Source organism: Maribacter luteocoastalis (genome assembly GCF_048890225.1).
Classification (GTDB): Bacteria; Bacteroidota; Bacteroidia; order Flavobacteriales; family Flavobacteriaceae; genus Maribacter; species Maribacter luteocoastalis.
Genome location: NZ_JBMFZG010000001.1, coordinates 576,713 through 634,383, shown reverse-complemented (window position 1 = coordinate 634,383; position 57,671 = coordinate 576,713). Strand labels below are relative to the sequence as shown.

Sequence of the window (57,671 nt, the reverse complement as noted above, 5' to 3'; positions counted from 1 at the left end):
ATTATCTTTACTTGGTAAGAAAATAATAGAATTTTATAAAAGTAAAAAAGGGGAGCTTTAGCTCCCCTTTTTTAATGGTACTTATCTAAAAACTCTTCAAGTTTTTCTACCATTTTTCTGCTACCACAGAAAAAGGGCACCCTTTGGTGAAGTTCTGTAGGTTTAATATCTAAAATTCTTGATTTACCCCCGATTGCCAATCCATTGGCTTGTTCGGCAATAAAGGCCATAGGGTTACACTCGTATAACAATCTCAATTTCCCACTAGCGGTCACACTGCTTTTAGGGTACATGTAAATACCCCCTTTGATCATATTTCTATGAAAATCTGACACTAGAGAACCAATATATCTAGAGGTGTAGGGTCTGTCCCCTTCTTCCATTTGACAATATTTAATGTAGTCCTTGACCCCTTGGTGAAAGTGCACGTAGTTTCCTTCATTTACCGAATAAATTTTTCCCTCTTCCGGGAATTGCATATTGGGATGTGAAAGATAAAATGTCCCCAACGCAGGATTTAAAGTAAAGCCATTTACACCATCACCTGTAGTATAGACTATCATAGTTGATGTGCCATAAACTACATACCCAGCGGCTACTTGTTCGTTTCCTGGTTGTAAAAAATCATCTATGGTTACAGGAGTTCCTACAGGGGTAACTCTTCTGTAAATAGAAAATATGGTTCCTACAGAAACATTTACATCAATATTGGACGACCCATCCAAAGGGTCAATAAGTACAATATATTTGTTTTGATGATTTTCGTCGTTACTATTTATGCTGATAAAACTATCCTCTTCCTCGGACGCTATCCCACAAACAATCTCACGATTGGTAAGGGCCTGTATAAATTTTTCATTCGCAAAGACATCTAGCTTTTGCTGATTTTCACCTTGTATATTTGTTTCCCCCGCCTTACCTAAAATATCTACTAAACCGGCTTTATTAACTTCATGGTTAACTACTTTTGCCGCTAGTCGTATGGCATTTATAAGTTTGGACAATTCTCCGGAGGAATATTGGAAAGAATTCTGATTTTCAATGATAAATTCCCCTAGAGTCTGATTTTGTTTAGGCGCCATTGTTAAGTTTGGTTACTTAGACTACAAATATCGAGTATTTTGTGATACTTCAACGTTTTCGTTATTAATTGATTTTTTAAATTTATAACTTTGTGTTTTATTTGTAACAATTATGGAGTACACCATCAGAGAAGCCAGAAAAGAGGATATGGGTCAAGTTTTTCATTTAATTGATGAACTTGCCAAATTCGAAAAAGAAGCCCATGCGGTGGAACTTAGTGTGGCTGACTTGGAAGAACATGGTTTTGGTCAAGAAAAATTATTTCATTGTTTTGTTGCCGAAAGCGGCGAAGAGATCGTTGGTATTGCATTAGTATATCCAAGATATTCTACATGGAAGGGCCCCATAATTCATTTGGAGGATTTGATCGTAACTGAGAAAATGCGTGGTAGTGGTTTAGGCACGGCCTTATTGGATGAAGTTGTTAAGTATGGTCATAAACTGGGGGTAAAACGAGTTAGTTGGGAAGTTTTGGATTGGAATGAGCCTGCCATTGGGTTTTATGAAAGTAAAGGTGCCAATGTTATGCGTGATTGGGATGTAGTGCATTTAGATGAAAAAGGAATTGAAAAATATTTGAGCAATATAAATTTATGAGAGTATTTAAATTTGGTGGCGCTTCTGTAAAGGATGCCGCTGCTGTTAAAAATCTGGTTAAGGTTTTAAAAGAGGTAGGATATGAGAACACCTTATTGGTAATATCTGCCATGGGCAAGACTACCAATGCCATGGAGGAAGTTGTTAACGCTTATTTTAAAAACAAGCAGGAAATCCCTTCTAAGATTGATGAAATTGTTAGCTATCATACTGGAATTTTATCTGAGCTTTTTGAGAATAAGCAACATAAAATTTATAAGGATTTTAAGGTGCTTATTGATGAAATAAACGGTTTTTTAGTTTGGAACAAATCACCAAACTACAATTTTGTTTACGATCAAATAGTTGGTTATGGAGAGCTTATTTCAACCACAATAATCAGTGCATTTCTAAAGGAAATTGGCATTACTAATAATTGGTTGGATGTAAGACATTTTATCAAAACTGATAGTACCTATAGAGATACCACAGTTAATTGGGAAAAAACGCAATCTAATGTTGCTACCATAAATAAAAAAGTGTTGAACATTACGCAAGGTTTTTTGGGTAGTGATGACAATAATTTTACCACAACCTTAGGTAGGGAGGGTTCAGATTATACGGCAGCTATACTTGCTTATTGTTTAAATGCGGATTCAGTAACTATATGGAAAGATGTACCTGGTGTTTTAAATGCAGACCCAAGGTATTTTAAGGAAACCCAATTATTGAACAGTATTTCCTATCGAGAGGCTATTGAGTTGGCATTTTATGGAGCATCTGTCATTCATCCAAAAACACTACAGCCATTACAGCGCAAAGAAATACCGCTACATGTAAAATCCTTTATTAATCCTTTGGATAGTGGTACAACCGTAGGTAAAGGGGTTAAAATAGAACCTGAGGTTCCATGTTTTATAGTGAAAAAGAATCAGGTTTTAATGAAACTATCCTCCTTGGACTTTTCTTTTATGGTGGAAAACAACATTAGCGAGATTTTTAAACTTTTTCATGAATATCAAATAAAAGTTGACCTTATTCAAAATTCTGCCATTAGTTTTTCGGTTTGTATAGATAATAAGTTTGGTGGTTTAGAAGAACTTTTAACACAACTTAAAGGCAAATTTAAGGTTGTTCACCATACAGATGTATCACTCTATACAATACGGCATTTTGATTCTAAGGCATTGGAATCACTTCAAAATGGACATGAGATATTATTGGAACAACGTGGTAAAGAAACGGTTCAGTTGGTCGTAAAATAATAGGGACAATTAGTCTTATATATGTTAAAAAAATCGCCTCCATAGGCGATTTTGCTATATTTACCGTTCTGTAAATTTTTGTTTTATATGGGTTTAGTGACCGCAAAGGAAGTGGCAAAAGCTATTAAATTATCCAAATATGGCTTTTTAGGAACTTTTATTGGTTGGGTTTTGATGAAGGTCACCAGAATCTCCGGTATTAATTCATATTATGATACTATTGCCCATTTAAAGGGTAGGGAATATTCTAAAAGTATCTTGGAACATTTTAAAATAGATTTTCAAATTCCTGAAGATGATTTTAAAAGATTGCCAAAAGACGGTCCTTTCATAACAATCAGTAATCATCCTCTAGGAGCGATTGATGGTATATTATTAGTGGATCTTATGTTGCAAAAACGTGAGGATTACAAGATAATGGCTAATTTTCTTTTGCAACGAATGGCTCCTTTATCACCCTATATATTGCCTGTAAATCCGTTTGAAGAACACAAAGATGCCAAAAGTAGTATACTTGGGTTTAAAAATGCCTTGAAACATGTTAGGGAAGGTCACCCGTTGGGTATATTTCCTGCTGGAGAGGTGTCTACCCATAAGGATGGTAAATTAATTGTGGATAAACCTTGGGAAGAGGCAGTTTTGAAATTGATCAGCAAGGCTGAGGTTCCTGTGGTCCCCATTTATTTTCATGCAAAGAATAGCACGTTGTTCTATAGGCTATCTAAATGGAAATCTGTTTTTAGAACAGCAATGATACCATCACAAGTATATTCTCAACGTAATAGACCCATTAAAGTTAGGATTGGGCAGCCTATTTCGGTGCAAACCCAAAAGGAACAAGGCAGTTTGGGGGAGTTTGGGGAGTTGTTACGAAGAAAAACCTATATTCTTTCGAACGCTTATGAGAAAGAACGGCTAATAGATCAAATACCAACAAGCCTTAAAATTCCAAAAGCGCCCAAAAAAATTGCCTCTGCAATGCGAAAAGAGGTAATGCAAGGGGAAATAGAAAAACTTAGGGAAAAGGATTGTAGATTATTGCAAAGTAAAAATTATGAGGTTTTCCTTGCAAAGGAAAAAGACATACCCTTTATTTTAAAGGAAATTGGAAGACAGCGGGAGGTTACCTTTAGGGCTATTGGCGAAGGTACCAATAACGCTATTGACCTTGATAAGTTTGATTCTTATTATTATCACCTTTTCTTATGGGATGATTCGGAAAAATGTATTGTTGGTGCCTATCGTATGGGTATGGGTTCGGAGATTTTTCCTGAGTATGGTATCGATGGGTTTTACCTTCAAGATCTTTTCAGGGTAGAACCTGAGTTGTACGGAATGATGGAAAATTCCATTGAAATGGGCCGTGCCTACATCACTAAGGAGTACCAGCAAAAACCAATGCCCCTTTTTTTACTTTGGAAAGGAATTGTACACACTACATTAAGGCACCCAGAACATAAATATTTGATAGGGGGTGTTAGTATTAGCAACCAGTTTTCAAATTTCTCTAAATCATTGATGATAGAATTCATGAAGTCTAATTACTGGGATCCTTATGTTGCCCAATATATTAGACCAAAGAAAGAATTTAAGGTAAAATTAAAGGATGCAGATAAAGAATTTGTGTTTGACGAGACCCAAGCGGACTTAAATAAATTTGATCGTTTGATCGATGAAGTAGAACCAGGAAGTCTGCGCCTTCCCGTGCTTATAAAAAAATACATCAAGCAGAATGCAAAAGTGGTTGCCTTTAATGTTGATCCTTTGTTCAATAATTCCGTAGATGGACTAATGTATATTAAAATTGCAGATCTTCCAGAAAGCACCGTGAAACCGGTTATGGAAGAATTTCAAGCAGAGTTGGAACGAAAATTGACAGAGGCTAACAATAACGAAAAAGAGTAGTACTTGTTCTAATCTATACCAATAGACTTACTTCTTCTTTCATACAATACATTATCTATCCATTTGCCATTAAGCTTGCCTACGCGCTCACGTGTGCCAATATAGCGAAAGCCAACGGCTTCATGAAGTTTAATGCTTCCTGTATTTGTTGGAAATATTCCTGATTGTAATGTCCAAAGGCCTTCTTTTTCACTTGTAAATATAAGATGTAGCAGAAGTGATTTTCCAATGCCTATACCTCTATGTTTTTTAGATATGTAAATACTTACTTCTGCTACACCACCGTAAACACATCTGCTGGAAACTGGAGAAAGTGCTGCCCACCCAACAACTTGCCCATTTTTTGTTGCAACCATTCTACAAGTGGCTAAATGAGCCATGTCCCATGCTTCATAGGATGGGATGTTCGTCTCAAAAGTGGCAAATCCGGTGGCGATACCATCTTCATAGATTTTAGCTACCGCCTCCCAATCGCTCGGTAACATTGGCCTAATCCTAATCATCTATACCTTGGTAATTAACAACAACCGCTGCCAGGAGCACATGCTTCTGCAGTTGCTTTAGCGGGCTCTTCCACACCACAAGTATCTTTTGCCTTGCAATCCGTTTGTTCTACACCTAAATGAAAAACAAGATTCTCACCTGTAATTTGGTGGGCGTGTACGTATAGTTGTGCTGTATGAAAATGGGCATTACTATATTCAAATTTCACTTCTACATCTTTATCCATAGGTTTGATCTTATCCACTTTGTTTAAAATGGACAAAGCTTTGTAGGCAGACATATACGTTCTTTTGTCCTTTTCAGTAGGACTTTCCCATAGCTGAATAATCGTTTCTTTCCAGAAATCTGTACCAGCACCGCAATCAACTGCGTCTATGGTTATATTTTTAACCTCTGTTATGTGGTAATTGGCACCGACCAATGCACCTGGCTTGTATTCAAATAACAGATTTTTATTTGGGTTTTCTTTTAAAATCGATAAAAATTCATTTGTCTTCATACTTGATTTTTTAGTTAACAACAATTAGTTTTTGTAGTGTTAAAAAACGAATTTAGAAGGTCTTGAATGGAAGACCACTTTTTAAGATTGATGCAATAGCACACTTTTTTTCCTTCAATTTCACCAGAAATTAAATCAATACTTTTTAATTCCTTTAAATGTTGTGAAATAGTAGGTTGGGCAAGGCCAATTTCGTCAACAATATCATTGCATATGCAAGCTTCTTGCTTACTAATATATTCTAATATCGCAATACGGGCAGGGTTTGACAAAACCTTAAAAATCACTGCCAGCTCATTTTGCTTTTTATTGAATATCTGCGTTTTGGTTATCCCCATTATTAATATTTATATATTGCAATATTACGATAATAAAACCAATAAAAAAAGTCAGTACTATAAAAACTGACTTTTTAGCTTGTTAAAGGCTTTTAAACCAATCTTGGAAAAGTTGGCCAATACCTACTGTAGGAACCATTTTGTCATTGGCTGCGTTTACCAAACTTATAATAATTAGGACAATGCCAATTATTCCAGCAAAACACCCTACAACAGGTACAAATCCTAGAACCAACATTAATATCCAAATACCTAGAGTTTGGCGAATATAATAACTTCCAAACTCCGTTTTGTTTTGGTTGTTCATAATTAAAGCCACAATCCAACCAATCCAAGTAATGTGGGCAATTATAGCAACGGTTTTTCCACTATTAGGATTGTTAGGGTCAAATGTTTTTTTTACATCTTCTTTAAATTCCTTGGCAGCTTCCTCTGCCTTATCGGCAAAATCACTAGCTTTTTCTTTTGCCTCTTCAGCAAAACCCTCTGCTTTATCCTTTGCTTTTTCAAAAGCATCTTCTGCCTTGTCTCCTAAATCTTTATTGTTTTCAGACATTGTGTTATACTTTTAGGGAGTTAATATAATATTAAATGTAGTGATTAAATGAATGCTACAAAAATCCTTTATTCGCTGGTTCCCAAAGTTCTAGCTTATTCTTTTTAGGGCCCTATGTGAAACCAAATTTTTCATGTTCAAATTTAGTAAGGTCACCAAAAAACACTAAAATCAACGGCCTCATAATTTTTTTGGAAGCATTGATGTGCTTGAAAATAAACTAACAGAGAATTACCCTAAATGTATTTTATTGGCTTTTTGGATTAATCACTTCTTAAACCACGAAATTTTTTATGATTTTGTCAACAACGGTTTGTGCCAGTTTAATCTTGCTCTCCACTGTCCAACCTGCCACATGAGGGGAAAGAATCACGTTTTCTGCCTGTATTAGATATTGAAAGGCTTCAGGCAGATTATTGTCTGTGAACATATTTTCAAATGAGGATTTTTCATATTCCAAGACATCTAGTCCAGCACCCAATACTTTGCCAGATTGCAATGCATCAACCAAATCTTTTGTTTTTATGCATTTGCCTCGTGCGGTATTTATAATCCATATGGGCTTGTGGAATTTTTCAATAAATTCTGTATTTACCATACCAATGGTCAATTCGGTTTGTGGCACATGAAGGCTAATTACATCGGCACGTTGTCGTAACTCCATAATTCCTACTTGGCGGGCATTTTCATCTTCTACACCACCTTTTATGTCGTAACAAATAACCTCATCAACATCAAAGCCTTTTAACTTTTTGGCGAAGGCCTTGCCCATATTACCATAGCCAATAACGCCAATTGTTTTCCCTTCTAGCTCAATTCCCCTATTACCTTCACGGTCCCATTTACCATTCCTAACCTCCCTATCGGCCGTATGTAACTTATTGAATAGTGCCAGGAGCATTCCCAGTGCATGTTCGCCTACGGCATTTCTATTGCCCTCTGGGGCCGCGGCCAAAAATATACCCAATGATTTTGCATATTGCGTATCAATATTTTCTAGACCAGCACCTAATCTACCAATGAATTTTAAGTTTTTTGCCTTGTCCAAAAATTGTGCATCAATGGTAAACCTACTTCGGATGATAAGTCCATCATATGCTTCTATTTTATCTTCAATGATTTCTTTTGAGGATGTATAATCTTCATCGTTTTGAAACCCAAGCGCGTTGAACTGCTCTATTATTAATGGATGATTTATATCTACGTGGAGTACCTTCATTTTGTGTTTTTGAGTTGTTTAGCGTGTATTTATCTTCTGTATTGACCAATCTTCCCAGTGATATAAACACAAGGTGTGGATATTTAAATTATTAGATTCCCAAGATTATTTTGGCAATCATAAAGTAAATAAGAATTCCGAAAATATCATTACTGGTGGTGATAAAAGGTCCCGTTGCTATGGCAGGGTCAATTCCGCGTTTGTCTAAAAATAAGGGGATAAAAGTGCCAATGAAACCGGCTACCACAATTACGGCTATCAAAGATATTGAGATGGCTAAAGCGGTTAGAAAATCACCTTTCCAAATCCATGTAAAAAGCAACAAAAGGGCGGCCAGAATAACTCCGTTTAATAATGCTAATAGCATTTCTTTTATCAACCGATCACCAATACTTCCTTTTATATCATCATTTGCCAATCCTTGTACGATAATTGCGCTGGATTGCACACCTACATTACCTGCCATTGCAGCTATAAGTGGGGTGAAAAGAAATAAAATAGTATACTTTTTAAACATCTCTTCAAAACCACCCATGATTACCGCTGCAGCTGCTCCACCAAAAAGTCCTAATATTAACCATGGTAAACGCGCACGTGTCAATTGCCAAATACTATCGTCTGCTTCTACATCTTGGGATATACCTGCTGCCATTTGGTAATCCTTGTCTGCTTCCTCCCGGATAACATCTACAATATCATCAATGGTAATACGTCCTACCAATCTGCCAATCTCATCCACTACGGGAATAGCCTCTAAATCATATTTGGACATGATCTTGGCCACTTCCTCAGGTTTTTCATTGACATTTACTGCATCTACTTTAGGAATGTAAATGTCCTTTATGTGGGTTTTTGTAGAAGTCGTCAATAGATCCTTAAGTGATAGCCTGCCAATTAATTTATCTTCCTGATCTACCACGTAAATAGAATGGACCCTAGTTACATTTTCTGCCTGTAAACGCATTTCCTTTACGCAGGTAAGTACATTCCAATTCTCCCTTACTTTTACCAATTCCTTCGCCATAAGACCACCGGCAGAATTCTCATCATATCGTAAAAGATCTACAATGTCCTTGGCGTGTTCCCTATCCTCTATTTCTGAAATAACTTCTTGAACAATCTCTTGTGGAAGTTCACCTATTATGTCAGCTGCATCATCCGTATCTAGCTCTCCAAGTTCCTCTGCAATTTCTTTTGAAGAAAGATTGCCTAGAATTGCTTCCCTTACATCTTCATCTAGCTCTGTAAGAACATCCGATGTTTTATCACTATCGAGTAACTTAATAAGATATGTTGCATCATCCTTGTTTAACTCATTGATAATTTCTGCAACATCAGCATAATGCACATCCTCTAAAAGGGTGTTTAGTTGTGCATCCCCTTGTATTTCTATAAGCTCTTCTATCTGGCTTACAAGCTCTTCTGTAAGTTTAAACGGTGTCATCTGCTATCTTCTTCGTCAACGTAATAAAATCGGCAACAGAAAGTTGCTCTGGGCGTTGGTCAAATATAGCATCTTCTTTGAGAATATCTGAAATGGCAAAGGATTTTAAACTATTTCTAAGTGTCTTTCTCCGCTGGTTAAAGGCCGTTTTCACAACTGTGAACAATTGCTTTTCATCACATTCTATTTTAAAGTCAGGTTTTCTGGTTAAGCGCAGTACGCCAGATTGCACTTTTGGTGGCGGTTCAAATACATGGGGAGGAACTGTAAATAAGTATTCCGCATCATAAAACGCTTGTACCAAAACAGATAGTATGCCATACGTTTTGTTACCCTCGGTAGCACATATTCTTTTTGCCACCTCTTTTTGAAACATTCCTGTAAACTCCGGTACCTGATTACGATAGTCTAACATTTTAAAGACTATTTGCGTGGAGATGTTGTATGGGAAATTGCCTGTAATAGCAAATTGTTCCTGACCAAATAAGGTTTCAAGATCAAAATTTAAAAAATCTGCCTCAATCACTTTAAACGTACTTTTACCTTGCATGGCCTTTGGATGCTCTAAAGGAAAGCTGTGGTTTAAGTAAACAATTGAATCCGAATCAAGATCCATTGCCACCAAATCTATGTCCCTTACTAAAAGATATTTTGTTAAAACACCTGTTCCAGGCCCTATTTCTATTACTTTGTTATAGTTGTTTAGCGTAAGGGTATCTGCTATTTGTTGGGCTATGGACTCATCTTTTAAGAAATGTTGTCCAAGAAATTTTTTCGCTTTTACGGGACTTTCCTGAATGGTGCTACCTTTTTTATCATAAAAATCATTTTTCTTCTTCTTCCTCTTTTTCCCCATTTCTCCTGTTTTAAATATAGTTACCTTGCCATATATACCCAGGCTTTCTTGCCCGAATCCAAAACTATTTTGGTGCGTTCATATGCTTCTCCTTCATATTCATCCGCTTTCATTAGTTCATCATGGGTCAACGTATAAACTACTCCGTTTATCATATCCTCATTTTTTCCTGTGAATTCTATGGTAGGATAAATATCGGCAACTTTCATTTGTGAAATCTTATGGCTAAATAAAGTATCCGCGATTCCACCTAATACCCTGGAAAACACACCCACTTGCACTTCTTTTTCTAGTAAGGTGCCATAGGTGAACAAATAATGTGTAGCACTTTGGTGTTGTACAAAATATTCATCTATTACTTCTAACTCTGTTCTAAAGGATATTAGTTTTCCTGCAAAGAGCTGCATGGCCTCTTCCCTTAATCTTGGTGCATTTTCGTTATAATAGCGTACTAATGTTTTTTTGTTTTTTGCCGTATATTGTACAGAGTAGGTGTGTCCGCCGCTTTCCTCATCCACTAAAACTTTAGTAAGCTTGGCGCTTAGGAATTTACCTGTACCAAGTACTTCTGGTATATGTTTTGTTTTCATCCAGTTTAGCCAAGTATCATGGGCCGAATCCTCTACATTGGTAGTTACATTATAAATATACATGTGTTTGCTTATCAATTTATGGCATCTCCCCTTAGCTGCCTAAAGTTTTTTCTTGCCTGTGGAAAATAATAACTGTCTTGGTAATTATAAATTATTTTTTCATAATGCCCTTTTGCTTTTTCGGGCTCACCAAGAATTTTTCTATAAAGCTCTGCTAGTGCAAAATGGGCGTCATCAGCTAAAATACCACTGCTATAGAATTCTACAATTTTTTGGTAATTAAATAGAGCGTCCGAATATTTTTTTTGGCTTTCCAATAACTGGGCCTGTTTTAACAAGGCTTCATCTTCTATTTTTTCACCTTTGTGATTTTGAAGTATATCTTCCAAAGCGGTTATTGCCTCACTCGTTTTATTCTGATACGCTAAAAAGTCTGCCCTTGCATATTTTTTTAATGCCGTTTGGGTGGAATCTTCCAAAGAATTGTCCGAAATAAGTAAACTAAGTTGCATGGCATCATTGGCAATAAGCTGTGATGTAGAACTTCTTAATACTTTTAACTGGGTGAGCGCCCATTTAAAATCACCCTTATAAAAACTTGTTTCTGCCACTTTATAACGGGCATTTTGCCCTAAAATATCGTTTTTTAGTTTTTGTTGGATTTGGGAAAAATATATCAACGCTTCATTGAATTTTTTATGGTAAACCAGAATATCACCCAAGGCTAACTTAATAAATGCTGTTCCTCTTTCGTTCAATGGAAGTGCTAGACTGTTTTTCAATATCTCAATGGCTGGTTCTGGATTGTCTTTTTTAAATGTCAAAAAATTGGCATAGGAAACTTGTAGTTGCAACGATTGTGATTTATAGCCGTAGAGATTTATAAGTTCTTCGTATTTTTTATGAATGACATCTAGTGTATTACCAGTAGGATCCCGCAGTGCAATATCTATTAAATTAAGTTCGGCGTCCAAACGTGTAATCTCATCATTGGATTCCTTTATTAAAAATTCAAAGATGTCGGTAGCAACCGAAACATCATCCGCTTCTAAAACAATGTTTCCCAAATCCTCCAGTCTTTGTGTTGTGCTACCCTGTACCCTTTTATAAATGGCCTTTTCTTGTCTAAAAGCACTATTGTATTGCTTTTGCTGTACAAACAACCAGCTAAGAAGCTCGTTCCAAGTAATATCTGGATTTTTTTGTGCCTTTTCCAGCAAAATGGTTTTTAATATCTGATTATTATTTGCCAATGGATCCTCAGAAATAAAATCGTCAATACTTCTTAAAATATTTGATTTTGATGTTTTACCATTGCTCATTAGGTTCAAATAAGAACGATACATTTTTTCTATATCTCCTTGTTCGCCATAAATTCTTGCCAATTGAAAATTATAATCTAAAGCTGGATTCAATTCCATTGATTTTTGATAGGCAAGGGCAGCTCTATCTAGCAAGCTATATTTTTGAAATTGATATCCCAGTGCATACCCATAGTTTGGATTTTGTTCAATAGCAGCTAGCGCTTTGTCATAATAAACATTGGCTTTATCATCTAAATCCTGTAAGGTGTAATTGTAACCCATTTCAATGAATAAAGCGGGGTGGGTATTGGACAGTTTTAATTGCTCGGACAATATGTTTTCTACATCCCCATAGCGTTCCAACTGCTGGTAACAGGCAATAAGGCCCTGTAAGTAATCGGTTCTTCTTGGGTTTTTCTTAATAAGCTTTTCATAAAAAACAACCGCCTTCCCATAATCACCATCAGCAAAGTACTGTTTGGCTAGAAAATCGTCCTGACCAAAAAGTGGAAGTGACAAAAACAGTAATAGAATTAGGCTAATTCTCATGAGGGTCGTTTATCAAATTTACGGAAGCCCGGATTAATATTTTGTTAATCCAACGCTAATTCGATTAAAAATGTAATTAGTCAATTTTTTAAAACTAAAAATTCTATTAGTGTCAACCCTATAAATTTAGGTCATGTTTAAAGTATAGGAGCAAAGGTGTCCCGTGTAAAATCAAACACAATAGTTCCTGATTTTTAGTAAAAACTACATATCCATTGCCATGCCCATCAGTGAAGCGTACCAGTAGTTTAAAATCTCTTCGTAGAACGTATTAATACACGTTCAAATGGCGCATGGATTATTTTCTTTCAGCTGTGTTCCATTAAGATGCCGATAGGAATCCTATATTAAATTCTATGAAGAATTCTAATCAATGAAATCAAAACCACAATAGGGGACCAAAACTTCCGGTATTTTAATGCCGTCCGAGGTTTGGTAGTTTTCCAAAATACCTGCTAAAACCCTTGGTAATGCCAATGAGCTGCCGTTTAGGGTATGTGCCAACTGGCTTTTGCCATTTTCATCCTTAAACCTAAGTTTTAAACGGTTGGCTTGGTAGGTTTCAAAATTGGATACTGAACTTATTTCGAGCCATCTATCCTGAGCTGTAGAAAACACTTCAAAATCAAAGGTTAGGGCCGCTGTAAATCCTAGGTCTCCACCACATAACCTCAATATTCGATATGGTAATTTTAGTTCACGAAGAATTTCCTTTACATGCTCAACCATGCCGTCTAGGGCTTCATATGATTTAGAGGGATGTTCTACGCGAACAATCTCAACTTTATCAAACTGATGCAATCGGTTGAGACCGCGTACATGGGCTCCGTAACTGCCAGCTTCCCTTCTGAAACAAGGTGTATAACCCGTATATTGAATGGGAAAGTCTTTTTCCTGTAAAATTACATCCCTGAATATATTAGTTACCGGAACCTCCGCTGTAGGGATAAGGTATAGGTCATCTGCTGTTACATGATACATTTGTCCTTCCTTGTCAGGGAGCTGCCCTGTGCCATAACCTGATGCTTCATTGACCAAGTGTGGCACTTGTATTTCCGTATAACCGGCCTGTGTATTCTTATCTAAGAAATAAGATATTAGGGCGCGTTGTAATCGGGCTCCTTTGCCTTTGTAAACAGGAAAACCTGCCCCAGCAATCTTAACACCCAGTTCAAAATCTATAATGTCATATTTCTTGGCCAACTCCCAATGAGGTAGGGCATCTGCAATAAGTTCAGGTACATCACCTTCCTTGAACACTTCTTCATTATCATCTTCAGTACTGCCATCAGGTACGGAAGTATGTGGAATATTAGGAATCTGATACAGTAAACGTTGTAATTCTTCAGCTGTGGCGTTCAACTCCTCACCCAACTGTTTTGATTCTTCCTTAAGAGCCGCTGTTTTTTCCTTAAGTTCATTGGCTTCCTGCGCTTTTCCACTCTTGTAAAGCATACCAATCTCTTTGGATAATATATTGGATTCTGCCAAAGTAGAATCCAGTTGTGTTTGGGTCGCCCGTCTTTTCTCATCTAAAAGTAGTATGCCATTAAGCATAGCATCGGCATCTATATTCCTTTTTTGAAGTGCCGCTTTTATTTCTTCCTTAGCATCACGAATGACTTGTAACTGTAACATTGCTCATTAAATTTAGCTGCAAATTTAAGCTAATCTATTATTTAAAAGACATACATTTAATAGCTAAACATCGATTAATATGGTTTTTGAACATTTTGCAATTAACGTGAAAGATATTGATGCCGTTGTTTCTTGGTATGGTATGCATTTGGATCTTAAAGTGGTCAGTGAACAAAAAGAACCTCCATTTATGACTTTTTTGGCCGATAGCACGAATAGGGTTGTTTTGGAATTATATAGCAGGAATGATGCTTATGCAACAGATTTTGGCGCTCAACATCCTTTGACATTTCATGTCGCCTTTGTATCTGATAATGCAGAAGAGGATAAAACAAGATTAATAGATGCCGGTGCAACTTTTTTTGAAGAAGTAAATAAAGAGGATGGCAGCCATTTGGTAATGCTAAGGGACCCATGGGGTATGCCATTGCAATTATGCCAACGTGCCCAAAAGTTTTAAATTATTTTTTAGAGATAAATTGGATTGATTTTTCTTTGTCCCTAGCTAGTTGTCCCTGTAGCGCCTCCAAGGATTCAAATTTTATTTCGTCCCTAAGTCTGGCAAGGATATCCACCTTAATTTTTTGGTCATATAGGTCTTTGTTGAAATCAAAAAAATGTACCTCTATTGTTTTTGAAGTGCCATTTACAGTTGGGTTGTACCCAATGTTCATCATGCCAAATACCGTTTTTCCTTTTATGGTACTTTTTACAACATAGGACCCGTTCATGGGAATTAACTTATAATCTTCCTCAATTTTAATATTTGCCGTTGGATAATTTAATTGTCGCCCAAGTCCCTTGCCTTTTTGAACAACGCCAGTAAGCATATATTCATATCCCAAATAGGAATTGGCGGTTTCTATATCACCAGTTTCCAAAGCTTTTCTAATTTTGGTGGAACTCACTGAAACGGCGTCTATTTCTTGAGCAGGTATTTCTTCAACTTCGAAATTTAAGGCATTGCCAAATGCTATAAGATCGGTAATGTTCGCATTTCTATTTCTTCCAAACCTATGGTCATATCCAATAATAATTTTTTTGGATTTGAGCTTGTTTACCAAAAGATCTCTGACAAACTCGGTGGCCGATAGCCTTGAAAAATTCTTTGTGAACGGATGTATGATTAAAATATCCAATCCCATTTGTTCCAAAATAGCTTTTTTTTCATCAATTGTGTTTAGTAATTTGATGTTCGCATCTTTTTGTAATACCATTCTTGGATGTGGAAAGAAAGTAAGTACGGCCGACTTTAATTGTGAATTTTTGGCATGGTTTATGACCTTTTCCAATATTTTACGGTGACCAATATGCACCCCGTCAAAAGTACCAATGGTAATGGCAATGGGGTGTTGTTCATCATAATTAGTAATGCTTTGAACTGTAATCACGTATGCTTGAAAATAAAAAAACCTATATTTGAATTTGAATAAATGCCCCTAAATGGTTACAAAACTACGCCTTGTTTTTTCAATTACCATAGTATTTCTTTCCTTTTCTGGGGTGGCTCAAACTAATTATTGGAAAGGTGTGCCTATATCCAGTATGGACAGACAAACTGTTTTGCCTCGCCTTAATGTGCGTAAGGCCATAGCTTTTGAGTTAAATGAAAATAATTTTAAACGAGAACTTAACAGGTCAAGTTCACTAAGACGTGATTTCAATATCTTATATTTTCCTGATGAGAAGGGAGAACAGATAGCATTTAAAGTGTATGAGGCCAATATATTATCTACTGAGTTGGCCAGGAGGTACCCCGGAATTAAATCATATAGGGGAGTAGGTCTTGAAGATAAATCGCAAAATATTAGATTTAGTATTTCACATAAAGGCATTCAAAGTATGGTGACGTATTCTAACGGAAAAGCACCAGTTTTTATGCAAAAAGGAAATGCGAATAGTTATGTGGTTTATAGTAGTAAGGACCACCTGTCTAAAACAATGGATTTTATATGTAAAACAACTCCAGAAGTTCTAGTAGAGCCATCGTTGACCAGAAAATTAGTAGACGACCAAGTACTACGAAAATTTAGGGTTGCTATTGCCGCATCTGGAGAATACACGACTTTTCATGGAGGAACAAAGGTAGATGCCATAGCGGCTATAAATGCAACCTTAACGAGGGTTAATGGTGTTTTCGAACGGGATTTAGGGGTGACTTTAGAACTGATTGCCAACACAGATGAAGTAATTTATCTTGATCCAGATACGGACCCATTTACTGGTGGTCTAAGTACACAGGCACAGAATACTTTGACTAGTGTAATAGGGGAGGCAAATTATGATATTGGTCATTTATTCAACCAAAAAGATGATGCTTTAGATGGTAATTCGGGTTTTATTGGATCTGTTTGCCAGGATAATAGAAAAGGAAGTGCGTATACTACTTTTTCCACACCGGAAGGTGATGCGTTTGACATAGATCTTGTGGCCCACGAAATGGGGCATCAATTTGGGGCAAATCATACTTTTTCACATATTTCTGAAGGAACTCTAGTACAGGTAGAGCCTGGCAGTGGAACTACCATTATGGGGTATGCGGGCATAACAGGTGTTAATAATGTTGCTGCAAATAGCAGTGATTATTTCCACTATGCAAGTATTGTTCAAATTAGGGAATACTTGCAAACCATAAGTTGTGGGGAAATAGTACCATTAGCTAACAATCCTCCAGTTCTAGCGCCAATAGGAGATTATGTTATACCTGTAGGAACCGCGTTTGTTCTCAATGGCGAGGCTACTGATCTAGATGCCACGGATGTCTTGACGTATACCTGGGAACAGATAGATAACGGTATTGTCACACAGTCTTCTTTTGGGCCCAATAACCCAACCGGTGCCATGTTCAGGTCATTACCACCCACAAATGCTTCTGAACGGTATTTTCCTAAAATAAGTAGGGTTCTAACAGGGAACTTAACCGAAGTAAGCCCTGGTGTGGGCGATGACTGGGAAACGGTTTCAAATATTGAGCGGAATCTTAATTTTTCATTAACGGTAAGGGATAATGTTCTAAACGGGGGTCAATTGGTTTCGGATGAGGTTTCTGTATCGGTAAGTAATAATGCGGGTCCCTTTTTGGTGACATCGCAGAATGTGGAGGCTACTTTTGAAGCCGGAGAGGTACAAACCATATCCTGGGACGTTGCCAATACAAATTTAGCGCCTATATCGGCACAAACAGTAGATATTTTTCTTTCAACCGATGGTGGGCTTACGTACCCCGTGACTATTGCACAAGATGTGCCAAATAACGGTAGTTATGATGTGGTTATCCCTGGTCAGGCAACTATATCGGGGAGGATTATGGTCAAGGCAAGCAACAATATTTTCTTTGCTGTGAATGCAGCAAATTTTACGATAAACGAAAGTGAGGTAGTTCTGAATTTTACACAGCTAAAGTTTGATGTTTGCAAACCTGATGATATTACGGTTAATTTTAATTACGAAACGTATAAAGGGTTTTCTGAGGAAAGTACCTTTAGTGTAGTTACACCACCACCCGGACTGGGGATTGCTTTTACCCCTGCCTTAGCAAATAGTAACAATGCCCAAGTATCTTTGGCGTTAACCGGGACTAGTAATTTAGCAGTTGGTTCCTACCCAATTACCGTGACCTCAACCTCTGCAAGTATTACCAAACAGGTAACCGTGATCTTGAATGTGTATGACACTACTTTTTCTGAAGTAGTGTTGACTACACCAGAAGACGGACTTCAAGATGCATCTAAAGAGTTAGTATTGGATTGGGAAGCAAATTTGGCAAGTACACTATATGACGTTGAAATTGCAACAGATAATGCTTTTACAACTATAATAGAGTCTGCCACAGTTAACACCAATTCTTATCCTCCCGCCAATTTGGAGAATGACACGCAATATTTTTGGAGGGTAAAACCTAAAAATGATTGTGGTGAAGGTATTTTTGGGATAGCTAGAAGTTTTACCACCATTCAATTTAATTGTGCTACCATAGCTGCTTCTAACTTGCCAAAGGAAATATCGCCTATAGACACCCCTACGGTTACTTCCAAAATCTCATTTTATGAAGATTTACCTATTGCGGATATTAATGTTACATTAAATGTTGCACATAGTTATTTGGCAGACCTGGTCATTAGTTTAACATCGCCAAGTGGTACAACTGTAGTTTTGGTTTCCAGTTCCTGCGGAGATACTAGTGATATAAATGCTGTTTTTGATGATGATGCGTCCAGTGATTTTACATGTACAGGTACACCTGCTATTAGTGGCATAGTAAGGCCATTAGGTACCTTAAGTTCTTTTAATGGGGAGTCCATTTTAGGGGAATGGATTTTAGAAATAAAGGACAATGCCCCTTCAGATGGCGGAAATTTAAATGCTTTTTCCATGGAAGTGTGTGTAGAGGGCGACTTTAGGCCAGATGCTGACAATGATGGTGTTTTTGATGATGGAGATGATCTTTGTCTGGATACTCCCGAAGGTCAAGAAGTAGACGCAACGGGATGTCCTATCTATAGGTTCTCAAATGAAAACTTTACGATTAGGCAACAAAGTGAAAGTTGTAGACCTAACAATGACGGTCAGATATCAATTACACCTAAAACCATCTTAGACTATGTGGTTAATATTTCAGGGAATGGAGTCAACATAAGTGAAAATTTCACGGATAATTTTATACTTACCAATGTAAGTGCCGGTACATATGCCATTTGTATTACAGGTACAGAAGGAGACATTGTATATGAGGAACTTTGTTTAGATGTGGTAGTATCTGAGCCAGAAGCATTGAGCGTTAGTTCCAAGTTGTCATTAGACGGAACTCAGTTAATTGTAAGTTTAAGTGGATCAAACCTATATAATGTAGAGATTAATGGTGTGGTAACCCAAACAGACAAGTCTGAAGTCACTATTAATTTGGAAGAAGGAGCTACATTTTTAAAAGTGTATACCAACATTCCCTGTCAAGGAATGTATGAAGAAAACTTCTTGACTACGAATAGGCCTATTATGTATCCAAATCCATTTACAGACCAAGTAAATGTGTTAATTGGTTCTACTGACGCAGATCTAGAAATGATATTATATGGATCCGATGGTAGATTTGTAAAGCGAATAATTATAAAGGCCGATAGATTAAGTGAGCCAATAGATTTGAGCACTTTGGCATCAGGACTATACTATGTGCAGTTGATAAGGGATGGTATAAAGACAACAGCAAAAATTATTAAAAGATGAAACTAAATCTACTTATAGTTTTTAGTGTTTTAGGGGTCTTTTTTGGATGTAAGAAAAAGTCAGCCCCAAAACCACCGGAACAAGCACTTTTGGTGTTTCCCGAAAAAAATTCTGAGTGTACTACTGGTGTAGATCTTGATGCTAATACCAGTCAAGTAGAATTTAGATGGCAACAAGCAGATAATGTACAAACGTATGAGTTAAGGGTTGCCAATAGTAATACGGGAACAGTACAGACCATTTCTACCTCAAGTACCACGGCACGCTTACCCTTAACCAAAGGGCAGTCTTTTTCTTGGGTGGTGAGATCAAGAAATAACCAGGTTGAACAATCTGTATCCAGTGAAATGTGGCATTTTTATACTGCCGGGTCAAGAACCACTTTTGCTCCATTTCCTGCGGAAATCATCTCGCCAAAAATGTCCGAAAAGATATTTAAAGATATTAATAATGAAATAGAACTTTCGTGGACGGCGGCTGATTTAGATAATGACATTTCGGGTTATAAAGTGTATTTTTCCAATGAGAACCCGCCAAATACTTTAGTGGCCGCCTTGCCAAATAATAGTTTTTCTTATAAAGTAACTGTTCTATCAGGTTCCGTGTATTATTGGAGTATCTTAACTGAAGATGAGGAGGGCAATGTTTCCAATTCGGGTATATATAGTTTTACTGCCTTGTAAATAAATGGTCTAGGTGCCATTAAACTGGTTCATTGTTCTTGCAATCCCTGCCAATACAAAAGAATCTATAATTACAGAGGCTTTTTTTAATCTTTCCGGCAGCTGTTTTTTCTCTTCGTCGTTCCATTTTCCTAAAACGTATTCAACTTGTCTTCCCTTGCCAAAATCTGCTCCCACTCCAAAACGAAACCTGTTATAATTGGTAGATTCTAAAAATTGTTGAATATCCTTTAAGCCGTTATGTCCGCCATCACTTCCCTTTGTTTTTATTCTAATGGTCCCGAATGGTAAATTGATATCGTCAGTAATGACAAGAATATTGCTTAATGGGATTTTTTCTTGGTCCATCCAGTATTTTAAAGCTTTTCCGCTTCTATTCATATAGGTAGACGGCTTAAGGAAAAGAACACTTCTTCCCTTTATTTTATAGGTAGTTATGTCACCAAGTTTACCCGTTTCAAAAGTGAGGCCATGTTGTTCTGCAAGCGCATCTAAAACTTTAAAACCAATGTTGTGCCTAGTCTCCGCATATTCCTCACCAATATTACCAAGACCAACGATTAAAAATTTCTTCATGGAATTTGATTCTTCTAAAAGTGTTTTTCTTTTTTTAAAGAGTGATTTAAAAAAGTTGGACATAAGCCAATTTTAAGGACGTTTAAAAATACAAAAGCATCCTGATACACAAATCAGGATGCTTTCTATGAATTTTCAAAAATACTTGTTTATTCTTGAGCTCCTTCAGCTTCCGTTGTTTCCACTTCAGCTTCGGCTTCAGCGCCTTCTTCATCCTCTTCATCCTCATCATCAGTAACAACAGCTGTACGAGCAGTTTTAACCTGCACAACGGTAGTTGAATCTGGATGTAGAATCGTGAAATCATCGCTTAACAAAGAGGCTACGGCAATATTCTGGCCAATTCTCAATTTAGAGATATCTATATCGAAGAAATCAGGTAATTTGTCCGGTAAGGCCTTGATTGCCAATTTTCTTTTTCTGAACAACAAACGTCCACCGTTTCTAACACCTGGTGAATTACCTTGTAATCTAACAGGAATGTCCATGGTTACTGGCTTGTCAGCAAATAATTGATAGAAATCTATATGTATGATTTTATCGGTTACAGGGTGAAATTGTATATCCTGCATTACGGCGTTTACGATTGTTCCACCATCCAATTCAATTGCAACTGTATGTGCATTTGGAGTGTAAACCAAGTCTCTGAACGCTAGTTCTTCTGCTGAAAAGTGTAATGGCTTATCCCCTCCGTATATCACGCAAGGAACCAATCCAGCATTACGTAGGGCCTTCGTTGCCTTTTTGCCCACGCTTTCTCTTTCTGATCCTTTAATTGTAATTGACTTCATTATATGTATTAAAAATTAATATTCGTTATTTGATTTTCCCCTACATTAAAAATTTAGAGGAAATGGAATTGTTGTTGTGTACTTTGTGCATTACATCTGCAAAGAGATTGGCGCAACTCAATACTTTTACTTTATTGCTTTTTATTTCAATGGGAATAGAATCGGTAATGATTAACTCTGTTAATTTTGATTTTTCTATTTTTTCATAAGCATTTCCAGAAAGTAGGCCATGCGTTGTAATAGCCCTAACACTTACCGCACCTCTTTCCATCATTAAATCTGCTGCTTTTGTCAACGTGCCTGCGGTATCTACCATATCATCTACCAATACCACATTTTTCCCTTGTACATCCCCAATCAACTCCATATGTGATATTACATTTGCCTTGGCGCGTTGTTTGTAACAAACCACAACATCACTTTCCAAGGCCCTAGAATAGGCATAAGCTCTTTTAGAGCCACCCATATCTGGAGAGGCAATGGTTAAATTGTCCAGACCCAGATTTTTTAAATAGGGCAAAAATAAGGTAGAGGCAAAAAGGTGATCAACGGGTTTCTCAAAGAAACCTTGTATTTGGTCAGCATGTAGGTCCATAGTAATAATACGTGTGGCACCTGCTGTTTCTAACATTTTGGCCACTAACTTAGCTGCTATTGGCACTCTAGGCTTGTCCTTTCTATCTTGTCTTGCCCAGCCAAAATAAGGCATTACGGCTGTTATATGTCTTGCTGATGCTCTTTTTGCAGCATCGATCATTAGCAACATTTCCATTAAATTCTCAGGGCCAGGATGTGTAGAGCCTATTATGAATATGCGCGTACCTCGTATAGATTCTTCGAAAGAAGGTTGAAACTCCCCGTCACTATATCTAGAAAAGATAACATTACCAAGCTCCATTCCATAAGCTTTGGCAATTTTCTCACCCAATAAAGTGCTCTGCGTACAGGCAAAAATTTTAGGCTCGGGAACTTGATACGGCATAACTGAAAATATTGTTTTCTTGTATATTACCTTTTAAACACGGAAGTTCCTGTTTTCTAAGGAGGTGCAAATTTAAAAATTAATTTGGGTTGCTAAAGCATAATTGTTGATAATTTTGATGCTAAAAAGAAATTATTTTTTAATTTTGCAGTCCTATTTTGTAAAGCTCGAGTGGCGGAACTGGTAGACGCGCTGGATTCAAAATCCAGTTCTTCGGAGTGTGGGTTCGATTCCCACCTCGAGTACCAAAGACCTAGCGGTAACGTTAGGTCTTTTTTTATTACTTGTTCACGCTTATCATTACGGCCTCACAGCTCTTTAAATCTGAATTTAAAACAATGTTTTCAGATTTACTTCCATCAGAAATTTCAATGGCAACTGTATTGGGGGGTGAATCACCAAGGTTATGGGCATATAAGAAAAGGTCATTAGACTTATTTGTGTTCAATACCATCTTAAACTCTCTTTTCCAATAGGTTAGATAATGTTTGTTTACAACAGAATTACCGTTTAGATAAATAGAGACGATATCCCCATCTTGTCTACCATGGTCCCAAATTTTAACCGTAATTTCTTCATTGTCAAAAGATAATTCTTTGGTGTAAGATATTTTACGCCCTTCAAATTCCTGCCTTATTGTAGATGTAGGGGCTTCTGTTATGGTTTTGGTAACAACTGCCACGCCATCTTTTTCTCTTCGGACCTTTTTCTTTTTAGGCTTCTTTTTGATACTACTTTGATCCGCCTTTTCGACTTGTGTTAGCGCATGTATTTTTTTTCTTTCGTCAGAAGCCTTGTTGACAATGGAAAAGAAAGGAGTGACAAACTTGGCTATTTGATATTTATCATCTGGGAAAAGCTCAATGCCAACTACTTGGTACTTATCTCCTGAGCCAATATTCTTGGCCAGTTCAATATCACTAGCAGTACCCGTATTTTTAAAAGAACCTAGTTCCTGGACTACCATTTCATTTCGCACCAAAAAGAAACGGATAGATTTACTGGCATCGATATTCCCTGTTTTCCATTCTAGGGAAACTTTCTCAGGTATATTCCATACTGTACCTTGAACAGGGTCAATTATTTTAATGCTAGATTTTTCTTGTTGGGAGAAACAAGCAATTAAAAAGAAACAGGTGAATAGGGGAGCTAGATAAAATTTCATAATTAAAAGTTATACAAATATAGCTATTGCATTTTTCTAATTAAAGCATATATATTTGGTTTATACGGATATATAAGGCAGTTTATTTAAAAGTATTGAATACGGTTCTTATTATATTTAGTCCATTTTATCAGAATATTTTTAAATTGAAGTATTGAATGATAGTATTGTAAATTACAAATACATTAAATTTAGATAAAATCAAGATTAATATGTCAACTAGAAGAAAATTCATAGAAAACATTACGGTTTCAGCAATTGGGTTACCATTGTTAAGTAGTTCGGCAAATCTGTTTGCCTCGTCTACTGAGAAATATGACGGACCAATACTCAAGATTGCTATTATGGGGCTAGGCAGTTATGGGAATAGGGTTGCCGAAGCCATGTTAAATTGTAAAAAGGCCAAATTGGTAGGGGTGATAAGTGGTACTCCGTCAAAAATCACGAAATGGCAGGAGAAGTATGGTATCCCTACAAAGAATTGCTATAACTACGATAATTTTGATGCTATAAAGGATAATGATGATATAGATGCGGTATACGTGATTACACCAAACGGACTCCATTGTGAACAGGCCATAAGAGTGGCAAAGGCCGGTAAACATGTAATTTGTGAAAAACCCATGGGAGTCAATGCAAAAGAGGGACAAAGAATGGTAGATGCGTGTAAGGCCGCCAATGTAAAATTGTTGATAGGCTATCGGATGCATTATGAGCCTAAAACGGTACATGTTATCCAAATGCGCAAGAATGGTGAATTTGGGCAACCTAAATTCTTTCAAGGTCAGTCTGGTTTTGTAATTGGCGATCCTACCCAATGGCGATTGAAGAAAGAGCTTTCCGGTGGTGGTGCCATGATGGATATTGGAATCTACTCCATTAACGGGGCAAGGTATATGTTGGGAGAGGACCCGATTTGGGTGACGGCCCAAGAAACAAAGACCGATCCAGTAAAGTTCAAAGAGGGTATCGATGAGACGATACAGTTTCAAATGGGTTTCCCTAGTGGTGCTGTTGCCAATTGCCTATCTACCTACAACATGAACAATTTGGACCGTTTTTTTATGACCGGTTCAAAAGGTTGGATGGAGATGAAGCCATCGACTGGGTATGGTCCAATAGAGGGGCGGACACATAAAGGAGAACTAAATCAGCCGCACATAACCCATCAAACACTTCAAATGGACGGTATGTCCGAGCTTATATTTGATGGTAAGCAGCCTATTGTCCCGGTAGATGGTGAAGAAGGGGTTAAGGATATGAAAATTATCGATGCAGTTTTTCTGGCGGCAAAAACAGGGGATAAGGTGACAATTAATTTATAGGTCTTTTTTTAGTTATATTTTAGCAACTCTATTTTTTTAAAATCTATTGGGTGACTGTTGGACTGCAAGGAAATATATCCGCTTTTTACCGTGGAATCACCTTCTTGTATAAAAGCCTGTGCAAATTCATTTTTGGTATCGTAGATAGGATTAGCGTAGCTCATAATTTCCTCGCCGTTCACAAAATGCTTCATTTTACCATCTTTTACATCTATTTCAATGGTAACCCATTGGTCTCCATGAAATGTTTTGCCCACTTTCGCAGGGTTACAGAACAAGTCGCTTCTTTCTCCATCAACTTCTACCTTCATGCCTATACCGCAAATAGCGCCCAAGGGCCTATCTTCCGTACCGTTTCCGCCATGTAGGTTGTACTCCAAACAAATGGGAAAACTTTGGTTCAATTGAACGGTGTTCGGTGGTTGGGTATGTATTTGTACTCCGCTGTCCCTATAGCCCCATTCGGGAGCTCCTGGTGCAGTATCGCCTACAAACCTATATGTTACTTTCAACCTATAATTTGTCAATTCCCTATCATAGAAAAGTGCCCCAAAACGTTCGCCAAATTCAGGTCCATATGCATCATAGCGTATACTTAAAATACTGTCTTTAACCCTAAAAGTGTTACCGAAATTTTCGCCCACGGGATATCCATTTATTTTCATGGTCCACCCATCAAGATCTTTTCCATTAAAAATAGGAATCCAATTGTTTGTAGTTTGTTCTTCTTGGTTTTCTACCACTTTTGTTTTTAGATTTTTACAGGCTGTAATTAAAAGTGTAGCCAATAAAAAGAATATTCTGAATATGCGTAATGTTGAAATCATCATCCGTTTAGCTTTTGTTAAAAATAACCATATTATATAAAATCATTTTAAATTTTATTCCAAACACTTCCTTGATACTTGGTTTGATCTATAACACTATATTTTGTTGTTTATATAGTGTATTTTAAGGTGAAATGTTGGAGGAATAACTTGCTATTCATAGTTTTAGGGAATAACCTGTTCAATTGTTAAATAAAAATATATGTTGCTACTCATTAGAAATTTTAGATTGACATTTTTGTTTCTTTTTTTGATACTGTCCTGTAAAGACAGTAAGACCAAGGATATAGGGGTATCATCAGAATCAATGAAAGATTCCACATTGGTCTATAATCAATATACACCTAAATCAACGGACCTTGTCATTTCTCGTAGAGCATATAAGGATAAGTTATATGGTTTTTGGTTGGGTCAATGTATTGCGAATTGGACCGGGTTGATTACGGAGATGGATAAAATTGGGATTCCAACTGCAGAGGGCAAGGGAGCAGGATTCTACACTAGAGAGGATTGGGGCAAACCAGACCAACCTAATCTTTGGGGCTCAAATAATTATTCTAAGACCATTGATTTTCTTTTTGCCAAGGAGGATAGTATTTGGGGGGCTGATGATGATACCGATATTGAATATATCTACCAAGAACTGCTTTATCAGAACAAAACAACACTGTTGACAGGTGAAATGATCAAAAAGGGTTGGCTGGCACATATCAAAAAAGAAGAAGAAAATTTTCTATGGGTTTCCAATCAACAAGCGTTTGATTTAATGGAAAAAGGTATGGTGCCGCCCGCTACCGGTGATTCGTTGAACAATCCGCATTATGAAATGATTGACGCCCAATTAACTACTGAAATTTTTGGCTTTTTAGCCCCTACAAGACCAGATATTGCACTTAAAATGGCCAACTTGCCCATACGGAATGTAGCTAGGGCAAATGCCGAATGGATTTCAGAATTTAATGTTATTATGTATGCCTTGGCACCATTGGCAGATCAAAATAAATCCATACAGGAAAATTTAAATTGGATGGCAAAAGAGGCACGAAAGCGATTGCCCAATGATTCGTACTCTGCTAAAATGTATGACTTTGTATCTCAAGAATATACATCTGGAGCTACTTGGGAAGAAGCTAGGGACGCACTACATGAACGCTACCAAATAAGACAGGAAGATAGTTATTTGTGGGCAACTAAAGATGAATCCTGTAATGGTTGTTTTGCGGCAGGAATAAACTTTGGTGCTAGTATTGTAAGTCTATTATATGGTGAGGGAGATATCAAGGAGACCATTAAGATTGGGGCCTTATGTGGGTGGGATTCCGATAACCCTACAGCTACATGGGGAGGTTTATTGGGCTTTATGTTGGGTAGGCAAGGTGTTGAAGATGCTTTCGGTCAAAAATTTGCGGAAAAGTTTAATATCCATAGGACAAGGGTAGGTTTCCCAAACAATGGCATAGACAACTTTAATGCAATGGCCCAAAAGGGAATTTATATTGTTGATAGGGTAGTTCAAGAACAGATGCACGGCGGTGTAGATCTTGAAAAAAATGTGTGGCACATGCCTAAAACACCATTAAAGATTATACCAGGTTCTTGACAATGTTAAAATATGGAATATATCCAAATTAATGGAAATAATCCATTAATTTAGTTGTCCCGATTTTTAGGATGGCTAATGGATAAAACCATATTACATATAGATTTGGATACCTTTTATGTGTCCGTAGAGCGACTCAATAACAGGTATTTGCAAAACAGGCCTTTGTTGGTAGGTGGTACCAGTGACCGTGGGGTTGTGGCCGCATGTAGTTATGAGACCCGTGGTTTTGGGGTGCATTCTGGTATGCCCATGAAAATGGCAAAAGAACTATGTCCGGAGGCTTTTGTAATTAGGGGAAATGCTGGCGAGTATAGTAAACATTCCGATACGGTTACAGAGATCATAAAAGAACACGTGCCGCTCTTTGAAAAATCCAGTATAGATGAATTTTATGCAGATCTAACGGGGATGGACCGCTTTTTTGGTTCCTATAAATATGCAGCAGAACTTCGTAAACGCATTATTAAGGAAACAGGTTTGCCTATTTCTTTTGGTCTGTCAGTAAACAAAGTGGTTTCTAAGGTAGCCACCAATGAGGCCAAACCCAACAATCACCTTAAAGTAGATCTGGGGTATGAGAAATCTTTTCTGGCTCCATTGTCCATAAAAAAGATTCCTATGGTGGGGGACAAGACCTACCAAACGCTTCGTAACCTAGGATTGCGAAAAGTACATACCGTACAAGAAATGCCCATAGATGTTATGCAGCGCGTATTGGGTAAAAACGGAACTATAATTTGGAAAAGGTCAAATGGTATAGATAACACACCGGTAATCCCTTTTTGTGAGCGGAAATCTATTTCCACGGAGCGTACGTTTGATCGTGATACCATAGATGTGGTAAAACTGCGGGGTATCCTAATCGCCATGACCGAGAATTTGGCCTACCAACTTCGTAGGGGCGAAAAGTTAACGGCATGTATTGCGGTAAAAATCAGGTATTCAGATTTTAATACCTATTCCAAGCAGTTGCGCATTCCGTACACCAGTGCAGACCATATTTTGATTCCCAAAATTCTGGAACTATTCAAGACACTTTATAACAGACGTTTGTTGGTACGCTTAATAGGTATCCGGTTCAGCCATTTGGTATCGGGTAATTATCAGATAAATCTTTTTGAGGATACAGAGGAAACTTTGAACCTATACAATGCCTTGGATACTATAAGAAAACGCTACGGCGATAAAAGTGTAGTAAGGGCATCGGGCATGGGTGCCAAGACCATTGGTAGAATGCAAAACCCTTTTGATGGTAGGCCACCTGTGGTATTGGCGCATCGGAAGATTTAGGAGTTTCATTCCCCAGGGGTCAAATAGTAAGTGTTCGCTGAGCAGCCTGTGTTGAGCGTAATCGAAGTAAGCTAAAGTGAGAAAATAGAGAAGAGAGCATAGAAGAAAGAGAGTATGGTTTGAAGCGTTTAGCCTTTAGCGTATGGCGCACTGCACAACAACTAACAACCAACAACTAATCATGTACTTAAACTGTCATACATATTATAGTCTTCGTTATGGTACTTTTTCCGAATTGGAACTGCTGCAATTGGCACAGCAGAACCATGTGGGGCAACTGGCACTTACCGATATCAACAACACTTCTGCCGGATTGAACTTTGTACGTAAGGCATTTGAACTGAATGTAAAGCCCATTTTGGGGATTGATTTTAGAAATGGGGTAGAACCTTGTTTTGTGGGTATTGCCAAGAATAATGAAGGGTATTTGGAACTCAATAATTTTCTTTCCGAACATTTGCATCAGGAGAAAAAAATAGAAGGCACAGCCCCAAAATTTAAGAACGCCTATGTTATCTATCCTTTTGAAAAAGTGCTTCAAGATGAGATGACTGTTTTTGATGATGATGAATATATTGGTATTTCTATAACCGATTTACGTCGGTTACGGTTCTCAAGGTTAATGACCTATACCAATAAATTGGTAGTATTGCAGCCGGTAACCTTCCGCAATAAAAGAGATTTTAACGCACATAGATTATTACGGGCCATAGACAACAATACCTTGTTGAGCAAACTTTCCACTACCGAGCAGGCTAGTGAGGATGAGAAAATGTTTCCTATGCAAAGCTTGGTCAATGCTTTTTCTGAACACAGTTTTATTTTGGAGAATACGGAGCGTTTAATGAACAACTGTAGCATTCATTTTGACTTTTCCGAAGGGCGAAAACCACAGAATCTGAAAAACTATTTGGGAAGTCAAGAAGAGGATGAGGTCTTGCTGGAAACACTTTGTGAGGAAGGCTTGCCATATCGTTATCCAGATAAGGACGATACTGTTATAGAGCGATTGGACAAGGAAATGAAATTGATAAAGAAGATGGGTTTTGTCTCTTATTTTTTAATCAATTGGGATATTGTTTCCTATGCCCGAAGCCAAAATTTTTTTTACGTGGGCAGGGGAAGTGGTGCCAATAGCATTGTAGCCTATTTGCTGCGTATTACAGATGTAGACCCTATGGAGTTGGACCTTTATTTTGAGCGGTTTATTAACCTATACAGGACCAATCCGCCAGATTTTGATATCGATTTTTCACACCATGATAGACCTATAGTCACCAAGTATATTTTTAAACGGTTTAAACATGTTGCCCTGCTAGGCACCTATGTTACTTTTAAGTGGCGGGGCATGGTGCGGGAGTTGGGAAAGGTTTTTGGTCTGCCCAAGGATGAGATAGACCTGCTTTGCGATGGTGATATTAAGAATTTACGCTTGGATAGTATTTCGGCATTGGTCATTAAATACACCCAACTTTTAGAGGGCATGCCCAATTATTTAAGTATTCATGCCGGGGGAATTCTCATTAGTGAAAAACCCCTGCATTGGTTTTCAGCAACCCATTTGCCACCCAAGGGCTATCCTACCACCCAATATGATATGGTAATTGCAGAGGATGTGGGTTTGTATAAGTTTGATATTCTTGGGCAGCGGGGATTGGCAAAAATCAAGGAATGCATTGCTATTTTAGAACAATCACGTCCCAATGATTTTGCCCAGTGGGATATTCATGATATCAAAAGATTTAAGCAAGACCCCAAGGTAAATGAACTTATAAAGACTGCACAGTGTATGGGTTGTTTTTATGTGGAGTCCCCGGCCATGCGTATGTTGCTAAAAAAATTGGAAGTAGACAATTACCTTGGCCTCGTGGCCGCTAGTTCCATTATACGCCCCGGTGTTGCAAAAAGTGGTATGATGCGCGAGTATATATTGCGACATAGAAACAAGGGCAGGGCAGAGGAAAAGGCACATCCCATAATGCTAGATATTATGCCAGAGACCTATGGGGTAATGGTCTACCAGGAAGATGTAATTAAAGTAGCACACCATTTTGCAGGATTGGACCTAGGGGAGGCAGATGTATTGCGCCGAGGTATGAGCGGTAAGTTTCGTTCTCGGGAAGAATTTCAGCAGGTAGAGCAAAAATTTATGGAAAATTGCCGCTTAAAAGGTTATCCAGATATATTGGTTTCCGAAATATGGCATCAAGTGGCCAGTTTTGCCGGCTATGCCTTTGCCAAAGGCCATTCTGCCTCGTATGCCGTAGAAAGTTACCAGACCCTGTTTTTAAAGGCCTATTTCCCTTTGGAATACATGGTGTCCGTATTAAATAACGGAGGCGGATTTTATAGGGCGGAGTTTTATATCCATGAGGCACGAATGTTAGGTGCCACCATACACCCACCTTGTATAAACAAGAGCCATGCTACCAATTGTATTTACGGAAAACAATTATATCTAGGCTTGATGTATTTAAAAGAGTTGGAATCCCGAGTGGTAGACCGTATTTTAAAAGAACGTTCGTTACAAGGGCCATTTGTTTCTTTGGAGGATTTTCTGGATCGGGTCCTCATATCCATAGAGCAAATAAGCATACTCATCCGTATTGATGCCTTCAGGTTTACTGGGACAAATAAACACCAATTATTATGGAAAGCACATCTCTTCCTCACCAAAAATGTAAAGATCGATCACCCAAAGTTGTTTAAGCCACGGCATCAAGAGTTTAATATTCCCACATTGAACACCACCGATTTAGAAATGGCCTTTACACAATTGGAGTTGTTGGGTTTTTGTTTGTGCAGTCCGTTTGCGTTGCTTGCAGAACCACCTCAAAACAGTACGGGGAGCAAGGATTTTGAACGCTATCTGGATAGGAACATTGATATTTACGGGTACTTGGTTACTGTTAAAAATACGAGTACCCATACTGGTAAGCGTATGCATTTTACCACTTTGGTAGATCAACAAGGGGCTGTTTTTGATACGGTACTTTTTCCGCCTGTGGCTGCAAAATACCCTTTTAGGGGTAGGGGTATATATCGGTTTTATGGTAAGGTGGTGAGCGAATTTGGATTCCTGAGTATTGAAGTCATTAAAATGAAAAAGGAAGATTACATTCCAGACCCACGTTATGCGGAGATGAAAACAAGTGTAAAGGTATTTTCTGGTAAAAAGTAGAGAAGAAAAAAGCTTTCGATTTCTTAAGTAACTTTACAAACTAGTTTTTGGGTCAGCACCAAGAAATTGCCATTAGAACATTTATTATACTTTTTTAACCTTCCAAGGTATACTAAACAACGCACTTAATCAGTATCTTGTATGTGGTGATAAACTTTATTAAATTGGTTGCTTCCCATCAAAATATAAAGGCTAAACTATGAGAAACCTTGTTCTTGTATGCTTCATATGGTTGGTTGGTAGCTGTATGTTAATGGCGCAGCAACCAACCTATTGCAATCCAGTAAATATTGATTACACATATATGATTTACAATGCTCATGAGGATTTATCCTATAGGTCCGGAGCAGATCCCGCAGTAGTGCGTTTTAAGGATGAATATTATATGTTTGTCACCCGTTCTATGGGATATTGGCACTCAAAAAATATGGATAAATGGGAATTTGTGAAACCTAAACAGTGGTATTTTCAAGGGTCCAACGCTCCTGCAGCTTTCAACTATAGGGATTCTATTTTGTACGTGGCCGGAAACCCTTCTGGTTCCATGAGTGTTTTATATAGTGATGCGCCAGAAAAAGGGGAATGGCAGGCCACTCCTTCTATTCTTCATAATTTACAGGACCCTGCGCTTTTTATAGATGATGATGGTCAAGGATATATGTATTGGGGCTCTTCTAATAAGTTTCCGGTAAGGGCACGAAAATTGGATAAAAACAAAAGATTTCGTCCTTCAGATGAAATATATGAATTTTTTAATCTAGATCCTATAAAGCATGGCTGGGAGCGGTTTGGGGAAAATCATTCAGACACCATAAATGGGGGTTATATTGAAGGTCCTTGGATGAACAAAATAAATGATACGTATTACTTGCAATATGCGGCGCCAGGAACAGAATTCAATGTATATGGTGATGGGGTATATGTGGGGGATTCTCCGTTAGGGCCATTTAAATATGCTCCAAATAATCCCTTCTCTTATAAACCAGGAGGATTTATCAATGGTGCTGGCCATGGCAGTACAGTATTGGGGCCAGGCAATCAATATTGGCATTTTTCATCTATGTCTGTTAGCATAAATGTTGGTTGGGAAAGAAAGATAGGTATGTTTCCAACCTTTATAGATGAGGATGGACTTATGTATTCAAATACCAGATTTGGGGATTACCCCCACTATGCACCCTCCCAAAGTGATAAGAAAGGAAGTTTTACTGGATGGATGTTGTTATCCTATAAAAAACCTATTGAAGTATCGTCTTCACAGTTTGAGTATACCGCAAATAATTTGGTAGATGAAGATGTCAAGACTTTTTGGCTGGCAGAAGATAAGAGTGATGATCAGTGGATTAAAATCGATTTGGAAAAACCGGCGTTAGTTAATGCCATACAGGTAAATTACAATGATTATAAGTCGAATATATATGGAAAGGTTGCCAATCTATACCACCAATATACAATTGAAGCTTCTTTAGACGAAAAGGAATGGCATCTTATTGTGGACCGTAGTGAAAACAAATTGGATGTGCCCAACGATTATATGGTACTTTCCAAGTCGGAAAAGGCAAGATTTATCCGTTATAAAAATATTTATGTTCCCACGCCATATCTATCTATTTCAGATATTAGAATCTTTGGAAAGGGATTTGGGAATGCACCAAAAAATGTTAGTGAAATTAAAGTGATACGTACCGATAAGGGAAGGGGCGCAAACTTAATTTGGAATGAAGTTGAAAATGCCCAAGGTTACAACGTGCTTTGGGGAATTGCACCAGATAAACTTTACAGTTCTTGGTTGGTATATGACAAGACTTCGTTGGAAATTAAATCCTTGAATGTGGATCAACCCTATTATTTTTCTATCGAAACTTTTAATGAAAATGGGGTTTCCAAAAAATCTAGGATAGTTAAGGCAGAATAAAACATCAGGCAATCACTAATGTCTCATATAACAAAGGTTAAATTTCAATAGTGTCATCTTTAATCAAAAAAAAAGCCTTTGATTTTCAAAGGCTTTTTGGTTATAGAAGAATAAGTGTTATTAATTCCATCCACCACCTAGGGCTTTGTACATATCTACACGTGCCACCAGTTGGTCCCTTTTGGTTGCCACAAGTTCCATTTTAGATTCCAAGGCCTCACGTTGGGTTAATAAAACCTCTATATATTCAATTCTTGCCGATCGGAACAATCGAGTTGAAAGGTCAATAGATTCCGTAAGTGCCTTGACCTGATCGGCTTTCAAGTCATAGGTCTTTTTAAGATTCTCCATGTTGGATATAAGATTGGCCACCTCTATATACCCTTGTAAAATAGACTTCTCATATTCGTAAACGGCCATTACCTGTTTGGCATTTGCCGTATTATATTCCGCTTTTATGGCATTTCTGTTGATTAAAGGAGCTACAATATCACCAATAGCGGAATACAAAAGCGATTCTGGGGTAGAGGTTAAAAACTTAGGCTTAAATGCTTGTAGACCTAGGCCTGCATTAATTTCTATCGAAGGATAAAAATTAGCTTTTGCCACCTTAATATCTAATTTGGCTGCTGCCAATTCATATTCTGCCTGTCTAATATCTGGTCGGTTTTGCAGTAATTGGGAGGGTACACCAGTGTGTAAGCTGCCAATAGTGCTCTCTATGAAACCCTCCGAGTTTCGTTCAATAGGCTGAGGTGACCTACCAATCAAGAAGTTTAGCTTGTTTTCGGTTTCCACTATCTCTTGTTGCACCTCAAATTTATGGCTTCGATTTTTAAACACTTCAGCTTCAAATCTTCGCACGGCCAGCTCGGTCGCCCTTGCCGCCTGTTTTTGAAGTCTAACCATATTTAAGGCATTTTCTTGAATTTCAAGATTTTGCTCTATAATGGCCAATTGATTGTCCAACGCAATCAGTTCATAGTATGAATCCGCAATTTCCGCTATTAAGTTGGTAACCATAAAGTTTTTACCTTCAACAGATGCCAGATATTCCAATACGGCCGCTTTTTTGGAATTTCTTAGCTTTTTCCAAATATCCAATTCCCAAGAGGCAAAAATACCAGCTGAATAATTGGTAAGGGGTTCAGGAAATTCTTCATCTTCCCTTATATTCAGGTTTTTCTCGACAGCACCATTACGCGTATATTCGCCAACTTTTTCAACTTCGGCACCTGCTTTCAAATTAACAAAAGGTAAATATTCACCTTTTCTGGCTTTTACCTCATTTTGCGCTACCTCAATTTGTTGCAATATGATATTCAGCTCTTGGTTATTGACCAATGCGTTATCGATAAGTGTAATTAGATATGGGTCTGAAAAAAATTCCCTCCATTGAACTTTTGCCGTATTCAAGGTGTCCATCGATTGATGCGAAAAAGATTCAGGCAGGTCAGGATGTGCTTCTCTCAATGTCTTCGATGGCACGCATGACTCAAAAGAGACCATTATGAGTGCAACCACGACTAGGGTTGGCTTTACAACATTAAGGATGGCCTTTATATATTTATTCATCTTTTTTTCTTTTTAAAAGTTTGTTCAATAATTTCTTCATCTCTCGAAGTTGCTGTTTGGTCTTGCTTTGTTCTTCACTTACACGGATGAGTTCTTCAGAAAATGGCTCATTGGCCTCATCTCTAATAAGTCCCCTACCTTCGGCCATTTTAGCGAAAATGTAATATAGACCGGGTATTACCAGCACACCGAAAATGGTACCAATGAACATGCCTCCCAAAGAGGAACCACCAATAGTTCTGTTGCCAATAGCACCAGCTCCTGTTGCTAAAACAAGCGGGATTAGACCTGCAATAAATGCAAATGAGGTCATTAAGATGGGTCTAAACCTTGCTTTGGACCCTTCAATGGCGGCCTCCAAAATGGTAGATCCCTGTCTGTGCTTTTGTACTGCGAATTCAACAATCAGTACTGCATTTTTTCCAAGGAGGCCTACCAGCATGATAATACCAATCTGTGCATAAACATCATTGGCAAGTCCCATTAGTTTTAATAGTGCGAGAGATCCAAAAATACCCACTGGCAAGGAAAGAATTACTGCGAAAGGGAGTAAAAAACTTTCATATTGGGCAGCAAGTACAAAATAGACGAAGATCAACACAATAATGAAAATGTATAAGGACTCACTGCCTCTATTGGCCTCATCATACGAAAGACCTTCCCAAGCTATGTCATAGCCCCTAGGCAAAGATTCAGCGGCCACTTCTTTTATGGCATTGATAGCATCTCCTGTTGTATATCCAGATGCTGGAAGTCCATTGATCGTGGCGGAATTATAAAGATTGTACCTCGTAATCTCATTTGGCCCTAGCTTTTTTTCCAAGGTCATAAAGGCAGAATAGGGGACCATTTCTCCCTCTTCGTTTTTTACGAAAAGTTTTGCTAAATCTGATGGAAGTGCCCTATATTCTGGTGCCGACTGCGTATACACCTTAAAAAACCTACCAAAAAGAATAAACCCTTGTTCATAGGTACTGCCGATAAGAATATTTAAGTTTTCCATGGCCTTACCTATGGAAACTCCTTTCTGCATGGCAATTTTATTGTTGATCTTTAATTCATATTGGGGGTAATTGGCAGAGAAAAAAGAAAATAATCCTGTTAATTCCTTTCGTTTGCCCAACGCCTCCATAAAATCATCGTTGATCTTTCCAAAACCTTGATAGTCAGTCGAGTTGGTCTTATCAAGAAGACGCATTGAAAAACCTCCAGAAGAACCAAAACCTGGTACTGCAGGGGGTTCAAAATATTCAATTCTAGCGCCTAGGTTTTGTGTTTCCTCCTCCAATTCTTCCATGATTTCATGGACAGAATGATGCCTTTCTGACCAAGGTTTCAAGTTAATTAAACAAGTACCGGCATTTGATCCACGACCCTCAGTCATTATTTCATAGCCCGCTAAGGAGGAAACTGATTCCACACCATCTACTTCTTCACAGATTTGCTGTAGTTTTCTGGCAATATCATTAGTACGTTCAAGAGTAGAGCCTGGGGGAGTCTGTATAATGGCATAGATCATACCTTGATCTTCATTTGGTATGAAACCAGCTGGTAAGGATGAATTGGTGAAAAATATAGCAGCGCAAAAAGCTATTAAAATCCCGAAGGTGACGATTCTTCTTGTAACAATGCGGTTTAGGAGGTTTACGTATTTGCCCGTAAGTTTTTCAAAACCATTGTTAAACCATGCAATAAATTTATCTATTGGTGATTTCTTTTTTGGTTTGCCATGATTGTTCTTTAACAACATGGCGCATAATACTGGGGTCAATGTAAGCGCTACTATAGCGGAGATTACTATGGACCCTGCCATGGTAATAGAGAACTGACGGTAAAATACACCTACAGGTCCTGTCATAAAAGAAATAGGAATAAAGACGGATACCATTACCAGGGTTATGGCTATAATGGCTCCACCAATTTCACCCAAGACTTCGGTAGAAGCTTTATATGGGGTTAAGTGCTCTTCTTCCATTTTCACATGTACCGCCTCAACCACCACTATAGCGTTATCTACAACAATACCAATGGCCAAAACCAATGCAAATAGGGTAATAAGGTTAATGGACAACCCAAAGAGTTGCATTACAAAAAAAGCGCCAATCAATGAAACCGGTACGGCAATTATTGGAATCAAGGTTGAACGCCAATCACCCAAGAAAAGGAAGACTACAATAGCAACCAATATAAAAGCATCCCTAAGTGTATGTAGTACTTGCTCTATGGATGCATCCAAGAAATTTGCAACATCATAATTAATTTTATAATCTAATCCAGGAGGAAGTTCTTCTTTTAGTTCCAGCAATTTTGCCTTCACTTCATCTATAACATCCTTACCATTACTACCCAGAGTTTGTTTTAAAATAATTGACGCTGATGGCCTGCCGTCTAGGTTTGAATAGATGTCAAAGAACTCACTTCCAAGTTCTACATCTGCCAAATCACCTAATCGTAAGGTTTCTCCTTCAGCATTTGCCTTAACAATAATATCCTTGTACTGCTCTGGTTGATTATATCTGCCCTCATAGGTAAGTACATATTCCAAAGATTGAGATTTCATACCTGAACTTTGGCCAAGCCTACCTGGCCTCGCAATAACACTTTGTTCTTGCATGGCCTCCATAATTTCCTCTGCAGATACATTGTAGGCACGCATACGGTCCGGTTTTAACCACACACGCATAGCATATTTACGACTACCTAAAATCTGTGCACTGGCAATACCATTTATACGTTGTATCTCTGGTATAATTTTAGTGTACGCGTAGTTATAAAGGAATTTTTCATCATTATGATCATCTTCTGCAAAAAGGTTCACGTACATCAACATACTAGGTTGTACTGGGGTTATAATCACCCCTTCTTGTTGTACTAGTTGAGGTAAATTGGGCATTACCTGGTCTACACGGGTCTTAACCATGACCACCGCCCTATTGGGATCGGTACCTGGTTCAAATATGATACGAAGTGTGCCTTCCCCCGCACTGGTGGCATCAGATGCCAGATATCGCATACCTTGAACACCATTTATGGCCGTTTCTAAGGGGATTAATGTTGAATTGACAAGTACATCCGCGCTGGCACCTGGGTAGGCGATAAATATATTTACCGTAGTGGGCGCAATTTCAGGGAACTGTGAAATCGGTAATTGTTTTATGGCCAATAAACCGGTAAAAACAATCATAACCGATATGACAATGGCCAATACCGGTCTCTTTATAAATTTTTTGAACATTTTTTGTGGTAATTAAAAATTTCTTATTCAGCGTATAAGGATAGATTGGCTATGACCAATTTAGGCTCAACATATTCCGTTTGAATCTTATCACCATCCTTGACCATTCGTATACCCTCTAGAATTATCTTGTCTTTTACAGACAGGCCTTTTTCTATTAGGAATAGGTCGGGGAGCTCTCCTGAAACAGTTATTTCCTGTTGCCGAATAACATTGTTTTTATCCACAACAAAAACAAATTTTTTGTCCAATACCTCGAATGTTGCTTTTTGGGGTATGAGCATGGCATTTGAAAAAGGTACTTTCATGAGTACACTACCAGTCTCACCATGTCTAAGTATACGATCAGGATTGTCAAAGGTGGCCCTAAACGCAATATTTCCAGTTTCGTGGTTAAATTCCCCTTCAATGGTTTCAACAATGCCGTGTTGGTTAAATTCTTTATTGTTAGCCAACAAAAGGCTTACTTCTTTACCGCTTTTTTTATCCGTACCGGTGATATAATCCAAATACTCCGCCTCTGGCACGTTAAAATAAACCCACATTTTACTATTGTCAGATAACGTGGTCAATAATTCCCCTTCATCCAAAAGACTGCCTTCCCTAACATGTAAATGATCCATGATACCATTAAAGGGGGCTCTAATATCTGTAAACCCCAAGTGGGTCTGTGCCAAGGAAACTTCGGCCTTTGCCTTGTCTAAAACGGCCTTGGCCATGGCAAGTTCATTTTGTGAAACTACATTGCCCTCTGCCAATAACTGAGTATTTTGTAATTCTATTTCTGCTACTTTTTGTTCAGCTTGTGCTTTTTGAAGATCCGCTTGGTATATGTTTGGCATGATATAGAACATTTTTTGTCCCTGCTGAACTATCTGGCCTTCGTCAACATAAATTTGCTTTAAGTAGCCTTTTTCCAAGGCCCGTAACTCAATGTGTCTTATAGAGTGGATTTGGCAAACATAGTCTTTGGTAATGGAAGTGTCTTTTTGAATAGGACTTGTTACCAGGTATTTAATTTCTTCTTTGTGGGATTCTTTTTTTGAGTTACAACTTGATAGGCCTATTAAAACGAACAAGCCAACAATCATGGGAAATCTCCTCATAATTTTGAATTTAGAATATGGATTATTTTAAAAATGATGTAAACCTAAGTAGACAACGCTATCGTATTTGGTAGGGTGTCAATAGGGATTTGATGGAAATGACATTTAATTATAATGTCTGTAAATAGGAGATTTTATATTCTAAATACTTGGTATCTAAGGTATCTTCTAAAAGGTGGGACTATTGCCAAGTTCTTTAGATTGGCAAAAGATACTTTTGATGGGTTAAGCGAGAGACCTAAAAATCGAATTTTTAAAAATAAAGCGGCGTCGCTTCCAAAATGTTTACTGTTCCCTGAAGAAGGAGTATGTCTTATCTCTTCTTCCTGTTCTTCAATTTCAGCAACCTCTACAGCAAGTTGTCTATGGCCTGATAAAGAAGAATGCCCTACTTGGGCATTTTGGCCTTCCTGAATAATATTGAAAAAAGAGGCTTCTGCTTCAGAAGCAGGGTTATCGACACTATTTAAATTGGAATGAACTAAATATAGCCCACACAATAAGGTGAGAATTAAGGACATTACATATTTAAATAACCTTTGTTTCATTTCGCTGGCGAAATTATATCAAGAAAATAGCTCGTGCAAGTACGTGCCGTTAAAAAAGTGTAAAAGTAGATATAAAAACGATTGTAGAGGTTTATAGGCCGTTTTTTTAGAATATTGATAATAAAGGTTTTAAGAATAGGAGGATTTTTAATAACGGTGTGGAATTGTTGTCCACGGTAGATCTTATATACTTACCTGGTTCCATCCATTTTAGTGCTAAAAAGTGCACTTTTTGGATTGGACTATGTTCGTTATATTTGGATAACCACTAAAAGAATACAATGAAGTCTATTTGGTTAAACTTACCGGTAAAGGATATTAAGGCCTCAAAGTCTTTTTTTAAACAAATAGGCTTTAAGGAAAACCCCATGCATGCCAAGGCAGATCATCTTGGAAGCTTTTTGGTGGGAGAGCACAATTTTGTGTTGATGCTCTTTCCGGAACATGCGTTTCAACATTTTGCACAAGCAGAGATATCGGATACCAGCAAAGGTTCGGAAGTTTTGATAAATATCGATGCCCAATCAAGATCTGAAGTGGATGAATTAGCAATCAAGGTAAAGGAAGCAGGGGGGAGGATTTTTGCCGAACCGGCAGAAGTAGATGGTTGGATGTACGTTATGGGATTTATAGACTTGGATGGCCATCGGTGGAGTATGCTTTATATGGAATTGGATAAAATGCCAAAAGCATAAAGTAGTCTAGAAAACAAAAAAGTGGTTCTGAACCATTGATGTCCATTCGCTGTTTTATGCTACGTTTTTCGAATAAAGAAATGGAATGGGCTACAGGTTTTATGGTCATAGTAATAAGGCGTAAATATTAGTACTTCCTAGAATATTGGTTAATACTATATTCTTAATACCTTCCAAAGAACATTTGTAAATAATATTGTTGTAATTTAAATGAGTCTTGAATTTGAACGATTGTTTTTATGAAACGTGATACCGAAATCTGGAAAGTCATGTTCGGAGGTTCTTTGCACAATGGTATTCCATACTTGGATAACCTTTTACTTTTTGTCTTAATGGGTGTATTGCATTCTTGTAATACACACACAGAAAAAATAAATTTCAACACTCAGATAAAGCCAATTTTAAATGCCAAGTGCATTACATGTCATGGCGGGGTTAAAAAAAGTGGTGGTTTCAGCTTGCTCTTTCAAGAAGAGGCCTTGGCAGCTACAGAATCAGGCAAACCTGCTATAATTCAAGGGGACGCAGCGGGTAGTGAACTAATTAAAAGGCTTAAGGAAGAAGACCTGGAGCTAAGAATGCCTTATGGGAAGTCTAAACTTTCAGATGAGGAAATTGAACTGCTTACAAAATGGATAGATCAGGGAGCCCAATGGGGCGAACATTGGGCGTACTCCTTGCCAAATGAAGTCATGGTACCTTCCATAACCGAGAAGGCGGCTCTGGTTGGTGATGAGAGAACGGAATTTGTGCAAAATGCTATCGATAAATTTATTTTGGAGCGGTTGGAAAATGAGACTTTATCCCCAAACAATCCTGCAGATAAGAGAACCATCATTAGAAGGTTGGCTTTTGATCTTACCGGTCTGCCCCCGACCAAGAATTTATATAGAGATTTTATTGAGGAAAAATTGACCTATGAAAATATGGTAGACACGCTGCTGGCTCAAAATACTTATGGAGAGAAATGGGCCAGTTGGTGGTTGGACCTTGCCAGATATGCCGATACCAAGGGATATGAAAAAGATAATGGCAGAACCATGTGGCGATATAGGGATTGGGTAATAGATGCCTTTAATAAAGATATGCCCTATGACCAATTTACTATTGAGCAACTCGCGGGGGATCTTTTGCGAAATCCATCTGTTGATCAATTGATAGCGACCGCTTTTCATAGAAATACAATGAATAACGATGAAGGAGGAACGGAAGATGAGGAATTTAGGGTTGCATCGGTCTTAGACAGGGTAAATACAACCTTTTCGGTGTGGCAAAGCACTACGATGGAATGTGCACAATGTCATAGCCACCCTTATGACCCATTTAAGAATAAAGAATACTATAAGGGAATGGCCTTTTTTAATAATACAAGGGATGAGGATACTCCTGATGAAAGTCCAAACCTAAGATTTTATAGCCAAGACCAGCAAAGGAAGAAAGACGCTGTAGTTTCCTGGGTCAGGAAATATGGTTCCAAACAAACGGCACAAGCCTATGGAGATTTTTTGCTTTTTAAGGAACCAAAATATCAGGCACATAATGCGCAGGAATTTGTCAATGGGGAACTTGCCGATACCAAATATCTGGCACTTTGGAATAATGGTTCCTGCATATTAAAAAATATCAGTACAGGTGGGGCATCTTTTATGTATATGGAGTATAGTGCTCCCGTAGACAGTACTACCATGACCATAAGGCAAAATAATGCTAATGGTCAAATATTGGCACGGTTCAAAATCGATAAAACGGATGGTAGAACAATCAGAAAAATACCTTTTAAAGCAATAGACCAATCTGTTAATCTATATTTTGAAACCCAAAACGATAATATAAGTGAACAGGTGTCCACAAGCTATATTACTTGGTTTGCCTTTATGGAAGATATTCCTGGGGCAAAGGAAATGGGCTATGACCAAATAAACCAAACATTTTTGGACTTGTTAAATGCCAAGACCGATAATCTTCCTATTATGGTTGAAAACAATAATGAAATGGCCAGGTCTACACGAATTTTTGAAAGAGGTAATTGGTTATTGTTGGCCGATACTGTTCAACCTGGCACTCCAAAAGTGCTTAATGCCTATTCCAATCAATGGCCAGAAAATCGGTTGGGCCTATCAAAGTGGTTGGTCAGCAAGGAAAACCCTTTAACATCCAGAACAATGGTCAATCGAGTCTGGCATCAGATTTTTGGAAGGGGTATCGTTGCCTCTTTGGAGGACATGGGAACCCAGTCAGACCCTCCTAGTCACCCGGCTTTATTGGATTGGTTGGCACTACGTTTTATGCACGAACAGGGTTGGAGCATGAAAGCCCTTATAAAGGAAATAGTGATGTCGGGAACCTATAGGCAAAGTTCGGTAGCTACTCCGGAACTATATCAAAAAGACCCGCATAATGAACGCTATGCCCGTGGACCTAGGTTGCGTTTAACAGCGGAACAGATAAGGGATCAAGCATTGGCCATTTCTGGGCTGCTAAGCAATAAGATGCACGGCCCTGGGGTAATGCCACCACAACCGGATGGAGTGTGGCAATCCGTTTACAGTAATGAGGCCTGGGTAGAGAGCAAAGGGGAAGATAAATACAGAAGGGCCATCTATACCTATCTAAAAAGAACAAGCCCATACCCTTCATTTATTACGTTTGACGCCGGGAGTAGGGAGGTCTGCACAATTCGGCGGACGGTCACCAATACTCCGTTGCAGGCGTTGGTGACTTTGAACGACCCCGTTTATTTGGAAGCGGCTTATGAATTTGCCAAAACAATGGATATGGAAGATGTGGAGAAAGGAATTTCAATAGGTTTTGAAAAAGCAACCTTTTCTGTCATCGATTCGGAAAAATTGAAGATTTTAAAAAGTCTGTATGACGGAGCCTTAATTGAGTTTGAAACCAGAATCGAATTTCAGGAAAGTTTTGCTGGATTAGGAGAAAAACCGACTAAAAAAATAGCAGCCTTAACGGTAGTTGCAAATGCCATTATGAACTTGGACGAATTTTTGACCAAAGCATAACTAGACGGAATTAATAGTATCATGAAGAATAATGTAGACAAGCTTATTGCGGAAAAGGTTCAGCGAGAGCTGGAAGCAAAAACCAGGCGCCACTTTATAAAGCAGTGCGCTACAGGAATGGGCGGTCTTGCCCTAGGTTCCATCTTTCTGGGATGCGATCCATTAAGACCAGGAAAACTTAAGGAGGCCTTAACGTCTGGCTTTACTGAACGGGATTTAAATCCGCTTGCAACGTTGCCTCCGCCTTTTTCGCCCCGGGTAAAGAATGTTATTTATCTACACATGGCCGGGGCACCTTCGCAATTGGAGATGTTCGACTATAAACCCGAATTGGCAAAACTTAACAATCAGGAATGCCCCCAATCACTTCTGGAAGGAAAGAAATTTGCATTTATTCGTGGTACGCCAAAATTGCTGGGTCCACAGGCAAGGTTTAAGCAGGAAGGGGAATCAGGTAATTGGGTGTCTGATAATTTACCGCATTTTAAGAAGGTGGTGGACGAGGTTGCTTTTTTAAAGGCTGTCCATACAGATCAATTCAATCATGGCCCCGCACAATTGTTCATGCACACGGGTAGCCCCAGATTAGGCCGCCCCAGTATTGGTTCTTGGGTAACCTATGGTCTGGGTTCTGAAAACCAAAATCTACCTGGTTTTGTTGTGCTTACTTCGGGAGGTAAAGCTCCAAGTGCTGGCAAAAGTGTTTGGGGAAGTGGCTTTTTACCGTCTGTTTATCAGGGTGTGCAATGCCGATCAAAGGGAGACCCGGTGTTGTATATTGAGGACCCAGATGGGATTTCCCGTGATTTGAAAAAGAGGACCGTGCAGGCCATAAACGAGATCAATAAAAGGGAATATACCAAATATGCCGATCCAGAAATTCTGGCTAGGATCAATCAATATGAAATGGCCTATAGGATGCAGATAGCGGTACCCGAGGTTATGAACATCAACAACGAACCAGAATATATTAAAGAAATGTACGGCGTGGAGCCAGGTAAGGAATCCTTTGCCAACAACTGTCTTTTGGCCAGAAAATTGGTTGAGGATGGCGTTCGTTTTGTACAATTGTTCGACTGGGGATGGGATGCCCATGGTACTGATCCCAGTACCGCCGTAGATTTAGGATTGAAAAATAAATGTAGGGAAATAGATAGGCCTATCACTGCACTACTATTGGATCTTAAACAAAGGGGGTTACTGGAAGATACCTTGGTAGTCTGGGGCGGTGAATTTGGAAGAACCCCCATGCAAGAAAATAGGGAAGGTAAGACTATGGGTTTTAAAGGAAGGGACCATCATGGCGATGCCTTTACCATGTGGATGGCCGGAGGAGGCATTAAGAAAGGAGCGTCACATGGACAGACGGACGAAATTGGATTTTCCGGTATAGACGGTAGGGTATCCGTACATGATGTTCACGCCACTATCTTACATTTACTTGGGTTTAATCATGAACAATTTACATTTGATTTTCAAGGCAGGCCATTTAGGTTGACAGATGTAGAAGGGGAAGTAATTCATCAAATTCTTAGCTGATTTATCAAATTAAAAAAAATTAATTATGAAAATTCCACACAATGGTTTTATTTTATTGGCAATTCTTATGACTGGTATGAAAGGGTATGGACAAAAAAAAGCAATCGTATTTTTTCAAACAGATTGGGGGCGAACTACTTCTATAGATGCATTTTGTGAAAAGACCAAGGCAGCAGGTTATGATGGGATAGAAGTGTGGTTGCCTTCATCCTTGGAGGACCAAAGTAAACTCAAGGATGCCCTTAAGAAACATAACCTTAAAATAGGTTTCTTGGGAGGGACCAATAAATCATTACCCTTTGAAGAAAGCTTAAAAGCGTATGGTGATCATTTGAAAAAATTGGCTTCGTGGTCTCCGGAATATATCAATTGCCATACGGGTAGCGATTTTTTCACCTTTGAACAAAACAAGGCCTTTATAGAAGCGGCAAATAGGATATCAAAGGAAAGCAATATTCCTATTTACCATGAGACCCACAGGGGACGTTTTAGTTACACCTTACCGGACACCAAAGAGTATTTATCAAAAATCCCGGATTTGAAATTAAATTTGGATATAAGCCATTGGATGGTGGTGCATGAATCCCTATTGGAAAGCAATGACAATGATTTAGAGGAAGTGATAGCGCACACAGGTCACCTTCATGCTAGAGTGGGCCATGCGGAGGGTCCACAGGTAAATGATCCTGAGGCTCCAGAGTGGAAAACTGCCGTTGAAAGACATCTTGATATTTGGGAAAAAATAATCCAAAATCATTGGAAAACGAATGATACGTTTACCATTACCACAGAATTTGGCCCAGCCACGTATATGCCAACCTTACCTTATACTAGGGTGCCTGTCGCAGACCAATGGAAGGCCAACCTATATATGATGAAGGTAATCAAAGACCGTATGCAGGTTGAGTAAACAATGGCACAATGGATATTCTAAAACAACTTATAGGAAGACTACATCCGCTTATTGTCCATTTGCCGATAGGTTTCATCATTCTAGGACTACTTTTACAGGCATATGACAGAAAAGGTAAGGTACACAAAGAAGTCATTGGTCTCATTTACCTATGGGCAGGTTACACCGCTGTATTCGCATGCCTTTCGGGATATCTTCAGTATTTGGGAGAAGGCTACGCTTTTGACTCGGTAAAATCACACCTCTGGTCGGGTGTTGTTACAGCATTTTTTTGTTTCCTGATGTGGTTTCGACTCAGAGGTATTTCGGCAATCGAGGTTCTAGGTAAAATTCCCGTAGTGGCTTTTTCTGTCCTAATTTTTATCTTGGTTTCCTTTACAGGACATCAAGGAGGGGCTATTACCCATGGAGAAGACTACTTGGTAGAACCCTTGCCCAATTCCATAAAATCAGTCTTAGGTTATGATGTTTTTAAGGAAAAAGAAATAGTACTAACAGAGGATACCTGGGAAAATGCGGTCTTCTATACGGATGTTGTACAACCCATAATCAATAATAGCTGTGTAAGTTGCCATAATCCCAAAAAAGCCAAGGGAGATTTGCTTTTAAATACACAGGAGGGAATTTTGACAAGCGGGGAAAATGGGCCTGTAGTTGTTGCTAATCACCCCGATGATAGTGATTTCTTTGCTAGAATGAAGCTGCCAAAAGAAAGCGATGACCACATGCCCCCAAAAGATAAAAAACAGCCATCCAAGGATGAAATTAAATTGGTTGGGATTTGGATAGAAAATGGCCTTTCTTTTGACAAGACCATTGGAGAATTAGGTTTGGATAAGTCCCTGTTCACTTCTTTTTTTCCAAAAGCAATTGAAACCGATTATCCCCATGCAGAAATTGCAGCCGCACTAACGGACAGCATACATAAGGTCAAGGCTAATGGCCTTCATGTTGAGCCAATAAGTGGGGCCACCAATTTTTTAAAGGTATCTGCGCTTAATCTACCAAGTTTTGATGATGCTTATTTTGAATCCCTAATGCCGATCAGGCAACAAATAGCCGTTTTAGATTTAGGAGGGACACAAATAACAGACACTATTTTCCAAAATCTTTCTGCCTTGCCCAACCTTACTATTTTAAAACTCGATCATACTACACTAACCGGTGAACAAATAGGGCTTTTGAAATCTTTGGCACACCTACGGACGCTTAATCTCTCCCATACCAATTTCAAAAAGGAGAATTTGAAAAAACTAGAACAATTTCAACACTTAAAAAAGATATATTTATTTAACCCTATTACGGGAAAAACTGGAACAGAAACTATAGGCAAGGGAAACACGGTTGTGGAGTATGGAAATTATGAATTACCTCCAATTGCTGCGGATAGTATTGTTTACTAGCGATTTAAAAATAAGGAGATAGATAATTCATCTAGGATAATAAACAAAAAAAAGCTCCCAATTTCTTGAGAGCTTTTTGCGGTCTGGACGGGATGCTGTCCTTGTAATTTAACTTTTCATTAACATACATTATTTTACTGATAATCAGTATTTTATGATAAATAAATTTTTTATTTTACATCATAAAACACTATTTTTGGCAAAAATGCGGCACGAATGCGGCACGCTGATGTACAATTATAAGTTTTACATATCTGATAATTCCAACCTAAATGGAACCCATAGTATCAAGTTAAGATACTATGAAAATCGTAATTCCAGAATTCAAATCGATACAGGAATCGAAATTCAATCCAAACATTGGAATAAAGAAAAATCCTTCCTTAAAAAATCAAAGGAAGTGGGTTCGGAGTATGTTCAGCTCACCCAAATGGATAGTTTGGCCAACCAAATAATCTCTTCTTATCGGAACCAGGGTAAACCGCTCTCTAAAAAACTATTTAAAAAGCAATTTGAAGATGGGGAACCCTCCATGAATACAAAACCTGTTGAAGATTTTTTTACTGAATTTGAGAATTATCTAGAAAGCAAAAAAGGAAAAGTAGTCAAAGACGTCATCAAGGATTATAATTCCCTTAAAAAGCATTTGGAAGGTTTTCAAGAATTTTCTGGAATCATCGTTGATTTTAATGCATTCGATTACCATTTCTACCAAGAATGGACGGATTATTTGGCCTACCATGCCCCTTTAAAAAATGGAGGGGTCGGCATGAAGAACAACACGATAGGTAAATTGGTCAAAAATCTGAAAGCTTTTTTAAATGATAGAATGCGAAGGAACCGTATCAAACCCATAGACCTGTCAGCTTTCAAGGTAATACAAGAAGAAGTGGACCATATTTACTTGACTGCAGATGAAATACAGGCCATTGCCGCTGTTGATTGTAAAGGTGATGAAGAGCTGGAAAGGGTAAAGGATTTTTTTGTTGTCGGTTGCTTGACCGGACTTCGGTTTTCCGATATTATAAGGATTCGGCCTGAGTATTTGGACAATGAAGGTTTTTTGAATATCAGGCAAAAGAAAACTTCAGGCCGTATTGTAATTCCATTACGCAAACAGGTGAAGGAAGTTTTGGCAAAATATGGTGGCCAAGCCCCGGATATTGATTCCTTTACCTTTAATAAACGTATCAAGGAACTTGGGGATGGGGCAGGACTCCATCAAAAAGTGGAAATTGAACATAAACGGGGTACCATTAAAGAGGCACAACTTTTGGAAAAGTATAAACTGATCAGTTCTCACACATGTAGACGCTCTTTTTGTACCAATGCCTATCTGGATGGTATCGATGTGCAGTTGATTATGAAAATTTCAGGACATAAATCGGAAAAGGCATTCCGGCGTTATCTCAAAATATCAAATTACGAGGCCGCACAGAAATTGAAGGAGGCATGGGGATTGGATTGATAGTCCTATGGGATTTTCAGCCGATTTAAATGCGACTAGAAAATAGTACCCTCAACATTCTATACAAATTCCCTAAAATTATTTTTGTGAATCACTTCAATAGAAGCATTATAACTTTCCATAAAGGATTCAGGAAATTTGGCTTTGGCTTTTGGACTCCATTTAAACTCGAAACCGGTAATTTTTCCAGATTCTTCTTCAACATAGTCGATTTCTTGTTGCTGCTTTGTTCGCCAGAAATAGGAATTGGCCAAAGAGCCTTCGTATGCCTTTTTTTTGAGACGTTCGGTTATTAAGAAGTTCTCCCAAAGTCCTCCAATATCACTTCGGCTGTCGAGTGCATTGAAATTTCCGATAATGGCGTTTCTAACTCCAGTGTCATAGAAATATATTTTTTGGTTCGTCTTTATTTCATTCCTTAAGTTTCTGCTAAAACTTGTCAGCCTAAAAATTACATATCCCTTTTCAAGTAAATAGATGTAATTGGCAACGGTATTTTTATCAACTCCCACTAATTGTGCCAACTCATTGTAGCTAACCTCATTTCCTAATTGTAGCGCTAGGGCACGTAGAATTTTTTCCAAAACTAGAGGCTTTCGTATTCCACTGAATGACAAAATATCTTTATACAGATAACTGTTTGTCAATTGTTTTAAAACTTCGATTTCGTCTCCAGGATTGTTGATGACATCTGGATACATACCATAGCGTATTCTCAATTCGAGCTGTTGTTCTGACTTTACGTAGCCGATATCCCCCTCCAGTTCTTTCCAGGAAATAGGATATAATTTATATTCCCATTTTCTTCCCGTTAAAGGTTCGCTGGTCTGGTTGTTTAATTCAAAGGCTGAAGAACCGCTTACAAATAGTTGTACTTTTTTGAATTGATCAGTAATTATCTTCAAGGTCAAACCAATATTTTCTATACGTTGCGCTTCATCAATAAATACGGTGGTATGTTCACCTATGATACTTTTTAATTGCTCGGTATTGGGATTGGTCAACAAATTTCTTACCGTTGAATCATCGCCATCCAAAAACAAATGCGGCCTATTTTTTAATATGGAATTGATTAAGGTCGTTTTTCCAACTTGTCTAGGTCCAATGACTATGATTGCTTTCCCTTTATCCAGCTTGTTGGTGATTTTACCTTCTAATATTCGTTTTACCATGGCTATTTAGTGAACGTATTCACCAAAAGTAAGTCTTTTTGGTGAATACGTTCACTAAAAGTTAATAAAATTGTATGGACTTACTACTTTAATTGCTCAGTTTGCAATGATTGTATTCGTGCTTTTCCAAATCCAACATCAAAATCTCATAGCAATATTCGTTTTATTAAACGTTTGATAAATACTTTAAATGAATATTGATACATATGTTCATATGACTATAGCATCATATGATGATAGCAATATAGCATTCTATATTCCTATGGATTGTTTTTTAAAATGATTATACTTTTTTGTGGCTAGGGGGAAAAAGACCTTGTGCAAACTACCCTTGGTCTTTCGACCCTAGACTTGAGTCTTTCCTTTCCCTAACCATATCCTTTCCGCGGAAGTTCACAAAAACTGCTGGTTTTTGTGAACACCGTTGAAAAAGGAGGATAAAGGTGAAAAGCGAAAGGGCTTTTCACCCTTATCTGCCATTCCGTTTCAAATTTTATAAAATTCAGTTCAAATATGCTGTACAGCATTTTGTGTACAGCACTCAGGTAAAATGCTGTGTAATGCTGCTAGGTTTGTAAAACAAAGTATAAGAGCAACTTGTTGCAAAAAGGGATAAGAGATTCTTTTTTAGTCCAGTCTTTTGAAGGTCCCATACTAAAAAAGTTGATTTTTTTAAGGTTTACCATACACAAAATGATGTATGCCAAACAAATAAAATCTTGTCCAATGCCATTAGGTTTGTTCAATAAGGTAAATCATTAAACCACTGTATCATGAAACGAATATTTATAATGGACGATGACGGACTCAAAGAATACGTTCCGTTAGATTCACTTCAAAAGCAAATGGATTTCGTTATCGAGAAATCGGTTGAGCAAGTTTCCACCGAAGAAGAATTATTAACTATTGCCGACTTGGTCAGAAAATTTAAAGTAACCCGACCTACAATTTATGCCTGGATGAATAAAGGGTTATTGAAAAAGATTCCGATTGGGGGAAGGGTATTGTTTCATCCGGATGATATCAATGAACTTATAAAACGAACAAGAAATGCTTCTTCGTAAAATGAATAGAAAGAAACTGAAATCTGAATCTACTCTATATTTAATCGGAGTTCGTGAAGCAAGCCATGTTTTTGCAAGCAAAAACTGCTCACTATGTTCGCATGGCTTGTTGGGAATACTCCCCAAACCCCTTGGAGATGGCAAGACCAAAAAAGAAAATACAAGACTTGAAAGCTATTCGTGTCAATGTAAGGATGACAGTATCAGAATATCTAACGGTATCTGAAAATGCAAGTACCTTGGGCATTACAATTCCTGATTTTATACGTTTGAAAACGACTGGTAGGGTATTGCCTAGAAAAAGAATATCCCCGGAGGACAGAAAACTTTTTGTCGAGATGGGTAGAATCGGAAACAACATCAACCAATTGACCAAAAAAGTACATTTGGGAATGAACAACACTCCACATCTAAGCTCTTTGTTATTAGAAGTCAAAAGCACCCTCGATGTCCTAAAATCAAATATTGTAAACGATGATAGCCAAGCAGATTAAGGGAAAGGATTTCTATGGAGTGTTGGCCTATAACGAAAAAAAGGTCGATCAGGGAATGGGATATGTATTGGATACCAATATTACCTATGGAAAAACCGTTGACATGACCCAAGAATTTAATATAATTAGACAGCTCCGGCCAAGATTGGGAAAGGCGGTATATCATGTTTCGCTGAACCTGCCCTATGAGGATAGTTTGAGCGATAAACAATTTACTTCTTTAGGAATGGATTACCTAAAGGGCATGGGGTTCGATGACAACCAATATATCATGTACAGACATCAAGACCAAGAACATGAACATATCCATATCATTGCCAATAGGGTAAAATTTTCCGGAGAACTGGTCAGCGACAGTAAGGATTATGAACGAAGTGAACGTTTGGTACGGAAACTGGAATTAAATTACAGTTTATCTCAGCTAGAGGATAATAAATTGAAAGGAAAAGCAACCATTACCCAGAAAGAGATACAAAAAGTATTTCGAACTGGAAACCCACCATTGAAGTTAACCCTTCACTACCATCTCGAAAATACAATCTCAAATTCTAAGAATACAACAGAATTTATAAGGGAATTGAACGCAAAGAATATAAGTCCCAAGTTCAACGTAAGTAAAAGTACAGGTAGGGTAACCGGAATATCCTTTAGATACAAAGAAATCATTTATAAAGGAAGCAGTCTGGGGCGACAATATTCCTGGAGCAACATCATAAAACGCATTGATTATGAACAAGACAGAGACCGTACAATTATTCTCGAAACTAATCGCACAGAACGAAGAATTGATACATCTTTTGAAGAAAATTCAAACTCAGCAACAGCACATATCAGAAAGAAACAACCTATTTCAGGCCGGGATATCAAAGGTACTAAGCAACCAAAATCTTATCTGGAAAAAGCTGCATCAGACGGATTGAAACCCTTTCAAATCGAGGATAATCCATGGAATACATTCAACCTAGAACTTGATAACGACAGCCGATTTAAAAAGAAAAAGCGGAAAGGAAAAGGGCGAAGGCGGTAATTTTAAAAGGGTAACTTCAATAGAAAAATCCAAACCCTATTTTAGCATAGGCATTTTTTAAGTTTAAATTTGAGATAAACTAATAGTATCATGATTACGATTGACGACCAATTGTTGGTAACCGATGAAATGAATGCAATCGTAATCGGATACACCAAAAAGATAGTCCTGAAAAATTTATTGATGGCATTCTCTTTTGAATCAAAAGGCCATTCCCAAATTGTCACTGACATAATTCAAAGTGTGAATTATTATGTTGCAGATACGAAACCTCCCGAAATTGAACTTGAGCTTTCAGCGTATGTATGGAGTTTCTTTAGGGCGCTCAAAAAAGAAGAACGTACCGCCTTATTTTTTTGGGCACTGAACAACAAATACCTCTGCTATTTGGATGAATTTGAATATGATAACAAAACGTTCAACGAAAGTGAATTCGACAGAAAATTTGGTAGGGAATTGGCCTTTAAAATGTATGAGCCAAATGATAGCGGTTTAATAGAGGACACCCTAAATGAGCTGAATAATTTCTTAATCAACTTTGCTGCGGAATTGGATTTATCTCTAATTGATGAATATACTTCAGAACAAATTTTGGAAGAAATAGATAATTATTGCCTGTAATGGAATTATCATTTCAGTCTTCAACCTTATCAATTAAAGCTGGTCATCAACTAGTCTACTACACAGGCAAATTTAAAAGAATTAGGAAGCACTGTTTTGAGTGATGTCTCAGCTTTATTGTTCTGACCAATTGTTACTACTTAGCGGATTTAAGTTTTTAATGACTTCTCTTGCCCAAGATATGTAGTCCTTGGTATTCGAATTCATCTCGTTTTTTAGAACAGCCTGTTTTTCCATTGCGCGTATATAGCGCTCAGCTACTTGTGCCTTATTCCAATTTTCTGCATTGCTAAACAATTGATTTACTTTTGCCTGCTCTGATTCTTTTGCTTTTTTTAGGGCCTCTAGTTTTTGTTCCTGTAATAATCTCTTGTTTTCTTCAATAGCTTGTTGAGCTCTTAAGTCATGCCAATATTTGCAGTCTTTTTCAATCCAAGCTATTATTTCGGGTAGACATTCTTCAATATTTCGTTTCGTATTGTCAATCCATTTTTTTTGATTGAATGAGGGGCCAGCCTGAAATTCAAGTTTATCAGACTTTTCCCAAGATTCTCTACTCCATCCGCTTTCATCTTTAGTTCTTATTCTATATACCTTCTGCCTTAGGTTTATTTCTGTTTTTTGACCAAACATCTCAACGTGTGCACTATTACAATAAAATATAATTTTACATCCCATGGCTTCCACGATTTTTATTAAAGTGTCCATAAATCGTAATGCTCTGTCTCTATGTTTCAAGTCTGTATGAATGGGTAATAAGTCGTTTTCATTTGCTACTTCCCAGTATCTAAGTCTTTTCTCACTATTGTCTATTTTTTCTAGCAGTTTCTTTGAAGCCCTGATTAAGGAATGATACGTTGAGATTCTTTCCGGTACTTTAAAATTTAAATCTTTCCGCTGTTCAAGTTCAAAAGCCCTTCTGTGATAATCTGTTCTATATTTTCTAATATGTTGCTTACAATCAAGATTTATTTTCGGGTCTTCATTTTTAATTTTTGGTAGGGTAGGTTTGACTACTTTTTTATTGAACTTAACTTTAGACCAAAAGCCCAGAGTTGGCAATGGTATGTTGTTTTCTGTACAAATATCCTTTAGACTTTGTGGTTCGATGTTGAACTTTTTCGCTAGCTTGTTTAAGGGTTCATTCCAAACAAGTTCGAATAACTCTTGTCTGTTAAATGTTTTTTCATCCATAGTTAAAAGTATCTAGTAAAAATGCGAGATAATTAGTAATTATTGCTAACTATCTCGGATAATTACTGTAAGTGTATCTTGCAGATTACATAAATGAAAAACTTTCGTTACAGGAGTACTCCTTTTCTACATAAAAGCTACGAGCGGTTACACATAAGGAAAATGAAGCTTTACCGACTAACTTGTCTTATGTAACAAAAAAGGGAGACATCATGCCTTTGAGGAGAGGATTTAATCTTATTATCCCTCCCAGATACTCAGAAAAAGACAAATTGACTTTGCAGTTGTACGCCGAAAATCTTTTTAAATATTTAAACAGAACTTATTATATAGGTTTATATTCCGTGGCTAAGTTTCACGGTGCAAGTCATCAGCAAATTCAGCAAGATTATATCATTACAACAAAGCCTACCTTGCTAGATATAAGTAAGGGGAACATTGATTTACGCTTTTTTACCTCCGCAAATTGGCCTGAAAAGAATATCCTAATCAAAAAGTAAGTTGCTGGGATATTTTCTAGATGTTTTTGGGTTAGATGATAAGGAATCTTTAGTAGGTATACTGATTGAATATTTTCAATTTCGTCAATACTATCCTGTATTATTGAGTCCATCGTCAACTGTATAGGCCGGCGCAGTAACAAGTCATTGGAAAGTTGATGTAAACAAAAAACTGCAAAGCGATATATAATACTAAGAACGCGCATAACACATTGACAAAACATGCTTCTTGAAAATTATTTTCACAAGAGAAATACAAGCTTTATTTCGGTCTGAAATTAAGTATGACCAAGAAACTGCTTTTTAGTAGTTCAAAACAAATTCAATCAATATTTGAAAATTAACTTTAATGAAGCGTATCTACCTTGGCAATTAGTAGTGCTATTCTCCTAAGTTTACGAAGAATGGTTAATGAAGTTAAAACCGATAAAGACTTTAATCTACTTATTCAGAAACAAATGAACTCTTTTTATTGATATGCTTTGGTACATACGTTTCAATAATGTGAGGGGTTATTTTTCGTAATGTTTCTCCATTCGTAGGATGTAGTCCTGGTGACGTAAAATATTCAATCTCACCTTCCTTGTTCTTAAAGTACCAAATCAACGGTTCATTTTGTTCATTAAAAAATGGGTAGCTCAGTCTAACTTTCACTTGTTTCATTTTTTTCAATTTCATAATGTCCATGGGTTCAACTTTGGTCCCAAATGCTGAATATGGCCCGGTAGTACATGGAACTGCAACATATAATGAGTCTGCCCAGGTCATGCAATTTACATTTGGATTGGCGTTAACAACCTTTTTGTCTATAATAATGGTAATCAAGACAAGTACCACAAAAACAAGACCGAGATACATCAGGATTTTTGGATTAAAACCTTTGCCCGATTCTTTTGCAAAATCCTTTGCTTGCGTTTGCCTACTGTTACTTGTAATCTCTTGTTTTACATCTTTTTCAGTTTGATTTTTGGTAATAAAATCTGCATAATCTGTATAGCCTAAATAGTTACACAAATAGGTCAGGACTTTAGGCTTTAATTCTTCAAGACCTTCTTGGTTGGTTAAGGCATTGGTATAATAATCTCTTAAGGTTCGCTCGCTAATAGGGTATTTATATTCCTCTAAAAGATAATCTGAAATATGTTGTGCTCTATGTGTTTTCTTACTGGATCCTAATTTTTTTTCAGCTTTTTCAAAAGCTAGTATTATTATTTTGATAGACATAGTATTTGTTGATAACGTTCATAAAACTAACATTTCTATGGAACTTTCATGGAAATTCTTTTCCGGAAATTCTTTTCCAGCCTTTCTCCATAAACTTCTTTTTCCTCACCATTACTTTGTCCTCGAGGATGATTCCACTATGCATTGCTAACATAGTACTTCTAGAAGATCATTCTTACGGAAATGTAAAATGCGGCCAGTTTTTTGGCCAAATGGAAAGTAGTCTAGGACTGCCGCATTTGATTTCCACTTTCCAAAAAAAAGAGTACTCAAAACTCTAAAGGGCTGGTAAAAACAAATCTGGGAAAACCTCAGACAGCCACTCCTATGTTAAATTTTTAAAATAATAATTATGAAAAAAGTAATGATAGCTGTAATGGCACTGGTTTTTAATATGTTCTTATTTTCCTGTTCAGATGACTCTGTTGCAGAGGTGGATAGTCTTTATGATATTCAAGCTACGGAAGGAGATGATGGAAATCCACCACCTCCACCACCACCTCCTGGAGGAAATAAATAATAAGAATTATTTGTTTAAATTGAACTGCGTCTTTAAAGGACGCAGTTTTTATTTAAAAAGATCTGGTTGAAAAATTATTTATTATTACTTACAGTATTGCTGATTTCCTGCAATAGGGATAAGACAAATAAGCCTAATACCTTTATAGAAAAAGATAGTCCAAGTTATTATTTCCTTAAATCTCAGGACATGAAACTTGAAGCAACTGATAGGTTGAAAGCTGTAAATAAGGCAATTGAAATGACAGGAGGATTAGATTCTCACGGATTTTCAGGTCAATTGGCATATCATAAAAATTGGCTGCACTTTTCTTCGGGGCAAAATGATAGTCTTATTTTTTATCATCACAAAGTTTTCGAAGGTCCATCCAAAAATATTGATTACTATTATTTAGGACAAGAGTATTATTTGATGGGCTATTACTTTTCAGAAGTAGTTCGTAATTCAGAAGAAGCATTCCGAAATTATA

The 57,671-nt window shown here is 37.7% G+C and carries 48 protein-coding genes and 1 tRNA gene (2 of these 49 running past the window's edge); 25 read left to right on the top strand and 24 right to left on the bottom strand.

The genetic code is table 11. The annotated features are described in order from the left end of the window. A protein-coding gene (locus ACOCEA_RS02695) for a tellurite resistance TerB family protein (RefSeq protein WP_420754653.1) crosses the window boundary here: on the top strand, positions 1-26 show its 3' end. It extends 397 nt beyond the left edge of the window; 26 of the gene's 423 nt are visible here — the last part of the coding sequence; its start codon lies beyond the left edge, outside the window; it ends in the stop codon at positions 24-26. A gap of 45 nt (positions 27-71) precedes the next feature. On the opposite strand, the gene fbp is transcribed toward ACOCEA_RS02695, so the two are convergent. Further along, a complete protein-coding gene (fbp, locus tag ACOCEA_RS02690; RefSeq protein WP_420754652.1) occupies positions 72-1,082 on the bottom strand; it encodes a class 1 fructose-bisphosphatase in 1,011 nt (336 codons plus the stop codon). Positions 1,083-1,194: 112 nt separating this feature from the next. On the opposite strand from fbp, the gene ACOCEA_RS02685 reads away from it, so the two are divergent. From ACOCEA_RS02685 to ACOCEA_RS02675, 3 genes are all read left to right on the top strand, one after another. Further along, a complete protein-coding gene (locus tag ACOCEA_RS02685; RefSeq protein WP_420754651.1) occupies positions 1,195-1,680 on the top strand; it encodes a GNAT family N-acetyltransferase in 486 nt (161 codons plus the stop codon). Next, positions 1,677-2,924, top strand: coding sequence for an aspartate kinase (locus ACOCEA_RS02680; RefSeq protein WP_420754650.1), 1,248 nt, complete (start codon positions 1,677-1,679; stop codon positions 2,922-2,924). Before ACOCEA_RS02685 ends, ACOCEA_RS02680 begins: the two co-directional genes overlap by 4 nt. A gap of 87 nt (positions 2,925-3,011) precedes the next feature. Beyond that, on the top strand, positions 3,012-4,829 hold the full coding sequence (locus tag ACOCEA_RS02675) for a GNAT family N-acyltransferase (protein WP_420754649.1): 1,818 nt from the start codon (positions 3,012-3,014) through the stop codon (positions 4,827-4,829). 8 nt (positions 4,830-4,837) lie between these two features. Here the strand turns inward: ACOCEA_RS02675 and ACOCEA_RS02670 are convergent, their stop codons facing one another. The 10 genes from ACOCEA_RS02670 to serS form a co-directional block, all read right to left on the bottom strand. Continuing rightward, positions 4,838-5,332 carry a GNAT family N-acetyltransferase gene (locus tag ACOCEA_RS02670; RefSeq protein WP_420754648.1) on the bottom strand — a complete coding sequence of 165 codons (495 nt, stop codon included), beginning with the start codon at positions 5,330-5,332 and terminating at the stop codon, positions 4,838-4,840. 14 nt (positions 5,333-5,346) lie between these two features. Next, the gene (locus ACOCEA_RS02665) at positions 5,347-5,832 is read right to left on the bottom strand and encodes a DUF6428 family protein (protein WP_420754647.1); all 486 of its coding nucleotides are present in this window, start codon (positions 5,830-5,832) and stop codon (positions 5,347-5,349) included. 14 nt (positions 5,833-5,846) lie between these two features. After that, entirely contained in the window at positions 5,847-6,170 is a 324-nt protein-coding gene (locus ACOCEA_RS02660) for an ArsR/SmtB family transcription factor (protein ID WP_420754646.1), read from the bottom strand. An 82-nt stretch (positions 6,171-6,252) separates the two neighbouring features. Continuing rightward, entirely contained in the window at positions 6,253-6,726 is a 474-nt protein-coding gene (locus ACOCEA_RS02655; RefSeq protein ID WP_420754645.1) for a YtxH domain-containing protein, read from the bottom strand. 274 nt (positions 6,727-7,000) lie between these two features. After that, positions 7,001-7,945 carry a 2-hydroxyacid dehydrogenase gene (locus tag ACOCEA_RS02650; protein WP_420754644.1) on the bottom strand — a complete coding sequence of 315 codons (945 nt, stop codon included), beginning with the start codon at positions 7,943-7,945 and terminating at the stop codon, positions 7,001-7,003. A gap of 91 nt (positions 7,946-8,036) precedes the next feature. After that, entirely contained in the window at positions 8,037-9,389 is a 1,353-nt protein-coding gene (gene mgtE, locus ACOCEA_RS02645; protein WP_420754643.1) for a magnesium transporter, read from the bottom strand. Continuing rightward, entirely contained in the window at positions 9,376-10,245 is an 870-nt protein-coding gene (gene rsmA, locus ACOCEA_RS02640) for a 16S rRNA (adenine(1518)-N(6)/adenine(1519)-N(6))-dimethyltransferase RsmA (protein WP_420754642.1), read from the bottom strand. The genes mgtE and rsmA overlap by 14 nt, the downstream gene beginning before the upstream one ends. Before the next feature lie 20 nt (positions 10,246-10,265). Beyond that, positions 10,266-10,898 carry a DUF4286 family protein gene (locus ACOCEA_RS02635; RefSeq protein ID WP_420754641.1) on the bottom strand — a complete coding sequence of 211 codons (633 nt, stop codon included), beginning with the start codon at positions 10,896-10,898 and terminating at the stop codon, positions 10,266-10,268. Positions 10,899-10,909: 11 nt separating this feature from the next. Next, positions 10,910-12,691, bottom strand: coding sequence for a tetratricopeptide repeat protein (locus ACOCEA_RS02630; RefSeq protein ID WP_420754640.1), 1,782 nt, complete (start codon positions 12,689-12,691; stop codon positions 10,910-10,912). A gap of 366 nt (positions 12,692-13,057) precedes the next feature. Then, positions 13,058-14,329: a serine--tRNA ligase gene (gene serS, locus ACOCEA_RS02625; RefSeq protein WP_420754639.1), complete on the bottom strand. Its 1,272-nt coding sequence runs from the start codon at positions 14,327-14,329 to the stop codon at positions 13,058-13,060. Between the two features lie 79 nt (positions 14,330-14,408). Between serS and ACOCEA_RS02620 the strand changes: the two genes are divergently transcribed. Further along, positions 14,409-14,789, top strand: coding sequence for a VOC family protein (locus ACOCEA_RS02620; protein ID WP_420754638.1), 381 nt, complete (start codon positions 14,409-14,411; stop codon positions 14,787-14,789). A gap of 1 nt (position 14,790) precedes the next feature. On the opposite strand, the gene ACOCEA_RS02615 is transcribed toward ACOCEA_RS02620, so the two are convergent. Next, positions 14,791-15,720, bottom strand: coding sequence for a bifunctional riboflavin kinase/FAD synthetase (locus tag ACOCEA_RS02615; protein ID WP_420754637.1), 930 nt, complete (start codon positions 15,718-15,720; stop codon positions 14,791-14,793). A 52-nt stretch (positions 15,721-15,772) separates the two neighbouring features. On the opposite strand from ACOCEA_RS02615, the gene ACOCEA_RS02610 reads away from it, so the two are divergent. Both ACOCEA_RS02610 and ACOCEA_RS02605 read left to right on the top strand, forming a co-directional pair. Continuing rightward, a complete protein-coding gene (locus ACOCEA_RS02610) occupies positions 15,773-19,549 on the top strand; it encodes a reprolysin-like metallopeptidase (protein WP_420754636.1) in 3,777 nt (1,258 codons plus the stop codon). Then, positions 19,546-20,232: a fibronectin type III domain-containing protein gene (locus tag ACOCEA_RS02605; protein WP_420754635.1), complete on the top strand. Its 687-nt coding sequence runs from the start codon at positions 19,546-19,548 to the stop codon at positions 20,230-20,232. Before ACOCEA_RS02610 ends, ACOCEA_RS02605 begins: the two co-directional genes overlap by 4 nt. A 9-nt stretch (positions 20,233-20,241) precedes the next feature. Here ACOCEA_RS02605 and pth read toward each other — a convergent pair whose 3' ends face one another. The 3 genes from pth to ACOCEA_RS02590 form a co-directional block, all read right to left on the bottom strand. Next, positions 20,242-20,871 (bottom strand): aminoacyl-tRNA hydrolase, encoded by a 630-nt coding sequence (gene pth, locus ACOCEA_RS02600; protein WP_420754634.1) that lies wholly within the window; start codon positions 20,869-20,871, stop codon positions 20,242-20,244. A gap of 86 nt (positions 20,872-20,957) precedes the next feature. After that, positions 20,958-21,599: a 50S ribosomal protein L25/general stress protein Ctc gene (locus tag ACOCEA_RS02595; protein ID WP_420754633.1), complete on the bottom strand. Its 642-nt coding sequence runs from the start codon at positions 21,597-21,599 to the stop codon at positions 20,958-20,960. Between the two features lie 40 nt (positions 21,600-21,639). Continuing rightward, positions 21,640-22,581: a ribose-phosphate pyrophosphokinase gene (locus ACOCEA_RS02590; protein ID WP_420754632.1), complete on the bottom strand. Its 942-nt coding sequence runs from the start codon at positions 22,579-22,581 to the stop codon at positions 21,640-21,642. A 165-nt stretch (positions 22,582-22,746) separates the two neighbouring features. Here ACOCEA_RS02590 and ACOCEA_RS02585 point away from each other — a divergent pair. Continuing rightward, a tRNA-Leu gene (locus ACOCEA_RS02585) sits at positions 22,747-22,829 on the top strand. A 32-nt stretch (positions 22,830-22,861) separates the two neighbouring features. Here the strand turns inward: ACOCEA_RS02585 and ACOCEA_RS02580 are convergent. Beyond that, a complete protein-coding gene (locus ACOCEA_RS02580) occupies positions 22,862-23,746 on the bottom strand; it encodes a hypothetical protein (protein ID WP_420754631.1) in 885 nt (294 codons plus the stop codon). A 212-nt stretch (positions 23,747-23,958) separates the two neighbouring features. Here ACOCEA_RS02580 and ACOCEA_RS02575 point away from each other — a divergent pair, with 212 nt between their 5' ends. Beyond that, positions 23,959-25,071 (top strand): Gfo/Idh/MocA family protein, encoded by a 1,113-nt coding sequence (locus ACOCEA_RS02575; RefSeq protein ID WP_420754630.1) that lies wholly within the window; start codon positions 23,959-23,961, stop codon positions 25,069-25,071. Positions 25,072-25,079: 8 nt separating this feature from the next. On the opposite strand, the gene ACOCEA_RS02570 is transcribed toward ACOCEA_RS02575, so the two are convergent. Beyond that, positions 25,080-25,901 (bottom strand): 3-keto-disaccharide hydrolase, encoded by an 822-nt coding sequence (locus tag ACOCEA_RS02570; protein WP_420754629.1) that lies wholly within the window; start codon positions 25,899-25,901, stop codon positions 25,080-25,082. A gap of 199 nt (positions 25,902-26,100) precedes the next feature. Here ACOCEA_RS02570 and ACOCEA_RS02565 point away from each other — a divergent pair, with 199 nt between their 5' ends. From ACOCEA_RS02565 to ACOCEA_RS02550, 4 genes are all read left to right on the top strand, one after another. Then, positions 26,101-27,498 (top strand): ADP-ribosylglycohydrolase family protein, encoded by a 1,398-nt coding sequence (locus tag ACOCEA_RS02565; RefSeq protein ID WP_420754628.1) that lies wholly within the window; start codon positions 26,101-26,103, stop codon positions 27,496-27,498. Positions 27,499-27,576: 78 nt separating this feature from the next. Next, complete coding sequence (gene dinB / locus ACOCEA_RS02560; RefSeq protein ID WP_420754627.1) at positions 27,577-28,791, top strand: DNA polymerase IV; 1,215 nt, start codon at positions 27,577-27,579, stop codon at positions 28,789-28,791. Between the two features lie 181 nt (positions 28,792-28,972). After that, positions 28,973-31,972 (top strand): DNA polymerase III subunit alpha, encoded by a 3,000-nt coding sequence (locus ACOCEA_RS02555; protein ID WP_420754626.1) that lies wholly within the window; start codon positions 28,973-28,975, stop codon positions 31,970-31,972. Positions 31,973-32,171: 199 nt separating this feature from the next. Continuing rightward, the gene (locus ACOCEA_RS02550) at positions 32,172-33,887 is read left to right on the top strand and encodes a family 43 glycosylhydrolase (RefSeq protein ID WP_420754625.1); all 1,716 of its coding nucleotides are present in this window, start codon (positions 32,172-32,174) and stop codon (positions 33,885-33,887) included. A 120-nt stretch (positions 33,888-34,007) separates the two neighbouring features. On the opposite strand, the gene ACOCEA_RS02545 is transcribed toward ACOCEA_RS02550, so the two are convergent. The 4 genes from ACOCEA_RS02545 to ACOCEA_RS02530 form a co-directional block, all read right to left on the bottom strand. Beyond that, complete coding sequence (locus tag ACOCEA_RS02545; RefSeq protein WP_420754624.1) at positions 34,008-35,462, bottom strand: TolC family protein; 1,455 nt, start codon at positions 35,460-35,462, stop codon at positions 34,008-34,010. Next, on the bottom strand, positions 35,455-38,697 hold the full coding sequence (locus ACOCEA_RS02540; RefSeq protein WP_420754623.1) for an efflux RND transporter permease subunit: 3,243 nt from the start codon (positions 38,695-38,697) through the stop codon (positions 35,455-35,457). The genes ACOCEA_RS02545 and ACOCEA_RS02540 overlap by 8 nt, the downstream gene beginning before the upstream one ends. A 23-nt stretch (positions 38,698-38,720) precedes the next feature. Beyond that, a complete protein-coding gene (locus ACOCEA_RS02535) occupies positions 38,721-39,803 on the bottom strand; it encodes an efflux RND transporter periplasmic adaptor subunit (protein WP_420754622.1) in 1,083 nt (360 codons plus the stop codon). A 134-nt stretch (positions 39,804-39,937) separates the two neighbouring features. Continuing rightward, complete coding sequence (locus tag ACOCEA_RS02530; protein ID WP_420754621.1) at positions 39,938-40,351, bottom strand: hypothetical protein; 414 nt, start codon at positions 40,349-40,351, stop codon at positions 39,938-39,940. Positions 40,352-40,632: 281 nt separating this feature from the next. On the opposite strand from ACOCEA_RS02530, the gene ACOCEA_RS02525 reads away from it, so the two are divergent. From ACOCEA_RS02525 to ACOCEA_RS02500, 6 genes are all read left to right on the top strand, one after another. Further along, a complete protein-coding gene (locus tag ACOCEA_RS02525) occupies positions 40,633-41,046 on the top strand; it encodes a VOC family protein (RefSeq protein ID WP_420754620.1) in 414 nt (137 codons plus the stop codon). A 239-nt stretch (positions 41,047-41,285) separates the two neighbouring features. Further along, positions 41,286-44,063 carry a PSD1 and planctomycete cytochrome C domain-containing protein gene (locus ACOCEA_RS02520; protein ID WP_420754619.1) on the top strand — a complete coding sequence of 926 codons (2,778 nt, stop codon included), beginning with the start codon at positions 41,286-41,288 and terminating at the stop codon, positions 44,061-44,063. 21 nt (positions 44,064-44,084) lie between these two features. Further along, positions 44,085-45,602 (top strand): DUF1501 domain-containing protein, encoded by a 1,518-nt coding sequence (locus tag ACOCEA_RS02515; protein WP_420754618.1) that lies wholly within the window; start codon positions 44,085-44,087, stop codon positions 45,600-45,602. Between the two features lie 25 nt (positions 45,603-45,627). After that, the gene (locus ACOCEA_RS02510; RefSeq protein ID WP_420754617.1) at positions 45,628-46,512 is read left to right on the top strand and encodes a sugar phosphate isomerase/epimerase family protein; all 885 of its coding nucleotides are present in this window, start codon (positions 45,628-45,630) and stop codon (positions 46,510-46,512) included. Positions 46,513-46,523: 11 nt separating this feature from the next. Continuing rightward, a complete protein-coding gene (locus ACOCEA_RS02505; RefSeq protein ID WP_420754616.1) occupies positions 46,524-47,918 on the top strand; it encodes a c-type cytochrome domain-containing protein in 1,395 nt (464 codons plus the stop codon). A gap of 154 nt (positions 47,919-48,072) precedes the next feature. Next, positions 48,073-49,386 carry a site-specific integrase gene (locus tag ACOCEA_RS02500; RefSeq protein ID WP_420754615.1) on the top strand — a complete coding sequence of 438 codons (1,314 nt, stop codon included), beginning with the start codon at positions 48,073-48,075 and terminating at the stop codon, positions 49,384-49,386. A 59-nt stretch (positions 49,387-49,445) separates the two neighbouring features. On the opposite strand, the gene ACOCEA_RS02495 is transcribed toward ACOCEA_RS02500, so the two are convergent. Continuing rightward, positions 49,446-50,558: an ATP-binding protein gene (locus ACOCEA_RS02495; protein ID WP_420754614.1), complete on the bottom strand. Its 1,113-nt coding sequence runs from the start codon at positions 50,556-50,558 to the stop codon at positions 49,446-49,448. A 773-nt stretch (positions 50,559-51,331) separates the two neighbouring features. Between ACOCEA_RS02495 and ACOCEA_RS02490 the strand changes: the two genes are divergently transcribed. From ACOCEA_RS02490 to ACOCEA_RS02475, 4 genes are all read left to right on the top strand, one after another. Continuing rightward, complete coding sequence (locus tag ACOCEA_RS02490; protein ID WP_420754613.1) at positions 51,332-51,622, top strand: helix-turn-helix domain-containing protein; 291 nt, start codon at positions 51,332-51,334, stop codon at positions 51,620-51,622. Positions 51,623-51,675: 53 nt separating this feature from the next. Continuing rightward, positions 51,676-52,116 (top strand): plasmid mobilization protein, encoded by a 441-nt coding sequence (locus ACOCEA_RS02485; protein ID WP_420754612.1) that lies wholly within the window; start codon positions 51,676-51,678, stop codon positions 52,114-52,116. Next, positions 52,097-53,143, top strand: coding sequence for a relaxase/mobilization nuclease domain-containing protein (locus tag ACOCEA_RS02480; protein ID WP_420754611.1), 1,047 nt, complete (start codon positions 52,097-52,099; stop codon positions 53,141-53,143). The genes ACOCEA_RS02485 and ACOCEA_RS02480 overlap by 20 nt, the downstream gene beginning before the upstream one ends. Positions 53,144-53,233: 90 nt before the next feature. Then, entirely contained in the window at positions 53,234-53,764 is a 531-nt protein-coding gene (locus ACOCEA_RS02475) for a hypothetical protein (RefSeq protein WP_420754610.1), read from the top strand. 114 nt (positions 53,765-53,878) lie between these two features. Here ACOCEA_RS02475 and ACOCEA_RS02470 read toward each other — a convergent pair whose 3' ends face one another. Then, positions 53,879-54,958: a hypothetical protein gene (locus ACOCEA_RS02470; RefSeq protein WP_420754609.1), complete on the bottom strand. Its 1,080-nt coding sequence runs from the start codon at positions 54,956-54,958 to the stop codon at positions 53,879-53,881. A 944-nt stretch (positions 54,959-55,902) separates the two neighbouring features. Continuing rightward, positions 55,903-56,682: a hypothetical protein gene (locus tag ACOCEA_RS02460; protein ID WP_420754607.1), complete on the bottom strand. Its 780-nt coding sequence runs from the start codon at positions 56,680-56,682 to the stop codon at positions 55,903-55,905. Between the two features lie 352 nt (positions 56,683-57,034). Here ACOCEA_RS02460 and ACOCEA_RS02455 point away from each other — a divergent pair, with 352 nt between their 5' ends. Together ACOCEA_RS02455 and ACOCEA_RS02450 are read left to right on the top strand one after the other, a co-directional pair. Further along, positions 57,035-57,202 (top strand): hypothetical protein, encoded by a 168-nt coding sequence (locus tag ACOCEA_RS02455; protein ID WP_420754606.1) that lies wholly within the window; start codon positions 57,035-57,037, stop codon positions 57,200-57,202. A gap of 66 nt (positions 57,203-57,268) precedes the next feature. Beyond that, positions 57,269-57,671, top strand: partial view of a tetratricopeptide repeat-containing sensor histidine kinase gene (locus ACOCEA_RS02450; RefSeq protein WP_420754605.1) — the 5' portion only. 1,535 nt of this gene lie beyond the right edge of the window; 403 of the gene's 1,938 nt are visible here — the first part of the coding sequence; its start codon is at positions 57,269-57,271; the stop codon falls past the right edge of the window.

What these genes read in the sequence shown, in the direction of transcription:
- ACOCEA_RS02535 (WP_420754622.1), bottom strand. Translation starts at nt 39,803, where the DNA reads ATGAGGAGATTTCCCATGATTGTTGGCTTGTTCGTTTTAATAGGCCTA.
- ACOCEA_RS02685 (WP_420754651.1), top strand. Translation starts at nt 1,195, where the DNA reads ATGGAGTACACCATCAGAGAAGCCAGAAAAGAGGATATGGGTCAAGTT.
- ACOCEA_RS02475 (WP_420754610.1), top strand. Translation starts at nt 53,234, where the DNA reads ATGATTACGATTGACGACCAATTGTTGGTAACCGATGAAATGAATGCA.
- ACOCEA_RS02555 (WP_420754626.1), top strand. Translation starts at nt 28,973, where the DNA reads ATGTACTTAAACTGTCATACATATTATAGTCTTCGTTATGGTACTTTT.
- ACOCEA_RS02635 (WP_420754641.1), bottom strand. Translation starts at nt 10,898, where the DNA reads ATGTATATTTATAATGTAACTACCAATGTAGAGGATTCGGCCCATGAT.
- fbp (WP_420754652.1), bottom strand. Translation starts at nt 1,082, where the DNA reads ATGGCGCCTAAACAAAATCAGACTCTAGGGGAATTTATCATTGAAAAT.
- ACOCEA_RS02470 (WP_420754609.1), bottom strand. Translation starts at nt 54,958, where the DNA reads ATGGATGAAAAAACATTTAACAGACAAGAGTTATTCGAACTTGTTTGG.
- ACOCEA_RS02680 (WP_420754650.1), top strand. Translation starts at nt 1,677, where the DNA reads ATGAGAGTATTTAAATTTGGTGGCGCTTCTGTAAAGGATGCCGCTGCT.
- ACOCEA_RS02525 (WP_420754620.1), top strand. Translation starts at nt 40,633, where the DNA reads ATGAAGTCTATTTGGTTAAACTTACCGGTAAAGGATATTAAGGCCTCA.
- ACOCEA_RS02595 (WP_420754633.1), bottom strand. Translation starts at nt 21,599, where the DNA reads ATGAAGTCAATTACAATTAAAGGATCAGAAAGAGAAAGCGTGGGCAAA.
- dinB (WP_420754627.1), top strand. Translation starts at nt 27,577, where the DNA reads ATGGATAAAACCATATTACATATAGATTTGGATACCTTTTATGTGTCC.
- ACOCEA_RS02570 (WP_420754629.1), bottom strand. Translation starts at nt 25,901, where the DNA reads ATGATGATTTCAACATTACGCATATTCAGAATATTCTTTTTATTGGCT.
- ACOCEA_RS02500 (WP_420754615.1), top strand. Translation starts at nt 48,073, where the DNA reads ATGATAAATAAATTTTTTATTTTACATCATAAAACACTATTTTTGGCA.
- ACOCEA_RS02550 (WP_420754625.1), top strand. Translation starts at nt 32,172, where the DNA reads ATGAGAAACCTTGTTCTTGTATGCTTCATATGGTTGGTTGGTAGCTGT.
- pth (WP_420754634.1), bottom strand. Translation starts at nt 20,871, where the DNA reads ATGTCCAACTTTTTTAAATCACTCTTTAAAAAAAGAAAAACACTTTTA.
- ACOCEA_RS02495 (WP_420754614.1), bottom strand. Translation starts at nt 50,558, where the DNA reads ATGGTAAAACGAATATTAGAAGGTAAAATCACCAACAAGCTGGATAAA.
- ACOCEA_RS02610 (WP_420754636.1), top strand. Translation starts at nt 15,773, where the DNA reads ATGGTTACAAAACTACGCCTTGTTTTTTCAATTACCATAGTATTTCTT.
- ACOCEA_RS02660 (WP_420754646.1), bottom strand. Translation starts at nt 6,170, where the DNA reads ATGGGGATAACCAAAACGCAGATATTCAATAAAAAGCAAAATGAGCTG.
- ACOCEA_RS02455 (WP_420754606.1), top strand. Translation starts at nt 57,035, where the DNA reads ATGAAAAAAGTAATGATAGCTGTAATGGCACTGGTTTTTAATATGTTC.
- ACOCEA_RS02670 (WP_420754648.1), bottom strand. Translation starts at nt 5,332, where the DNA reads ATGATTAGGATTAGGCCAATGTTACCGAGCGATTGGGAGGCGGTAGCT.
- ACOCEA_RS02575 (WP_420754630.1), top strand. Translation starts at nt 23,959, where the DNA reads ATGTCAACTAGAAGAAAATTCATAGAAAACATTACGGTTTCAGCAATT.
- ACOCEA_RS02675 (WP_420754649.1), top strand. Translation starts at nt 3,012, where the DNA reads ATGGGTTTAGTGACCGCAAAGGAAGTGGCAAAAGCTATTAAATTATCC.
- ACOCEA_RS02655 (WP_420754645.1), bottom strand. Translation starts at nt 6,726, where the DNA reads ATGTCTGAAAACAATAAAGATTTAGGAGACAAGGCAGAAGATGCTTTT.
- mgtE (WP_420754643.1), bottom strand. Translation starts at nt 9,389, where the DNA reads ATGACACCGTTTAAACTTACAGAAGAGCTTGTAAGCCAGATAGAAGAG.
- ACOCEA_RS02605 (WP_420754635.1), top strand. Translation starts at nt 19,546, where the DNA reads ATGAAACTAAATCTACTTATAGTTTTTAGTGTTTTAGGGGTCTTTTTT.
- ACOCEA_RS02630 (WP_420754640.1), bottom strand. Translation starts at nt 12,691, where the DNA reads ATGAGAATTAGCCTAATTCTATTACTGTTTTTGTCACTTCCACTTTTT.
- ACOCEA_RS02580 (WP_420754631.1), bottom strand. Translation starts at nt 23,746, where the DNA reads ATGAAATTTTATCTAGCTCCCCTATTCACCTGTTTCTTTTTAATTGCT.
- ACOCEA_RS02490 (WP_420754613.1), top strand. Translation starts at nt 51,332, where the DNA reads ATGAAACGAATATTTATAATGGACGATGACGGACTCAAAGAATACGTT.
- ACOCEA_RS02540 (WP_420754623.1), bottom strand. Translation starts at nt 38,697, where the DNA reads ATGTTCAAAAAATTTATAAAGAGACCGGTATTGGCCATTGTCATATCG.
- ACOCEA_RS02505 (WP_420754616.1), top strand. Translation starts at nt 46,524, where the DNA reads ATGGATATTCTAAAACAACTTATAGGAAGACTACATCCGCTTATTGTC.
- ACOCEA_RS02515 (WP_420754618.1), top strand. Translation starts at nt 44,085, where the DNA reads ATGAAGAATAATGTAGACAAGCTTATTGCGGAAAAGGTTCAGCGAGAG.
- ACOCEA_RS02520 (WP_420754619.1), top strand. Translation starts at nt 41,286, where the DNA reads ATGAAACGTGATACCGAAATCTGGAAAGTCATGTTCGGAGGTTCTTTG.
- ACOCEA_RS02530 (WP_420754621.1), bottom strand. Translation starts at nt 40,351, where the DNA reads ATGAAACAAAGGTTATTTAAATATGTAATGTCCTTAATTCTCACCTTA.
- ACOCEA_RS02565 (WP_420754628.1), top strand. Translation starts at nt 26,101, where the DNA reads ATGTTGCTACTCATTAGAAATTTTAGATTGACATTTTTGTTTCTTTTT.
- ACOCEA_RS02510 (WP_420754617.1), top strand. Translation starts at nt 45,628, where the DNA reads ATGAAAATTCCACACAATGGTTTTATTTTATTGGCAATTCTTATGACT.
- rsmA (WP_420754642.1), bottom strand. Translation starts at nt 10,245, where the DNA reads ATGGGGAAAAAGAGGAAGAAGAAGAAAAATGATTTTTATGATAAAAAA.
- ACOCEA_RS02665 (WP_420754647.1), bottom strand. Translation starts at nt 5,832, where the DNA reads ATGAAGACAAATGAATTTTTATCGATTTTAAAAGAAAACCCAAATAAA.
- ACOCEA_RS02650 (WP_420754644.1), bottom strand. Translation starts at nt 7,945, where the DNA reads ATGAAGGTACTCCACGTAGATATAAATCATCCATTAATAATAGAGCAG.
- ACOCEA_RS02545 (WP_420754624.1), bottom strand. Translation starts at nt 35,462, where the DNA reads ATGAATAAATATATAAAGGCCATCCTTAATGTTGTAAAGCCAACCCTA.
- serS (WP_420754639.1), bottom strand. Translation starts at nt 14,329, where the DNA reads ATGTTACAGTTACAAGTCATTCGTGATGCTAAGGAAGAAATAAAAGCG.
- ACOCEA_RS02480 (WP_420754611.1), top strand. Translation starts at nt 52,097, where the DNA reads ATGATAGCCAAGCAGATTAAGGGAAAGGATTTCTATGGAGTGTTGGCC.
- ACOCEA_RS02460 (WP_420754607.1), bottom strand. Translation starts at nt 56,682, where the DNA reads ATGTCTATCAAAATAATAATACTAGCTTTTGAAAAAGCTGAAAAAAAA.
- ACOCEA_RS02620 (WP_420754638.1), top strand. Translation starts at nt 14,409, where the DNA reads ATGGTTTTTGAACATTTTGCAATTAACGTGAAAGATATTGATGCCGTT.
- ACOCEA_RS02590 (WP_420754632.1), bottom strand. Translation starts at nt 22,581, where the DNA reads ATGCCGTATCAAGTTCCCGAGCCTAAAATTTTTGCCTGTACGCAGAGC.